The sequence below is a fragment of the Paracoccus sp. S4493 genome (assembly GCF_000967735.1).
In the GTDB taxonomy this organism is placed as follows: domain Bacteria; phylum Pseudomonadota; class Alphaproteobacteria; order Rhodobacterales; family Rhodobacteraceae; genus Paracoccus; species Paracoccus marcusii.
Genome location: NZ_JXYF01000024.1, coordinates 1 through 57,113, shown reverse-complemented (window position 1 = coordinate 57,113; position 57,113 = coordinate 1). Strand labels below are relative to the sequence as shown.

General features: G+C 67.5%; 51 protein-coding genes, 1 tRNA gene and 1 pseudogene (1 of these 53 running past the window's edge). 24 read left to right on the top strand and 29 right to left on the bottom strand.

Going from position 1 to position 57,113, the window contains the following annotated elements; genetic code table 11:
- The 3 genes in view from TW83_RS05185 to TW83_RS05175 are tightly spaced (at most 60 nt apart) and all read left to right on the top strand, a layout consistent with a single transcriptional unit that may run on beyond the window.
- A protein-coding gene (locus tag TW83_RS05185) for a deoxyguanosinetriphosphate triphosphohydrolase (RefSeq protein WP_045981708.1) crosses the window boundary here: on the top strand, positions 1-278 show its end. It extends 889 nt beyond the left edge of the window; the window shows 278 of its 1,167 coding nt (coding positions 890-1,167); the start codon falls outside the window, past its left edge; its stop codon occupies positions 276-278.
- Positions 279-338: 60 nt separating this feature from the next.
- Complete coding sequence (locus TW83_RS05180; protein ID WP_045981707.1) at positions 339-761, top strand: OsmC family protein; 423 nt, start codon at positions 339-341, stop codon at positions 759-761.
- Positions 761-1,618 (top strand): transglutaminase family protein, encoded by an 858-nt coding sequence (locus TW83_RS05175; RefSeq protein ID WP_045981706.1) that lies wholly within the window; start codon positions 761-763, stop codon positions 1,616-1,618. The genes TW83_RS05180 and TW83_RS05175 overlap by 1 nt, the downstream gene beginning before the upstream one ends.
- On the opposite strand, the gene TW83_RS05170 is transcribed toward TW83_RS05175, so the two are convergent.
- The gene (locus tag TW83_RS05170; protein WP_045981705.1) at positions 1,615-3,210 is read right to left on the bottom strand and encodes a peptide chain release factor 3; all 1,596 of its coding nucleotides are present in this window, start codon (positions 3,208-3,210) and stop codon (positions 1,615-1,617) included. The genes TW83_RS05175 and TW83_RS05170 overlap by 4 nt on opposite strands.
- A gap of 160 nt (positions 3,211-3,370) precedes the next feature.
- Between TW83_RS05170 and TW83_RS05165 the strand changes: the two genes are divergently transcribed.
- Entirely contained in the window at positions 3,371-4,762 is a 1,392-nt protein-coding gene (locus TW83_RS05165) for a hypothetical protein (RefSeq protein WP_157001349.1), read from the top strand.
- Between the two features lie 5 nt (positions 4,763-4,767).
- Here the strand turns inward: TW83_RS05165 and TW83_RS05160 are convergent, their stop codons facing one another.
- From TW83_RS05160 to TW83_RS05140, 5 genes are all read right to left on the bottom strand, one after another.
- Entirely contained in the window at positions 4,768-6,432 is a 1,665-nt protein-coding gene (locus TW83_RS05160) for a formate--tetrahydrofolate ligase (RefSeq protein WP_045981703.1), read from the bottom strand.
- A gap of 3 nt (positions 6,433-6,435) precedes the next feature.
- The gene (locus TW83_RS05155; RefSeq protein ID WP_045981702.1) at positions 6,436-6,861 is read right to left on the bottom strand and encodes a universal stress protein; all 426 of its coding nucleotides are present in this window, start codon (positions 6,859-6,861) and stop codon (positions 6,436-6,438) included.
- The gene (locus TW83_RS05150; protein ID WP_052714639.1) at positions 6,854-9,658 is read right to left on the bottom strand and encodes a TRAP transporter permease; all 2,805 of its coding nucleotides are present in this window, start codon (positions 9,656-9,658) and stop codon (positions 6,854-6,856) included. The genes TW83_RS05155 and TW83_RS05150 overlap by 8 nt, the downstream gene beginning before the upstream one ends.
- An 83-nt stretch (positions 9,659-9,741) precedes the next feature.
- Positions 9,742-10,707 carry a TAXI family TRAP transporter solute-binding subunit gene (locus tag TW83_RS05145; protein WP_045981701.1) on the bottom strand — a complete coding sequence of 322 codons (966 nt, stop codon included), beginning with the start codon at positions 10,705-10,707 and terminating at the stop codon, positions 9,742-9,744.
- A gap of 138 nt (positions 10,708-10,845) precedes the next feature.
- On the bottom strand, positions 10,846-11,436 hold the full coding sequence (locus TW83_RS05140; RefSeq protein WP_045981700.1) for a uracil-DNA glycosylase family protein: 591 nt from the start codon (positions 11,434-11,436) through the stop codon (positions 10,846-10,848).
- A 169-nt stretch (positions 11,437-11,605) separates the two neighbouring features.
- On the opposite strand from TW83_RS05140, the gene TW83_RS05135 reads away from it, so the two are divergent.
- Genes TW83_RS05135 through TW83_RS05120 form a run of 4 tightly spaced genes read left to right on the top strand, consistent with a single transcriptional unit; the run spans position 11,606 to position 16,158 of the window.
- Positions 11,606-12,259 (top strand): ATP-binding cassette domain-containing protein, encoded by a 654-nt coding sequence (locus TW83_RS05135; protein ID WP_045981699.1) that lies wholly within the window; start codon positions 11,606-11,608, stop codon positions 12,257-12,259.
- On the top strand, positions 12,243-14,015 hold the full coding sequence (locus TW83_RS05130) for a capsule biosynthesis protein (RefSeq protein WP_045981698.1): 1,773 nt from the start codon (positions 12,243-12,245) through the stop codon (positions 14,013-14,015). Before TW83_RS05135 ends, TW83_RS05130 begins: the two co-directional genes overlap by 17 nt.
- Positions 14,012-14,854 carry a 3-deoxy-8-phosphooctulonate synthase gene (gene kdsA / locus TW83_RS05125; protein WP_045981697.1) on the top strand — a complete coding sequence of 281 codons (843 nt, stop codon included), beginning with the start codon at positions 14,012-14,014 and terminating at the stop codon, positions 14,852-14,854. The genes TW83_RS05130 and kdsA overlap by 4 nt, the downstream gene beginning before the upstream one ends.
- Positions 14,851-16,158: a mechanosensitive ion channel family protein gene (locus tag TW83_RS05120; RefSeq protein WP_045981696.1), complete on the top strand. Its 1,308-nt coding sequence runs from the start codon at positions 14,851-14,853 to the stop codon at positions 16,156-16,158. Before kdsA ends, TW83_RS05120 begins: the two co-directional genes overlap by 4 nt.
- Here TW83_RS05120 and TW83_RS05115 read toward each other — a convergent pair.
- On the bottom strand, positions 16,155-17,324 hold the full coding sequence (locus TW83_RS05115; RefSeq protein ID WP_045981695.1) for an NAD(P)/FAD-dependent oxidoreductase: 1,170 nt from the start codon (positions 17,322-17,324) through the stop codon (positions 16,155-16,157). The genes TW83_RS05120 and TW83_RS05115 overlap by 4 nt on opposite strands.
- 94 nt (positions 17,325-17,418) lie before the next feature.
- Here TW83_RS05115 and TW83_RS05110 point away from each other — a divergent pair.
- A tRNA-Gln gene (locus TW83_RS05110) sits at positions 17,419-17,493 on the top strand.
- A gap of 53 nt (positions 17,494-17,546) precedes the next feature.
- Here the strand turns inward: TW83_RS05110 and TW83_RS05105 are convergent.
- Complete coding sequence (locus TW83_RS05105; RefSeq protein ID WP_045981694.1) at positions 17,547-18,338, bottom strand: IclR family transcriptional regulator C-terminal domain-containing protein; 792 nt, start codon at positions 18,336-18,338, stop codon at positions 17,547-17,549.
- Between the two features lie 78 nt (positions 18,339-18,416).
- On the opposite strand from TW83_RS05105, the gene TW83_RS05100 reads away from it, so the two are divergent.
- The 8 genes from TW83_RS05100 to TW83_RS05065 are packed head-to-tail and all read left to right on the top strand — an operon-like array spanning position 18,417 to position 28,786.
- Positions 18,417-19,940 (top strand): M81 family metallopeptidase, encoded by a 1,524-nt coding sequence (locus tag TW83_RS05100; RefSeq protein ID WP_343251965.1) that lies wholly within the window; start codon positions 18,417-18,419, stop codon positions 19,938-19,940.
- A 42-nt stretch (positions 19,941-19,982) separates the two neighbouring features.
- Complete coding sequence (locus tag TW83_RS05095; RefSeq protein WP_045981693.1) at positions 19,983-21,548, top strand: ABC transporter substrate-binding protein; 1,566 nt, start codon at positions 19,983-19,985, stop codon at positions 21,546-21,548.
- A 54-nt stretch (positions 21,549-21,602) separates the two neighbouring features.
- Entirely contained in the window at positions 21,603-22,544 is a 942-nt protein-coding gene (locus tag TW83_RS05090; RefSeq protein ID WP_045981692.1) for an ABC transporter permease, read from the top strand.
- Complete coding sequence (locus TW83_RS05085) at positions 22,544-23,419, top strand: ABC transporter permease (RefSeq protein ID WP_045981691.1); 876 nt, start codon at positions 22,544-22,546, stop codon at positions 23,417-23,419. Before TW83_RS05090 ends, TW83_RS05085 begins: the two co-directional genes overlap by 1 nt.
- Positions 23,419-25,092: an ABC transporter ATP-binding protein gene (locus TW83_RS05080; protein WP_045981690.1), complete on the top strand. Its 1,674-nt coding sequence runs from the start codon at positions 23,419-23,421 to the stop codon at positions 25,090-25,092. Before TW83_RS05085 ends, TW83_RS05080 begins: the two co-directional genes overlap by 1 nt.
- Positions 25,076-26,245, top strand: a complete 1,170-nt coding sequence (locus TW83_RS05075) for a M20 aminoacylase family protein (protein ID WP_045981689.1) — start codon at positions 25,076-25,078, stop codon at positions 26,243-26,245. The genes TW83_RS05080 and TW83_RS05075 overlap by 17 nt, the downstream gene beginning before the upstream one ends.
- Positions 26,242-27,372, top strand: coding sequence for a M20/M25/M40 family metallo-hydrolase (locus TW83_RS05070; RefSeq protein ID WP_045981688.1), 1,131 nt, complete (start codon positions 26,242-26,244; stop codon positions 27,370-27,372). The genes TW83_RS05075 and TW83_RS05070 overlap by 4 nt, the downstream gene beginning before the upstream one ends.
- Before the next feature lie 7 nt (positions 27,373-27,379).
- Entirely contained in the window at positions 27,380-28,786 is a 1,407-nt protein-coding gene (locus TW83_RS05065; RefSeq protein ID WP_045981687.1) for an amidase, read from the top strand.
- On the opposite strand, the gene TW83_RS05060 is transcribed toward TW83_RS05065, so the two are convergent.
- Complete coding sequence (locus TW83_RS05060) at positions 28,783-29,730, bottom strand: NAD(P)-dependent oxidoreductase (protein ID WP_255352771.1); 948 nt, start codon at positions 29,728-29,730, stop codon at positions 28,783-28,785. The genes TW83_RS05065 and TW83_RS05060 overlap by 4 nt on opposite strands.
- Before the next feature lie 44 nt (positions 29,731-29,774).
- Here TW83_RS05060 and TW83_RS05055 point away from each other — a divergent pair, with 44 nt between their 5' ends.
- Positions 29,775-31,232 carry an aldehyde dehydrogenase family protein gene (locus TW83_RS05055; RefSeq protein WP_045981685.1) on the top strand — a complete coding sequence of 486 codons (1,458 nt, stop codon included), beginning with the start codon at positions 29,775-29,777 and terminating at the stop codon, positions 31,230-31,232.
- A gap of 32 nt (positions 31,233-31,264) precedes the next feature.
- Here the strand turns inward: TW83_RS05055 and TW83_RS05050 are convergent, their stop codons facing one another.
- From TW83_RS05050 to TW83_RS05040, 3 genes are all read right to left on the bottom strand, one after another.
- On the bottom strand, positions 31,265-31,837 hold the full coding sequence (locus TW83_RS05050) for a L,D-transpeptidase (protein ID WP_045981684.1): 573 nt from the start codon (positions 31,835-31,837) through the stop codon (positions 31,265-31,267).
- Positions 31,838-31,967: 130 nt separating this feature from the next.
- Positions 31,968-34,193 carry an ATP-binding protein gene (locus TW83_RS05045; RefSeq protein WP_052714637.1) on the bottom strand — a complete coding sequence of 742 codons (2,226 nt, stop codon included), beginning with the start codon at positions 34,191-34,193 and terminating at the stop codon, positions 31,968-31,970.
- Positions 34,190-34,648 carry a molybdopterin-dependent oxidoreductase gene (locus tag TW83_RS05040; RefSeq protein ID WP_045981683.1) on the bottom strand — a complete coding sequence of 153 codons (459 nt, stop codon included), beginning with the start codon at positions 34,646-34,648 and terminating at the stop codon, positions 34,190-34,192. The genes TW83_RS05045 and TW83_RS05040 overlap by 4 nt, the downstream gene beginning before the upstream one ends.
- 159 nt (positions 34,649-34,807) lie before the next feature.
- On the opposite strand from TW83_RS05040, the gene TW83_RS05035 reads away from it, so the two are divergent.
- Together TW83_RS05035 and TW83_RS05030 are read left to right on the top strand one after the other, a co-directional pair.
- Positions 34,808-35,470: a GntR family transcriptional regulator gene (locus TW83_RS05035; RefSeq protein WP_045981682.1), complete on the top strand. Its 663-nt coding sequence runs from the start codon at positions 34,808-34,810 to the stop codon at positions 35,468-35,470.
- Between the two features lie 13 nt (positions 35,471-35,483).
- Entirely contained in the window at positions 35,484-36,416 is a 933-nt protein-coding gene (locus tag TW83_RS05030; protein ID WP_045981681.1) for a sugar kinase, read from the top strand.
- Here TW83_RS05030 and TW83_RS05025 read toward each other — a convergent pair whose 3' ends face one another.
- From TW83_RS05025 to uxaC, 9 genes are all read right to left on the bottom strand, one after another.
- A complete protein-coding gene (locus TW83_RS05025; protein ID WP_204245719.1) occupies positions 36,417-37,892 on the bottom strand; it encodes an altronate dehydratase family protein in 1,476 nt (491 codons plus the stop codon).
- Positions 37,885-39,309 carry a mannitol dehydrogenase family protein gene (locus TW83_RS05020; protein WP_045981679.1) on the bottom strand — a complete coding sequence of 475 codons (1,425 nt, stop codon included), beginning with the start codon at positions 39,307-39,309 and terminating at the stop codon, positions 37,885-37,887. Before TW83_RS05020 ends, TW83_RS05025 begins: the two co-directional genes overlap by 8 nt.
- A complete protein-coding gene (gene kduD / locus TW83_RS05015) occupies positions 39,287-40,027 on the bottom strand; it encodes a 2-dehydro-3-deoxy-D-gluconate 5-dehydrogenase KduD (RefSeq protein ID WP_045981678.1) in 741 nt (246 codons plus the stop codon). The genes TW83_RS05020 and kduD overlap by 23 nt, the downstream gene beginning before the upstream one ends.
- Complete coding sequence (gene kduI / locus TW83_RS05010) at positions 40,024-40,848, bottom strand: 5-dehydro-4-deoxy-D-glucuronate isomerase (protein WP_045981677.1); 825 nt, start codon at positions 40,846-40,848, stop codon at positions 40,024-40,026. The genes kduD and kduI overlap by 4 nt, the downstream gene beginning before the upstream one ends.
- An 11-nt stretch (positions 40,849-40,859) precedes the next feature.
- The gene (locus TW83_RS05005; RefSeq protein WP_045981676.1) at positions 40,860-41,141 is read right to left on the bottom strand and encodes a cupin domain-containing protein; all 282 of its coding nucleotides are present in this window, start codon (positions 41,139-41,141) and stop codon (positions 40,860-40,862) included.
- A 13-nt stretch (positions 41,142-41,154) separates the two neighbouring features.
- Positions 41,155-42,435, bottom strand: coding sequence for a TRAP transporter large permease (locus TW83_RS05000; RefSeq protein ID WP_045981675.1), 1,281 nt, complete (start codon positions 42,433-42,435; stop codon positions 41,155-41,157).
- Positions 42,436-42,439: 4 nt separating this feature from the next.
- Complete coding sequence (locus TW83_RS04995) at positions 42,440-43,033, bottom strand: TRAP transporter small permease (protein ID WP_239441287.1); 594 nt, start codon at positions 43,031-43,033, stop codon at positions 42,440-42,442.
- 67 nt (positions 43,034-43,100) lie between these two features.
- On the bottom strand, positions 43,101-44,066 hold the full coding sequence (locus tag TW83_RS04990) for a TRAP transporter substrate-binding protein (RefSeq protein ID WP_127899390.1): 966 nt from the start codon (positions 44,064-44,066) through the stop codon (positions 43,101-43,103).
- 29 nt (positions 44,067-44,095) lie between these two features.
- Positions 44,096-45,502, bottom strand: a complete 1,407-nt coding sequence (gene uxaC / locus TW83_RS04985; RefSeq protein WP_045981673.1) for a glucuronate isomerase — start codon at positions 45,500-45,502, stop codon at positions 44,096-44,098.
- Between the two features lie 81 nt (positions 45,503-45,583).
- On the opposite strand from uxaC, the gene TW83_RS04980 reads away from it, so the two are divergent.
- A complete protein-coding gene (locus tag TW83_RS04980; RefSeq protein WP_157001347.1) occupies positions 45,584-46,279 on the top strand; it encodes a GntR family transcriptional regulator in 696 nt (231 codons plus the stop codon).
- Here TW83_RS04980 and TW83_RS04975 read toward each other — a convergent pair.
- The gene (locus TW83_RS04975) at positions 46,276-47,541 is read right to left on the bottom strand and encodes a glycerate kinase (protein WP_045981671.1); all 1,266 of its coding nucleotides are present in this window, start codon (positions 47,539-47,541) and stop codon (positions 46,276-46,278) included. The two genes, TW83_RS04980 and TW83_RS04975, sit on opposite strands and share 4 nt — an antisense overlap.
- Before the next feature lie 164 nt (positions 47,542-47,705).
- Between TW83_RS04975 and TW83_RS04970 the strand changes: the two genes are divergently transcribed.
- Both TW83_RS04970 and TW83_RS04965 read left to right on the top strand, forming a co-directional pair.
- Complete coding sequence (locus tag TW83_RS04970; RefSeq protein WP_045981670.1) at positions 47,706-48,236, top strand: biliverdin-producing heme oxygenase; 531 nt, start codon at positions 47,706-47,708, stop codon at positions 48,234-48,236.
- Between the two features lie 47 nt (positions 48,237-48,283).
- Positions 48,284-50,422 (top strand): histidine kinase dimerization/phosphoacceptor domain -containing protein, encoded by a 2,139-nt coding sequence (locus TW83_RS04965; RefSeq protein WP_045981669.1) that lies wholly within the window; start codon positions 48,284-48,286, stop codon positions 50,420-50,422.
- Here TW83_RS04965 and TW83_RS04960 read toward each other — a convergent pair.
- Complete coding sequence (locus TW83_RS04960) at positions 50,403-50,870, bottom strand: response regulator (protein WP_045981668.1); 468 nt, start codon at positions 50,868-50,870, stop codon at positions 50,403-50,405. The two genes, TW83_RS04965 and TW83_RS04960, sit on opposite strands and share 20 nt — an antisense overlap.
- Positions 50,867-51,982: a PAS domain-containing protein gene (locus TW83_RS04955; protein ID WP_045981667.1), complete on the bottom strand. Its 1,116-nt coding sequence runs from the start codon at positions 51,980-51,982 to the stop codon at positions 50,867-50,869. Before TW83_RS04955 ends, TW83_RS04960 begins: the two co-directional genes overlap by 4 nt.
- Positions 51,983-52,099: 117 nt before the next feature.
- Here TW83_RS04955 and TW83_RS04950 point away from each other — a divergent pair, with 117 nt between their 5' ends.
- The gene (locus tag TW83_RS04950; RefSeq protein WP_052714647.1) at positions 52,100-52,717 is read left to right on the top strand and encodes a hypothetical protein; all 618 of its coding nucleotides are present in this window, start codon (positions 52,100-52,102) and stop codon (positions 52,715-52,717) included.
- Here the strand turns inward: TW83_RS04950 and TW83_RS04945 are convergent.
- From TW83_RS04945 to TW83_RS04925, 5 genes and pseudogenes are all read right to left on the bottom strand, one after another.
- A complete protein-coding gene (locus tag TW83_RS04945; RefSeq protein ID WP_045981666.1) occupies positions 52,714-53,502 on the bottom strand; it encodes an ABC transporter permease in 789 nt (262 codons plus the stop codon). The genes TW83_RS04950 and TW83_RS04945 overlap by 4 nt on opposite strands.
- Positions 53,499-54,380 carry an ABC transporter permease gene (locus TW83_RS04940; RefSeq protein WP_045981665.1) on the bottom strand — a complete coding sequence of 294 codons (882 nt, stop codon included), beginning with the start codon at positions 54,378-54,380 and terminating at the stop codon, positions 53,499-53,501. The genes TW83_RS04945 and TW83_RS04940 overlap by 4 nt, the downstream gene beginning before the upstream one ends.
- On the bottom strand, positions 54,373-55,437 hold the full coding sequence (locus TW83_RS04935; protein ID WP_045981664.1) for an ABC transporter ATP-binding protein: 1,065 nt from the start codon (positions 55,435-55,437) through the stop codon (positions 54,373-54,375). The genes TW83_RS04940 and TW83_RS04935 overlap by 8 nt, the downstream gene beginning before the upstream one ends.
- 50 nt (positions 55,438-55,487) lie before the next feature.
- Positions 55,488-56,606, bottom strand: coding sequence for an extracellular solute-binding protein (locus TW83_RS04930; protein ID WP_045981663.1), 1,119 nt, complete (start codon positions 56,604-56,606; stop codon positions 55,488-55,490).
- A gap of 210 nt (positions 56,607-56,816) precedes the next feature.
- Positions 56,817-57,113: pseudogene (locus TW83_RS04925) on the bottom strand (hypothetical protein); the annotation flags it as partial.

Genomic DNA, 57,113 nt, shown 5'->3' with positions numbered 1-57,113 from the left:
TGTACCAGAACATCAAGGCGATCAAGTCCTTCCTGTTCCAGCGCATGTATCGCGCGCCCTCGGTCGTCGTCGAACGCACCCATGTCACCCAGATGCTGAACGACCTGTTTCCGCTGTACCTGGATCATCCCGACCGGCTGCCCGACCAGTGGCGCGACGCGGCCATGCGCCTGAACGATCCGACCGAACGCGCGCGTCTTGTGCTGGATTACGTCGCAGGGATGACCGACCGCTATGCGATTGCGGAACATCAACGCCTGATTCAGCCACAGTCCTGAACCTTGGATGGTGTTGCCGCGTTGGGCGGGCAACACTGACCAAGGAAAAGGATGGATCACATGATTACCCGCACCGGATCGGCTGAATGGACTGGCGGCCTGAAAGAGGGCAAGGGCCAGGTTTCGACCAAGTCGGGCGCGCTGTCGGCGCAGCCCTACGGCTTCAACACCCGCTTCGAGGACAAGCCCGGCACCAACCCCGAGGAACTGATCGGCGCCGCGCATGCGTCGTGCTTCTCGATGGCGCTGGCGATGATGCTGGAACAGGAAGGCATCTCGGGCGTGTCGATCAAGACCAAGTCCGACATCTCGATGGACAAGGAAGGCGACGGTTTCGCGGTCAAGAAGGCCCACCTGACCACGACCATCACCGCTGATGCGGACCAGGCGAAGATCCTCGAAATCGCCGAAAAGGCCAAGGAAGGCTGCCCGATCAGCAAGCTGCTAAATGCCGAAATCACGATGGACGCATCGGTTTCCTGATGCGCGTCCGGGTCGGTCACGAGTTCCGTATCAAGGTCGAGCAGCCGACCCCCCTCATCTGCCTTGTCGCCCCCGAGGCGGCACGGCACGACGATTTCACAGCCCCCGAACAGGTCACGACCGTTCCTCATGTCGACGTGCATGAGTACCGCGACCTGTTCGGAAACATCTGCCGCCGCATGGTCGCCCCTGTGGGCGAATTTGTCCTTCGTGGCGATGTGACCCTGAATGACGACGAAATGTGGGACGATGTCGATTTCGCGGCCCATGAGACGCGGGTCGAGGATCTGCCCGATGATGCGTTGATCTACCTGATGGCGTCCCGCTATGTCGAAAGCGACGTCCTGTCCCAACAGGCTTGGGACCTGTTCGGTCATCTGCAGCCGGGCTGGGGCCGTGTCCAAGCAGTGCTGGACCACGGTCACAAGGTGCTGACATTCGATTACGGCACGGCGTCGGTGTTTCGGACCGCGCATGATGCCAGCAAGGGCGGCATGGCCGTCTGCCGCGATTTCGCGCACTTGGCGCTGGCCTATCTGCGGGCGCTGAACATCCCGGCCCGCTATGTGAACGGCTATGTCGGCGATATCGGCGTGCCCAAGGTCGACGCGCCGATGGATTTCGCCGCCTGGATCGAGGTCTACCTATCTGGCCGCTGGTGGACGTTCGACCCGCGCAACAACGAACGCCGCCTTGGCCGCGTCGTCGTCGCACGGGGTCGCGATGCGGCCGATGTGGCGATGCTGGCCAGCTTTGGCGCGCATCAGTTGTTGGACTTCACCGTCTGGTGCCACCCGGTCGACGAGACCGGGCAGGAGTTGGACGGCATGGCCTTCGGTCAGGAGACGCGGCGCTAGACCATCATCTCCTTGGTCGCGGTCAGCCTCAGGTCCGGGTGATCGCGACCGATCCGGTCGATGTCCCATTGCAGGCGGGTCAGATAGACCAGATCGCCGTCATGGTCATGGGCCAGATGCGCCTTGTTCGTTTCGGCGAAGGCATCGACCACCGATTTGGCGCCACTGACCCAACGGGCGCTGGTGAACTGGCTACCCTCGAACCGCACCGGGATGCCGTATTCCAGCTCGATCCGGCTGGCCAGCACCTCGAATTGCAGCGCGCCCACGACGCCCACAATGAAGCCCGATCCGATCGCGGGCTTGAAGACCTTGGCGGCCCCCTCCTCGGCGAACTGCATCAGCGCCTTTTCCAGATGCTTGGCCTTCATCGGGTCCGTCGCGCGCACCGTCTGCAGCAGCTCGGGCGCGAATGACGGAATGCCCGTGAAACGCAACGTCTCTCCCTCGGTCAGGGCGTCGCCGATGCGCAGCTGGCCATGGTTCGGAATGCCGATGATGTCGCCGGCCCAGGCCTCCTCGGCCAGTTCGCGGTCGGCGGCCAAGAACAGCACCGGGTTCGACACCGCCATCGGTTTCTTCGTGCGGACGTGGACCATCTTCATGCCACGTTCGAAATGCCCCGATGCCAGCCGAACGAAAGCCACGCGGTCGCGGTGCTTGGGGTCCATGTTGGCCTGAACCTTGAACACGAAGCCGGTCACGGTGTTCTCGTCCGGCGAAATCTCGCGCTCGGCACTGTTCTGAGGCTGCGGCGGCGGGCCATAGGTGCTGATGCCCTGCATCAACTCCTGCACGCCAAAGCTGTTGATCGCGCTGCCGAACCAAATGGGCGTCATGTGCCCCTCCAGGAACGACCGCTGGTCGAAGGTCGGCAGCAGCTCGCGGGCCATCTCGACCTCCTCGCGCAGCTTGGCCAAAAGATCGGCGGGAACGTGATCGGCCAGCCGCGGGTCGTCCAGCCCCTTCATCGAGATCGACTGCGCCACCTTGTTGCGGTCGGCCCGGTCCATCAGCTCCAGCCGGTCGCCCAGCATGTCATAGCAGCCGATGAACTCCCGCCCCACCCCGATCGGCCAGGATGCCGGTGCCACGTCGATGGCCAGGTTCTCTTGGATCTCGTCGATGATCTCGAACGTGTCGCGGGATTCGCGGTCCATCTTGTTGCAGAAGGTCAGGATCGGCAGATCGCGCAGGCGGCAGACCTCGAACAGCTTGCGGGTCTGCGATTCGACGCCCTTGGCCCCGTCGATGACCATGATCGCCGCATCCACCGCGGTCAGCGTGCGATAGGTATCCTCGGAAAAGTCGCTGTGGCCCGGCGTATCGACCAGGTTGAAGCGATGTCCGTCAAAATCGAACGACATCGCCGACGCGGACACCGAGATGCCGCGATCCTGCTCCATCTTCATGAAATCTGATCGCGTGCGCCGCGCCTCGCCCTTTGCGCGCACCTGCCCGGCCATCTGGATGGCGCCACCGTACAGCAGGAACTTCTCTGTCAGTGTTGTCTTGCCAGCATCGGGATGCGAGATGATCGCAAAGGTCCGGCGGCGGGCGATTTCGGGTGGAAGCTGGGGGCGGTTTGTCATGCCGCCGCTTTATCCTGCGCGCGCGTCCGACGCAATTCCCGGCATCATGCCGCCAATGGCGCGAATTGTCTGCATCCGGTTCTTGAACCCGCGCGTCCTTGTCGCATGATCAACCGCGAAACGGACGAGGGCGCAGATGGACGGATCATGGGACCAATTGATGCGGCTGCTGTCCAACCGCGGCCTTGAATGGCTGCGCCAGCGCATCATGGCCCTGCCCGATCCCTGCCCGCTGGATCATCCCGACATCGGCGCGCTGGCGCTGGTGGGACAGATCGCGCCAGTGCTGTCGGGCCTGCGCGGGCGCATCTCGCCGATCGAGGTGATCGTGCTGCGTCGCCTGACGCCCGATCTGGTTCGCCAGGGCGCCTTGCGCGTTCTTGACGGCGCACGGGACGATGCGCTGGTCCGTTTGACGCTGGCGGGCGGTCTGGTCGTCCAGACCGACCCCCTGTGGCAACTGGCCTGCGAGGCGCTGGCCGACGACCCCGCCCTGCCCCTGCCGCACAGGTTAGCGCTGTCCGACGACCCCGTCCTGTTGGCAGAGGCCGAGGCCGTGCTGACCATGCCCCCGACCTCGATCACCCCCGATCACGTGGCACAGGTGGCGCAGCTGCTGATGCAGCTTTATCATCATGGCGCGCGGCGTCCCCGTCTGTCCCACCCGCGCGCCTATACGCTGATCTTCGACCACCTGAGAATGCTTGCAACCTGGGCGCAGGGCGCGGGATGCACGGGGTCGGTTGCCCGGATCGCGTTCTGCCTGCGGCTGCTGGACGACGACCACCCGGTGGCGGACATGCTGTCCGACCTGATCCAGGTCCAGCGGCCCGACGGATCATTTCCCGTCAGGCTGGGTTTTGCCACCGCGGACCAGACATTCGCGGATGCAGTCCAGCCGACGGTCCATGTGGCGATGGCCCTGCACATGGCAGCTTGGAAACGCTGGCGCGGTCCCGCGCCCGTCTGGCTGCAGCCCCATCCCGTCCAGACCACCGCCCGCCAGCTGGCCGACCGGATCGCCGCGATGGACATCCCCAAGGCGCAGGCCCTGCACGCGGCAACCAGCCTGACCCGCGCTACCGGAGAGAACTGGTTCGCCCGCCTGTCCCCCGCGCGCCAGGCGGTGCCCGATGACCTGACCCGATTGGGGCGCATCTGCTTTCGCGACGCGGTCGCGGCCCGGCATCTGCGCGCATGGCTTGGCCTGACGCGTCACGGTGACCGCCCGTCCGGCCTGGACGGACCCGAGGCTGCATGGCTGACCGGGCGCATCGTGGCCATCGCGACGCCCCTGCCGGATGCCGTGATGCGGCTGTGGGACCGCGCCGCGCTGGCCGGTGACGTCGCGGCCTTCACCGACTGCGCCCGCATCGCGCAGCATCACGCGGACGGCCCGGCCAGCCCCGCAGTCCGCGCCATGACCCGCCGCCTGTGCGTCGAGGCGCTGACGCAGGATGCGCCCCTGCCCCGGATGCTGGACAGCCTGGATCGCCTGACCCTGCTGTCCCGCCTGTTCGAACCGGAAGCCAAAGAAGTGGCCGCCGCCTGATCGGGTCAGAACAACCCCTCGACCTGTCCCAGATCATCCAGCCGGATGACCTCGGCTGCGGGGTGGCGCGGCAGGCCCGGCATGGTCATGATCTGCCCGCAGATCGCCACCACAAAGCCCGCGCCCGCGTTCAGCCGCACCTCTCTCACCGGTATGACATGCCCGGTGGGCGCGCCGCGCAGGTCCGGATCGGTCGAAAAGCTGTACTGCGTCTTGGCGATGCAGACCGGCATATGCCCATGGCCCGCCGCCTGCCAGGCGGCCAGCTGATCCAGGACGCCGGGACCGGGTTCGACCCGCGCGGCGCGGTGGATATGGGTGCAGACCGTCTGGATCTTGTCCCACAGCGGCATCGCGTCGGGGTAAAGCGGCGCGAATGCCGCAGGCTGTTCCGCCAGGGCGACGACCGCGCGGGCCAGATCCTCGGCACCGGCGCCACCCATGGCCCAGTGCCGCGCCAGGATGGCCTGCACCCCCTGTTCGGCGCAGTAGTCCTGCAGGGCCGCGATCTCGGCCGGGGTGTCGCCATCGAAATGGTTCAACGCCACGACGACCGGCAGGCCAAAGCTGCGGATGTTCTCGATGTGCCGGCCCAGATTGGCGCAGCCCGCGGTGACCGCCGCGACGTCTTCCGCCGCCAGATCGGCCTTGGCCACGCCGCCGTTCATCTTCAGCGCCCGCACCGTGGCCACCAGCACGACGGCCGCCGGCGCAAGCCCCGCAAGGCGGCACTTGATGTTCAGGAACTTCTCGGCCCCTAGATCGGCGCCGAAGCCCGCTTCGGTCACCACGTAATCGGACATGCGCAGGGCGGCGCGGGTCGCGATGACGCTGTTGCAGCCATGGGCGATATTGGCGAAGGGGCCGCCATGAACCAGCGCCGGGTTGTTCTCCAGCGTCTGGACCAGGTTCGGCTGCAACGCGTCCTTCAGCAGAACGGTCATCGCGCCATCTGCCTGCAGATCGCGCGCGGTGACGGGTTGGCGGTCGCGGGTATAGCCCACGACGATCCGGCCAAGCCGATCCTGCAGATCGACCAGATCACGCGACAGGCACAGGATCGCCATCACCTCGGACGCGACGGTGATGTCGAAACCGGTCTGGCGCGAAAACCCGTTCGCCGGACCGCCCAGCCCCACGACCACATCGCGCAGCGCGCGGTCGTTCATGTCCATGACCCGCCGCCAGGTGATGCGGCGCGTGTCCAGGTCAAGCGCATTGCCCCAGTGGATGTGGTTGTCGATCATCGCGGCCAGCAGATTGTGGGCCGAGGTGATGGCATGGAAATCGCCGGTGAAATGAAGGTTCATCTCCTCCATCGGCACGATCTGCGCGCGCCCGCCGCCGGCCGCGCCGCCCTTCATGCCGAAGTTCGGGCCCAGGCTGGCCTCGCGGATGCAGATGGTGGCACGGTGGCCGATCCGGTTCAGCGCATCGCCCAGGCCCACGGTCGTGGTGGTCTTGCCCTCTCCCGCAGGGGTCGGGTTGATGGCGGTGACCAGAATCAGGCGTCCTTCGGGCCCGCTTAGACCGGCCAGCGCGTCATGCGTGATCTTGGCCTTGTCATGACCATAGGGCAGGATCTGATCCGGCGTCAGGCCAAGACGGGCGGCGATGTCGTTGATCGGCCGCTTGGTCGCGGCGCGCGCGATCTGAAGGTCGGTCTGCATGTCCTAGCGCACCACCATGACCGAGACCGGCGAATGGCGCACGACCGCGTTGGCATCGCGGCTGACCAGGATGCTGCGCAGCTCGTCAGGCTTGTCGCTGGCCATCACGATCAGGTCCGCCTTGTGCCGCGCCGCGGCCTTGAGGATCGTCTCGGCCACATGCCCGTGGCCGACATGCACCTGCACGCGCGACTGGTCGGGGAAATGCTGGCTGGCGAAATCGTCCAGTGCGCCCTTCATCTTCTGCAGGGCCTTCTGTTCGTACCCCTTGGGCAGGAAGGTCGCCACCATCGAGCTGCCGAAATCATGCACGATCCCCAGCAGGTGGATCACGCCCCGGTCCCCCGCCAGCCGCATCGCGGCCGGCAGGGCCTTTTCCCAGCTTTCGGGATGCTGAAGGTCGATCGGCAACAGCACGACGTCATGCATGGCGCGGTCCTTTCACGGGCTGGGGGCGCGTCTCGCGCCGACGCTGCGACCAGATCACCAGCCCCATCAGCAGGAAGGCCGGGATATAGATCCAGTACCGCGACGGCGCCGCCGCCGGGGCGTTCACGGCAAGCACGGTCTGATCCCAGTCCAGCCCCGCCGCCTGCGCCGGGCTGTCGAACGCCACGTTATCGATCAGCGTGCGATCACCGTCCTGGATCAGGGTGATGCCCGCGGCCTCCAGCCGTTCCTCTCCGGTGGCGCCTTCGGGGACGGGCAGCAGGGCCGTGAACTCGACGGGGTTTCCGATGTCGTTCAATCCCGCGATGCGCAGGCGCAGGCCGTCGCCGACCTCGCTGTCCTCCAGCGCCTGGACCAGTTCCGCGCCCGAACGCTCCTCGAACGGCGGGAAGACGTAGCCCCAAAAGAAGCCGGGCCGGAAGATGGTAAAGGCGATCACCAGCAGCAGGACCGTCTCCCACAGCTTGCTGCGGACCAGGAACCAGCCCTGGGTCGCGGCCGCGAACAGCAACATCGCGATGGTCGCCGTGATGAAGACGAAGATCCCCTGCCCCCAGCCCACGTCGATCAGCAGCAGATCGGTGTTGAAGATGAACAGGAACGGCAGGACCGCCGTGCGCATGCTGTAGCCGAAGGCGACGACCCCGGTCTTGATCGGATCGCCTCCCGACACGGCGGCCGCGGCAAAGGATGCAAGGCCCACGGGCGGGGTCACGTCGGCCATGATGCCGAAATAGAACACGAACAGGTGCACCGCGATCAGCGGCACGATCAGCCCGTTCTGCTGACCAAGCGTCACGATGACCGGCGCCAGCAGTGCCGAGACGACGATATAGTTCGCCGTCGTCGGCAGACCCATCCCCAGGATCAGCGACAGGACCGCGGTCAGGCAAAGGATGGCCAGCAGATGGCCGCCCGACAGGACCTCGACCACTTCGGCCAGGGCCGATCCGACGCCGGTCTGACTGACCGCGCCCACGATGATGCCCGCGGTCGCCGTGGCGATGCCGATGCCGATCATGTTGCGTGCGCCAGAGATAAGCCCGTCCACCAGATCGTCGAACCCGGCCCGCAATGCGCGCCCGGTGCGGGCGTTTCCGGTGCGGTCGGACCCGCGCAGCAGCACCATCAGCGGTCGCTGCGTCAGCAGGATGAAGATCATGTAGGCCGTGGCCCAGAAGGCCGACAGGCCCGGCGACAGGCGGTCGACCATCAGCGCCCAGACCAGCACGACCACCGGCAGGATGAAGTGCAGACCCGACCGGACCGTCGGCCCCGGCAGCGGCAGTTCCGTCACCGGCGCGTTGGGATCGTCGATCTGCAGCGGCTCCTCGCGCGATGCGACCCACAGCAGGCCGACATAGGCCGCCGTCAGGACGGCAAAGACCACGTAGGGGGCGGCCGCACCGAATGCGGGCCGGATCCAGCCCATCAGGTAATAGACCGCCAGCGACAGCGCGCAGATGCCCGCGATCAGGAAGGCCGCGAACATCAGCCGGCGCAGCAGCGGCGGCGGCGTATAGGCGCGCGGCAGGCCCTGCATCCCGGCCTTCATGGCCTCCAGATGCACGATATAGACCAGTGCGATATAGCTGATCGTGGCGGGCAGGAAGGCGTGCTTGACGACGTCGAAATAGGGAATGCCCACATACTCGACCATCAGGAAGGCTGCGGCGCCCATGACGGGCGGCATGATCTGGCCGTTGACCGACGACGCGGTTTCGACCGCCCCGGCCTTTTCGCTGGAAAAGCCCACCTTCTTCATCAGCGGGATGGTGAAGGTGCCGGTGGTGACCACGTTGGCGATGGACGAGCCCGAGATCAGGCCGGTCATGGCGCTGCTGACGACGGCGGCCTTGGCGGGCCCGCCGCGCAGGTGGCCCATCATCGAAAAGGCGACCTGGATGAAATAGTTGCCCGCGCCCGCCTTGTCCAACAGCGCGCCGAACAGCACGAAAAGGAACACGAAGCTGGTCGACACCCCAAGGGCGATGCCGAACACGCCTTCGGTCGTGACCCACTGGTGGTTGGCGACCTCGGCCAGCGAATTGCCGCGATGCGCGATGATCGACGGCATATAGGGGCCCAGGAAGGTGTAGGCCAGAAACACCGTGGCGACGATCATCAGGGCCGGCCCAAGGCTGCGGCGCGTGGCCTCCAGCAGCAGCAGGATGCCCACGACCGCCACGATCAGGTCCGTGGTGATCGGCGCGCCGACCCGGCGGCCAAGCGCGTCGCTGTTGATAAAGACGTACATGGTGACGACCACGCCGGCCAGCGCCAGCAGCCATTCCCATGGCGGAACGCGGGTCTTGGGGCTGCCCAGCAGCACGGCCGCAACGACGCCCGCCCCGGCCAGTGCCAGCCACCACAGCGGCATCGCGGCGGGCGCGCCATAGATGAACAGCCCCGAAAGGATCACCGGAACCGACACACCAAGGGCCAGCTGGAAAGGCGACTTTTCAGCAGGATAGGCCATGAAAGCCAGAAACAGCGCGAAGGCCAGATGGACCGCGCGGGCATCCGTGGCGCTGATGATGGCAAAGTTCAGCATGAAGGGCAGCGGCGAGGCGATCCACAGCTGGAACAGCGACCAGCACAGGGCCACCCCCAGGATCAGCTTGCCCACGAAACCCGGCGGAGTGCGCGCGCCCGTGTCCGACGAGGCGACCAGTTCGTCCAGTTCCTCCTGGGTCAGGGCGCCGTGGCCCGACGCCTGCATCTCGACCGCGCTGGCCTGCTGCTGGCGTTCCCTGGTCTTGTCGTCGTCGCTCATCACGGCACCCCCTGCGATGCATCTTGTTATTCGTTGGTCATGATGAAGGGCGGCCCGATGGGGCCGCCCCGGCCAGGCCTGGATTACTGGATCCAGCCCTGTTCGCGATAGTAGCGCTCGGCACCGGGGTGCAGGGGCGCGCTGTTGCCGTCGGCGATCATCTCCTCGGGGGTCAGCGAGGCGAAGGCCGGGTGCAGACCCTTGAAGCGATCGAAGTTGTCGAAGACCGCCTTGACGACCTGGTACACCGTCTCGTCCGGGATCGCGGCCGAGGTCACGAAGGTCGCCTTGACGCCGAAGGTCTCGGTGTCGTCGTCGTTGCCGGCATACATACCGCCAGGGATCACGACCTTGGAGTAGAACGGATTGTCCGCGATCAGCTTGTCGATCGCCTCGCCGGACACGTCGACCAGGGTCGCGTCCACGGTCGAGGTTGCCTCCTGGATCGAACCGTTGGGATGGCCCACGGTATAGCTGATGGCATCGACCTGGTTGTCGCCCAGGGCAGCCGACTGTTCGGCGGGGCGCAGTTCCGACGACAGCGCAAAGTCGTCCATGCTCATGCCCATGGCCTCCAGGACGACCTCGAACGTGCCGCGCGATCCGGAACCGGGGTTGCCCACGTTGACGCGCTTGCCTGCCAGGTCGCTAAAGGTCTCGACGCCGCTGTCGGCGCGGGCAACGACGGTGAAGGGCTCGGGGTGGACGGCGAACACGGCGCGCAGGTCGGTGAATGCATCGCCCTCATAGTCCGAGCTGCCGTTATAGGCGTGGAACTGCCAGTCGGACTGGGCCACGCCCATCGTCATGCCGCCGGACCGGATCTGGTTGATGTTGTCGATGGACCCGCCCGTCGCGGGCGCGGTGCAGCGCAGGCCGGTGGTCGCCGTGTCGCGGTTCACCAGGCGGCAGATCGACTGACCCACGACGTAATAGACGCCCGTCTGGCCGCCAGTGCCGATGGTGATGAACTGTTCTTCCTGCGCCATCAGCGGCGTAGCACCCAGTGCCATGGCGGTGCTCAGCAGGATCGGTTTCAATTTACCCATGTCGGCGTCTCCCTAACGATGATTGGCGGGAAGGCATGACAGGCGCGTTCCCGCTGGATGGTCTTATCGTCACGGATGCGTGTGCGAAACACAAGCCCGCACGGCCACAAAGCGTCCTGGGCGTGGACCTGGCCTTGATCAGCCCAGCAGGGTCGCCACGCGGTCCCGCAGCACGGGCAGCAGGTCGGTCGCGAACCACGGGTTGGCGCGCAGCCATCCGGTGTTGCGCCAACTGGGATGGGGCAGCGGAAACACTGCCGGCGCATGGGTGCGCCAGTCCCGGACGGTCTGCGTCACGTTGCGCGCGCCCAGATGCCACCGCATCGCGTGCCCGCCGACCAGCAGGGTCAGCTGCGGGTTCAGCTGGTCCATCACCTGCCGCCGCCACGTCGCCGCGCAGATCGGCGGGGGCGGCAGGTCCGCTCCCTTGGCGTCGTAACCCGGAAAGCAGAAGGCCATCGGCACGATCGAGATCCGGTCGCGGTCATAGAAGGTGTCCGGCTCCACCCTCATCCAGTCGCGCAGCCTGTCGCCGGAACGGTCGGTGAAGGGCCGCCCGCTGTCATGGACCCGCGCGCCCGGCGCCTGCCCCACGATCAGGATCCGCGTTCCCGGCCGGAACCAGACCACCGGTCGGGGCGCATGGCGCGTGGCGGTCACGGCAAAGCGGTCCGCGCACAGCCTGCAGGCACGGATACGGTCGGCCAATGGGGCGTCGTGATCATACATGCGTCGCATTTATGGCGAAATTGCGGCGATATAAGGCTGGTCAGATCACAAATTATCGGGCCCGATGGCAAGACTGGACACCCCGTCCGCCCCACCCTAATGTCGCCTTGGCAGTCGAGGCACCCGGCATGGCACGCCTCGTGCCGAAACGCGTTGGTATAACAAGGCCATGCTTGAATTCGACAATGTGTCCAAATCCTTCTGGACCGGCAAGCAGCACAAGATCATCCTCGAGCAGGCCTCGTTCAGGGTCGAGCTGGGGCAATCGCTTGGCATCCTGGCCCCCAACGGCACCGGCAAGACCACCTTGGTGAACATGATGTGCGGGCTGGAAAAGCCCGACGAAGGCAAGATCCGCCGCGAATGCCGCATCTCGTTTCCCCTAGGGTTCATGGGCGGCCTGGTCACGCGCCACACCGGTAACGAGAACGCGCGTTACATCGCGCGCATCTATGGGCTGGACCCTGACTACGTCGCGGCCTTCACGCGGTGGCTGTGCGACATCCACGAATATTTCGACATGCCGGTCGGCACCTATTCCACGGGCATGCGGCAACGGTTCAACTTCTCGCTGCTGCTGGCGCTGGATTTCGACATCTACCTGATCGACGAGGGCATGCCCCAGACCACGGATGTGGAATTCAATCGCAAGGCCGGTCGCGTCCTGTTCGAGCGGCTTCAGACCGCAACCACGGTGATCGTGTCCCACCAGCCCAGCACGATCGAGAAGTTCTGCAACCGCGCCGCGATCCTGCGCGATGGCAGGCTGTATCTGTTCGAGACCCTCGACGAGGCCAAGCAATATTATGACTACACCTCCTAAAGCGCGCCGGTACAACACGCAGGCGATGGCCTCGATCACGCCCCAGACGCCCCCGCCGGCGGAACCGACCGCATCGGACAGCCCCGCGCCGCCCCGGCTGGAGGTCGCGCGCCGCAGCGATGCCCCCGCCTCTGACGCGTCCGAGCGGCAGGCGCGGCTGGAACGGTTCCTGGCCACCGAACCGATCGACGACGGCCTGGGTGATTTTCGCCTGACCAAGCCCGCAGCGCCGTCCCCCGAAAAGGACACGCCGACCGCGCCTCCCGCGGATTCTGGCGACATGGAGGCGCGACTGGCCGCCATCCGCGCAGAGAAGCTGACCGAACGCCAGCTGCGCATCGCCAAGCGCATCGCCGCCCTGCACCAGATCGAGGTTTCCTCGGCCGAGGAGGCCGTGCTGCGTCTGCGGGAGCGGGGGATCGATCCGTCCCATCGCACCGCCGTCGGCAGCATCTTGTCGTCGGAGGGCACGCGCGCGCAGGCCGCCCCCTCACCCAACGCGCCCGCCGTGCGGCAGGCCCCCGTGCCGTCGATCCTACCCGACCGCAGCCCGGCGCCCCCCGGCCGCCCCGCCCTGCCGTCCCGCGAGGAACTGACCGAAGAAAAGCGCGCCGCCGAAATCTATCGCATCCAGCGCGACCTGGCCCGCCGCCGCCGCCGCCGCATGGCAATGCTGGCGATGCGGCTGGCGCTGTTCGTGTTCCTGCCGACCGCACTGGTCGGCATCTATTACGGCCGCTATGCCTCTCCGCTTTACGCAACGGTATCGCAGTTCCAGATCCAGTCGGCCGAAAGCGGATCCGGCGCCAGCGGGCTCAGCGGGATGCTGGGCGGGTCGGGCCTGGGCACGAACCAGGACGCGGTCGCGGTGCAAAGCTATCTGACATCGCGCGACGCGATGCTGCGGCTAGACGAGGATCTGGGCTTCCGGCGCGCCTTCCAGGACCCGTCGGTCGATGCGATCAAGCGCCTGCCCGCGGATGCCACAAACGAGGCCACGTTCAGCCTGTACAAGGATTCCGTCAAGATCGGCTATGACCCGACCGAAGGCGTGCTGAACATGGAGGTCATCGCGCCCGACCCGCAGCTAAGCGAACAGTTCTCGCGCGCGCTGATTTCCTATGCGGAACAGCTTGTTGACGCCCTGACCTCACGTATGCGCTCCGACCAGATGGACGGCGCGCGCGAGACCTATCAGGACGCCGAGGAAAAGATGCTGGCCGCCCAGCTTCGCGTTCAGGAGTTGCAGGAGAGGCTGGGCGTGCTGGACCCCGTCGCGGAAAGCGGCGTGGTCATGGCGCAGGTCAGCATGCTGGAAGGCCAACTGGCCGAAAAGCAGCTGGAACTGGGCCAGTTGCAGTCGAATGCCCGCCCCCTGCAAAGCCGCGTCGATGCGGTGGAGGGCGACATCGCCCGCCTGCGCGACCTGATCACGCAGACCCGCCAGCAGCTGACGCAGGGCAACGACACCCGCAACTCTCTGGCCGCCATCGGCGGAGAGCTGCGCGTCGCCGAGGCCGAGATGCTGACGCGCCAGGAAATGCTGGCCGCCGCCGCCGCCCAGATGGAAACCGCGCGCATCGAGGCGAACAAGCAGGTCCGCTATCTGTCACTGTCCATCGCGCCCATTCCGCCGGATGAGGCCACCTATCCGCGCGCGTTCCAGAACACCCTGGTGGCATTCCTGGTGTTTTCGGGTATCTATCTGATGCTGTCGCTGACGGCCTCCATCCTACGCGAACAGGTATCGACATGACGACTGCCAAGCATATCCCCATCGGTTCGATCACCTGCGGCAACGACCTGCCGCTGACGGTGATCGCCGGACCCTGCCAGCTGGAAAGCCTGGACCACGCGCTGATGATCGCCGAAGTGATGGCCAAGGCCTGTGCCGATGCCGGGGCGTCCTTCGTCTTCAAGGCCAGCTATGACAAGGCGAACCGCACCTCTTTGTCGGGTCGCCGAGGCTTAGGCATCGACGAGGGGCTGGAGATCCTGGCCGCGGTCCGCGATCGGTTCGGCTGCCCCGTGCTGACCGACATTCATGACGCCGACCAGGCGGTGCGCGCCGCGCAGGTGGTCGATGTGATCCAGATCCCCGCCTTTCTGTGCCGCCAGACCGACCTGTTGCTGACTGCGGGCCGCACCGGCGCGGTGGTCAACATCAAGAAGGGTCAGTTCCTGGCCCCCTGGGACATGCCCAACGTCGCGGACAAGGTCGCCTCGACCGGGAACGGGAACATCCTGCTGACCGAACGCGGGGCCAGCTTCGGCTATAACACCTTGGTCGCCGACATGCGGTCGCTGCCGATCATGGCGCGGACCGGCTATCCGGTGATCATGGACGCGACCCATTCGGTCCAGCAGCCGGGCGGTCAGGGCGGCAGTTCGGGCGGACAACGTGAATTCGCCCCGGTCATGGCACGGGCCGCGGTGGCTTTGGGCGTGGCCGGCGTCTTCATCGAAACGCACGAAGCCCCCGACATCGCGCCGTCCGACGGGCCGAACATGATCCCGCTGGACCGTATGCCCGCGCTGATCGCATCGCTGATGGCCTTCGACCGGCTGGCAAAGGCCGACCCGCTCCCGGCATGATCCGCGTTCTGCTGATCCTGTTGGCGCTGGCGGCCCCCGTGGCCGCCCAGGTCGCCGATCCGTCAGCACCGTTGAGGCCAAGCGGCGCGATCTCGACGCAGGACAACCGGGCGACGGATTTGGCAATCCTATCGCGCATTTCCAGCATCCTAGCGCAAGTCCCTGAATTCGATGGCGTCCGTGCTAGCGTCGATGCGGGGATCGTGACCCTTGTGGGCGAGGTGACCGAACAGCAGACCATTTCGCGCCTTGAATCGCTGCTGGCGCGTGTCGAGGGGGTCGTCGCGATCGAGGATCAGGTTACCCTGTCCACCGACCTGGGCACGCGGCTGGTCTCGGTCCGCGACAGGTTTCAGTCCCGCCTGACCGCGGTCATCGCGGGCCTGCCCTTCATGGCACTGGGCCTGGCCGTGGGGGCGATAATCGTGCTGGCCGGCGGCTGGCTGTCGCGGCGGGAACGAACCCTGTCGGGGATCGCACCGAACCCCTTCATCGCCGGATTTCTGGCGCAGACGATCAGGCTGACCGCATGGATCGTGGCGCTTGTCGTGGCGCTGGACCTGATGGGCGCGCGGGCTCTGTTGGGGACATTGCTGGGTGCGGCGGGCATCTTCGGCCTGTCGCTGTCCTTTGCGGCCCGCGATACGATCGAAGGATTCGTGGCCACGATGCTGCTGTCGCTGCGCCAACCCTTCAACCCGAACGACCTGATCGAGGTGAACGGCCTGCGCGGTCGGGTGATCCGCCTGACCAGTCGCGGCACCACCCTGCTGACGCTGGACGGCAATCATATCCGCATTCCGAACCAGATCATCTACAAGGCCGTCCTGACCAATTACACGCGCAACCCCGAACGTCGCTTCATGGTCGACCTGACCATCGACCCCGGCGCCGATCTGGGCCGCGCGCGCGATCTGGTGCTCAGGGCGCTGGCGGGGATGGATTTCGTGCTGAAGCGTCCCGAACCCGTCGCCTGGCTGGATGCCCAAGGGCCGGATCACGTTGTCATCCGCGCCGGGGGTTGGGTCTCGCAGGACGGCACCGATTTCGACCTGGCGCGCGGAGAGGCGTTTCGCCTGCTGCGCCATGCGCTGGACAGCAAGGGCTACCTGGTGCCGGAACCCGTCCACCGCATCCGCCTGGAACAGCCCGAGGCGGAGGCGCGTCCAAGCCCTGCCCGCCCCTCACGCCCCGCCGATGCGCGCCTGTCCGACCTGAACCCCGACGCCGCGTTCGAGGAGATGGTCGAACGGGGTCGCATCGATGACGGGCGCGACCTGCTCAGCCCGACGCCACGGACCTAGGCGGCGCGCCCAGCGGCATCGGCCGACGCCCAGGCCCACTGAAAATTATAGCCGCCCAGCCACCCTGTCACGTCGACGCATTCGCCGATGAACGCCAGTCCGGGCACCTGGCGCGCCTGCATTGTCCGCGCGTCCAGGTCGCGCGTATCCACGCCGCCTAGGGTCACTTCGGCGGTGCGATAGCCTTCGGTCCCCACGGGTCGGACCTGCCACCGGTTCACGCGCGCGCCCAGCGCGTCCAGCCGGGCGTTCGGCTGATCGGCCAGCCGCGCCTGTGCCAAGCCCGCGTCCGCCGCCACGGATTGGGCAAGGCGTTCCGGCAGCATCTGGGCCAGGACGGTCGCCACCTGCGCCTTGCCGCCGCGTGCGGCCTTCAGGTCGGCGGCGATGTCGCGGTCGGGCGCAAGATCGATGGTCAGCACCTCACCCGCCTGCCAGAAGCTTGAGATCTGCAGGATCACTGGGCCGCTCAACCCGCGATGCGTGAACAGCAGCGCATCGCGAAAGCTGCCCCTGCCATGCGTGATCCGCGCCTCGACCGACAGTCCGGCCAGCGGACGGCACAGCGCCAGATCCTGTTCCGCAAAGGTCAGCGGCACCAGCGCGGGCCGCGTTTCGACAAGACGCAACCCAAACTGACGCGCCAGATCATAACCCAGCCCAGTCGCCCCGATCTTGGGAATCGACTTGCCGCCCGTCGCGACGACGACCCGACCCGTGCTGATCGGCCCGCCGGAGGTCGCGACCACGAACCGATCACCATCCTGGCTGACGCCGTCGATGCGCGTGCCAAGGCGCAGGTCTGCCCCGCCCATGCGATCCAGCAGCATGTCGGTGATCTGCGTGGCCTTGCCGTCGCAGAACAGTTGCCCCTGGGTCTTTTCATGCCAGGCGATTCCCGCCCGGTCGACCAGATCGACAAAGGCCTGCGGACGATACCGCGCCAAGGCACTGGCTGCGAAGCGCGGGTTGTCCGACAGGAAACGGTCCGGCCCGGTCGCGAAGTTGGTGAAATTGCACCGCCCGCCGCCGGAAATGCGGATCTTTTCGGCGGGCGTCGGCGCATGATCCAGCACCACGACCCGCCTGCCCTGCGCGACGGCAGAGCCTGCGCAGAACAATCCGGCCGCCCCGGCCCCCAGAATGACGATATCGGCGTGTTCCATGGCGCGTCGATACCGGGGCTTTGGGACGGGGGCAAGATTTCTGCATTTTTCGTCTTGCACCCATCTGCGGGCTTGGGTAATCACCCTCCACAGTTGGGGCGTGGCCAAGTGGTAAGGCATCGGTTTTTGGTACCGTGTACCGTAGGTTCGAATCCTACCGCCCCAGCCAATATCCAGAAAGTCGAATAATCAGCCGTACTTGGCTGCCATACATGATGTCGCCTACGCCGACATGATGCTGCGCACGGCCTCTGCGGCCAAGGGTGCGTTGCGGCGGCGGAACTCCTCCGGATCCCACTCCGACAGCGATCCGGCGATGTGGATCGCGGCGATCGGGCGGCCCGATGCGTCCGGGATCGCCACGCCAAGGGCCACCTCTCCCATCAGGATCTGCTCCAGCGCCAGCGCGTGGCCGGCCTCTCGCGCCAGCGCGACCTGGTCGCGGATCGCCTGGGGATCGGTCAGGGTCCGGGGCGTCAGCGGCCGAAGACTGGCCTCGTCCAGGATCTGGTCGACCTCGGTCGGGGGCAGCATCGCCATGACGGCCCACCCGCCCGACGTGCAGGTCGTGGGCACGCTGTTGCCCACCAAGGTCGCAAAGAACGTCTCGCGCTTGCTTTGCATCCGGGCGGCATAGACCATGCGCTGACCATCGAACAGTGACAGGTCGACCCGTTCGCGGACGTTGCGACGCAGGTCCAGCAGGATCGGACTGGCGCGACGCACCAGCGGGTTCAGGCGCAGATAGTCGTGCGTCAGGTCCAGGATCGGCAGGTCCAGACGAAAGCCGCGACCATCCTCGGCCAACGTCAGATAGCCCAGCTTGCGAAAGGTGTGCACCAGACGCTGCGCCGCGCTGCGCGTCAGCCCGGTCCGCGTGGCGATCTGGCCAAGCGACAATGCCCCGTCGGCATCGCGAAACGCTTCCAGAACGCTCATTCCGCGGGCAAGGGATTGGACGAACAAGGCATTCTCTGCCTGCGGACCGTCCGGATCGCGATTCTTGCGCTGCATGCAATCTCCGACGTTGACATGATCAATTTTGGGTTAATACACTCGTAATACAATGCAACTGTATCGGATGACAATACATTGCTGACCCAGACGATTCCTGCCCGTCCTTTGCGAATTGCCCTTGCGGGCTTCGTTCATGAAAGCAATTCCTTTGCCCCAAGCCCCGCCGACATGGCGGCCTTTGAACAGGGCGGCGGCTATCTGCCGCTGTGCCGCGGGGCGCAGATCATCGAGTGTGCACGGGACGTGAACCTGCCGATCGCCGGTGTCATCGCGCATGGCGAAAAGCAGGGCTGGCAGATGGTGCCTGTCGTCTGGGCGGGCGCGGTCCCATCCGCGCCGGTGACCGCCGATTGCTACGCCGCCCTGACCGAGGAGATCGTCCAGGGCCTGCGCGATGCGGGGCCACTGGACAGCGTCTTTCTGGACCTGCACGGCGCGATGGTGGCCGATGGGGCGCCGGACGGCGAAGGCCTGCTGTTGGAGCGGGTGCGCCAGGCCGTCGGGCCGAATACGCCTGTCGTCGCGGCGCTGGACCTGCACGGCAACATCACGGCGCGGATGGTGGACAATGCCAACCTGATGGTGGGGTTCCGCACCTATCCGCATGTCGACATGGCCCTGACCGGGCATCGTGCGGCGCAGCAACTGGACCGCCTGATGAGCGGCGCGCCCAACGCCAAGGCGTTCCGGCAGCTGGATTTTCTGATCCCGATCGCCTGGCAGGCGACCGATGCACAGCCCGCAGCCGGGCTTTATGACCGGGTTGCCGCCTGCGACGGTCAGGGCTGTGCGTCGCTGTTCATGGGGTTTCCCGCGGCCGATTTCGCCGACTGCCGCCCCTCGGTCATCGCCTATGCCCAGACGCAGGCACAGGCCGATGCGATGGCCGACGGCCTGGCACAGGCCCTGCGCGAGGCCGAACCCGCGTTCCGCGGCGAATGCCATAGCGCCGCGGGCGGGGTGGCAGAGGCGATGCGCCGCGCAACAGATCGGCCGGTGATCCTGGTCGACACGCAGGACAATCCCGGCGCAGGCGGCAATTCCGACACGACCGGCATGCTGCGCGCCCTGGTCGAGGCCGATGCCCGGGACGCGGCCATCGGCCTGATCATCGATCCGGAGGCGGCGGCGGCGGCCCATGCCGCGGGGGTGGGTGCGACCATCGATCTGGCCCTGGGCGGTCGGTCCGGCATTCCGGGCGATGCGCCATTTCAGGGCCGGTTCACGGTGGACGCTCTGTCCGACGGGGCCTGCCATGCCACGGGCCCGTTCTATGGCGGCGCGCATCTGGCGCTTGGGCCGTCGGCCTGCCTCAGCATCGGTGGCGTGCGGGTCGCCGTCGCGTCGGAAAAGGCGCAGATGGCGGATCGTCAGATGTTCCGCTTCCTTGGGATCGTCCCCGAGGAGCAGGCCATCCTGGTCGTGAAAAGCTCGAACCATTTCCGTGCCGATTTCGCCCCCATCGCGGCGGCGATCCTGACCTGCGCCGCGCCCGGACCCATGCCCGTCAGCCCGGCCAGCCTGCCCTTTCGCAACCTGGCCCCCGGCATCCGGCTGGAGCCGGGCGGCGCACCCTTCACACCCCCCGCGCAAGGCTGACGCCAAGATCACCCCGCGGACCCGTTCAACAGAGAGGACACCATGCTCAAGAAATTGACTGCCACGTTTCTGGCCTCGACCATGCTGACAGGCGCGGCCTGGGCCGAGACCACCGTCAAGGCCGTGATGCATTCCGGCCTGCGCGTGCTGGACCCCGTGATCACCACCGCCCACATCACGCGCAACCACGCCTACATGATCTATGACGTGCTGATCGCGCAGGATTCCGAATTCCAGCCGCAGCCGCAGATGGCCGACTGGACCATTTCGGACGATCAGCTGACCTATACCTTCACGCTGCGCGACGGGCTGACCTTCCATGACGGCGCGCCGGTGACGGCGGCCGATGCCGTGGCCTCGCTGCAGCGGTGGGGGCAGAAGGATGCGGGCGGACAGGTCATCATGGACCGCACCGCCAGCCTTGAGGCGACCGACGACAAGACGATCACCTGGACGCTGACCGAGCCCTTCGTGCCGATGCTGGACGTGCTGTCCAAGCAGTCCGCCCTGCCCCCCTTCATCATGCCCGCCCGCGTGGCCCAGACCTCGGCCGACGAGGCGATCACCGAATACGTGGGCTCGGGGCCGTTCCGCTTTGTCGAGGCGGAGTTCCAGCCGGGGCTGATGGTCGTCTATGAGAAGTTCGACGAATACGTGCCGCGCGACGAACCCGCCGACTGGATGGCCGGCGGCAAGGTCGTCAATGTCGACCGCGTCGAATGGGTCAACATGCCCGACGTCCAGACCGCCGTGAACGCGCTGTCGGGCGGAGAGATCGACTATATCGAGGCGATGCAGGTCGACCTGATCCCGCTGCTGGAGGGTGATCCGAACATCGTCGTCGAAACGCGCGAGCCGACCGGCATGCAGACGATGACGCGGATGAACTTCCTGCACCCGCCTTTCGACAACGTCCAAGTCCGCCAGGCGGCCATCAAGGCGATCACCCAGGAACCGGTCCTGGCCGCGATGGTCGGCAACCCCGAATATTATTCGGTCTGCGGCGCCATCCTGGGCTGCGGCACGCCACTGGAGAACGCCACCGGCACCGAAACCCTGACCCAGGGCGGCGGCGCCGAGGAGGCGCGGGCGCTGCTGGAACAGGCGGGCTATGACGGCACGCCGGTCGTATTGATGGCGCCCACCGACATGGTGGCGCTGGCCACCCAGCCCGTCGTCGTGTCGCAGATGCTGCGCGAGGCCGGGTTCCAGGTCGAGCTGCAGCCGATGGACTGGCAGACGCTAGTCACGCGCCGCGCCAGCCAGGCGGCCCCGGCCGAGGGGGGCTGGAACGTGTTCATCACAAACTGGATGGTGCCGGAGATCTCGAACCCGATCTCAAACCCGATGCTGAACGGACGCGGCGACGACGCCTGGTTCGGCTGGCCCACCGACGAGACCATCGAGGGTCTCAAGGAGGAATTCATCGACGCCCCCGACGCCGCAGCCCAAGCCGCGGTTGCCGAGAAGATCCAGGCCCACGCCCTGGAGAACGGCCTGCTGATCCCTCTGGGTCAGTACACCCTGCCGCAGGCCCGCCGCACCACGATCACCGAGATGATCAACTCGCCCGTGCCGGTCTTCTGGGGCCTGCAGAAGTCCGAGTGATCGAAAGCAGGGGGCGGTTCCGCCGCCCCCCACCCACCTGATCGGAGAAACCTGATGCTGGGGTACATCCTGCGGCGCATTCTGGCCGTCATTCCGGTGATGCTGCTGGTCGCCGTCTTCGTCTTCCTGCTGCTGCGCCTGACGCCGGGCGACCCGGCCGCGATCATCGCGGGCGACATGGCGACCCCCGCCCAGCTGGAGCGCATCCGCGAGGCGATGGGCCTGAACGACCCGCTGCACATCCAGTTCGTGACCTGGGTCGGACAGCTGCTGCGGGGCGATCTGGGCGTGTCGCTGATCTCGAACACGCCGGTGGCCACGATGGTCGCCGACCGCATCGCGCCGACCCTGTCCATCGCGGTGCTGACCATCGTGATGTCGGTCGCGATCGCCGTGCCGATGGGCGTGCTAGCCGCGTGGAAGCATCGCAGCATGGCCGATTACGCGGTGATGACCTTCTCGGTCCTGGGGTTTTCGGTGCCGGTCTTCGTGATCGGATACCTGTTCATCCTGGTCTTCTCGCTGCAGCTGGGCTGGTTTCCGGTTCAAGGATACACGCCCCTGTCGTCGGGCCTGGGCGGGTTTCTGTCGAATGCCTTCCTGCCCGCGCTGACGCTGTCGACCATCTATGTCGCGCTGATCGCGCGCATGACGCGGGCCAACATGCTGGAGGTGCTGGGCGAGGACTATATCCGCACCGCCCGCGCCAAGGGGGCCCCGGAACGCACCGTCCTGTTCCGCCACGCGCTGAAGAACGCGGCCGTCCCGATCCTGACCGTGATCGGCACCGGCTTTGCCCTGCTGATCGGGGGCGTGGTGGTGACCGAGACAGTCTTCAACATCCCCGGCGTGGGCCGCCTGACGGTCGATGCGATCCTGGCGCGCGACTATCCGGTCATCCAGGCGATGATCCTGCTGACCAGCTTCCTCTATGTGCTGGTGAACCTGCTGATCGACCTCAGCTACAGCCTCTTTGACCCAAGGATCCGTTACTGATGGCACAGGTACCGCAACCGACCTCGGCGATGCAGCCGGTCCTGCGCGCGCTTCGCCTGCCGCATCTGGGCGCAGGCAGCAAGATCGCGGCGCTGGTGCTGGCCGTCATCGTCGTCCTGACGCTGCTGGCGGGCTGGATCGCGCCGCATGACCCGCTGGCGATGAACCCCATGGCCCGCCTGCAGGCCCCGATCGAGGGCCATCCCCTTGGCACCGACAATTTCGGCCGCGACATCTTCAGCCGCGTGCTGATCGGCGGACAGCTATCGCTGATCATCGGCATCGCCACGGCGGTGGTGTCGGTCCTGCTGGGTCTGATCATCGGCATGATCGCGGGCTTCTTCCGCACGGCGGACGCGATCATCATGCGGGCGATGGACGCGCTTATGGCGATCCCCTCGATCCTGCTGGCCATCGCGCTGGTGGCGCTGAACGGGCCGTCGGTCGGATCGGTCATCGCCGCGATCACCATCCCAGAGATCCCCCGCGTCGTGCGCCTGGTCCGCGCCGTGGTCCTCTCCGCGCGCGAGGAGCCCTATGTCGAGGCCGCGATCGCGCTTGGCACGCCGATGCGCAAGATCCTGGTGCGCCACCTGGTGCCGAACACCACCGCGCCCCTGATCGTGCAGGGCACCTATATCCTGGCCAGCGCCATCCTGACCGAGGCGATCCTGTCCTTCCTGGGCGCAGGCGTCAGCACCGAGACCCCCACCTGGGGCAACATCATGGCCGAGGGTCGGCTGTTCTTCCGCATCAAGCCGGAGCTGATCCTCTATCCCGGCATCGCGCTGTCGCTGTGCATCCTGTCGATCAACCTTCTGGGCGACGCGGCACGCGACATGCTGGACCCGCGGCTGAAGAAAAGGGCAGGCTGATGCAGTTCAAGACACGCAACTTCGACGCGGCCGACGTGGTGCTTGAGGCCCGCGACCTGACCGTGACCTTGCCCGAGACGCCGGGAAACCCCGCGGTCCTGAAGGGCATCGACGTGACCATCCGCGCGGGCGAGACCGTCTGCCTGGTGGGCGAATCCGGGTCGGGGAAATCCGTCACCTCGCTAGCGATCATGGGGCTGCTGCCCGACGCGCTGCGCGTCGCGGGGGGCACGATCCAGTTGCAGGGCCGCGACCTGTTGCCTCTGACACAGGCGCAGATGCGCGACCTGCGCGCGGCCCGCGTCGCGATGATCTTCCAGGAGCCCATGACCGCACTGAACCCGGTCCTGCGCGTGGGGGACCAAATCATGGAGGTGATGGAGCTGCACACCGACCTGCCCGCAGCGGAGCGCTGCCGTCGTGCGGTGGCGATCATGGAGCAGGTCCATCTGCCCGATGTCGAACGCATCTTCCGCAGCTATCCGCATCAGCTGTCGGGCGGCCAGCGCCAGCGGATCATGATCGCGATGGCCCTGGTGCTGGAACCCGTCCTGCTGATCGCGGACGAACCCACGACCGCGCTGGACGTGACCACGCAAAAGCAGATCCTGGCGCTTATCGACGAATTGCAGCGCGACCATGGCACGGCGGTGCTGTTCATCACCCATGACATGGGCGTCGTCGCGGAAATTGCCGACACCGTCTATGTCATGAAGCAGGGAGAGATCGTCGAACATGGCGCGGTCGAGACGCTGCTGCGCAGCCCGCAGGCGGACTATACCCGCAAGCTGCTGAAAGCCGTGCCCAGCCTGTCGCCCCGCGAGGCCCGGCCCCAGGCGGCGGATGCCGTCCTGCGGGTCGAGCGGCTGAACAAGATCTATGGCGGCGGCGGCATCCTGCGGAAGCTTCCGCAAGCGCATGCCGCCCGCGACGTGACCTTCGCCCTGTCGCGCGGTCGCACCCTGGGGATCGTCGGCGAGAGCGGGTCCGGCAAGTCCACCGTCGCGCGCTGCATCATGCGGCTGATCGACCCCAGTTCGGGGCGCATCCTGCTGGACGATGCCGACATCGCGAACCTTTCGCGCGGCGCGTTGCGCCCGCACCGCCAGAAGCTGCAGGTGGTGTTCCAGGACCCGATGCGGTCGCTGAACCCCCGCTGGACCATCGGCGAGAGCCTGATCGAGGGGCCATTGAACTATGGCACCAGCCGTACGGACGCGATGGCCGAGGCCGCGCGCCTGATGGGCGTCGTGGGCCTGCCCGCCGACGCGCTGGCCCGCTATCCGCACCAGTTCTCGGGCGGGCAGCGGCAGCGCATCGCGATCGCCCGCGCGGTGATGATGCGCCCTGACGTGCTGGTCGCGGACGAGGCCGTGTCGGCGCTGGACGTGTCGGTGCAGGCGCAGGTGCTGGACCTTCTGGACCAGCTGCAGCGCGACCTGGGCATCGCCATCGTCTTCATCACCCACGATCTGCGCGTCGCCGCCCAGATCTGCGACGAGGTGATTGTCATGCAGCGCGGCGCCGTCGTGGAACACGGCCCCGCGGGCGAGGTGCTGGCCGCGCCCGCCCATCCCTATACACGCGCCCTGATCGAGGCCGCCCCCGGCCGGTCATGGGACTTCCAGAACTTCCGTGCCATGCCAGAGGTGAGACATGCCGAACCTGCCTGAGATCGACGCCGCCGTCCCGGAACTGACCGAGATCTTCCGCGACCTGCACGCGCACCCGGAGATCGGCATGGAGGAGGTCCGCACCAGCGCGGTCGTCGCGGCCAAGCTGCGCGAATGGGGCGTGGACGAGGTCCACGAGGGCGTGGGCCGGACCGGCGTCGTGGGCATCCTGCATGGTCGGGGTCAGGGCAACCGCCGCATCGGCCTGCGCGCCGACATGGACGCGCTGCCGATCCACGAGGCGACGGGGCTGCCCCATGCCTCGACCCAGGCCGGCAAGATGCATGCCTGCGGCCATGACGGGCACACGACGATGCTGTTGGGGGCCGCGCAGTATCTAGCGCGGACGCGCAATTTCGACGGCACCGCGGTCCTGATCTTCCAGCCCGCCGAGGAGGGTCTGGGCGGCGCCCGCGCCATGATCGCGGACGGGCTGTTCCAGCGGTTCCCGGTCGACGAGGTCTATGGCATGCACAACCAGCCGACCGGCCAGCCGGGCCGCGCGACGCTGTGCAAGGGGCCGGCCATGGCGGGGGCGTCCTTCTTCGACATCACCGTAACGGGCAAGGGCAGCCATGCCGCCATGCCGCAGCAGTCGCGCGACGCGCTGGTCGCGGCATCTGGGCTGGTCGGGCAGTTCCAGACGATCCTGGGCCGCAACGTCGCGCCGCTGGATCAGGCGGTTCTGTCGGTCACCCAGATCCATGCGGGCAGCGCCTACAACGTGGTGCCCGAAACCGCGACCCTGGCCGGCACGATCCGCTTCTTCCGCCCCGAGGTCCGCGACCTGATGCAGGCGCGGATGCGCGCCATCTGCGAGGGTGCCGCGCAGGCCTTCGATCTGCGGATCACCTGCGAGTTCCGCGAGATCTTCGACGTGCTGGTGAACGATGCCGACCTGTCGGACGCCTGGACCCAAGCCGCCGCCGACGTGCTGGGCGCAGACAATGTGCGCGACGATTCCCAGCCCTTCACCGGGTCTGAGGATTTCGCCGACATGCTGCAGCAGGTCCCCGGCGCCTATGGCAACGTGGGCCATGCGGGCACTGTGCCCCTGCACAATCCGGGCTTCGTGCTGGACGAGGGCATCCTGCCCGTCGGCGCGTCGATCTATGCGCGGCTGATCGAACGCCGCCTGCCGGTGGCGGCATGAGCGCGTTGGATCTGCCCTTCGACGCGGAGGAAATGCTGACGGGCCTGCGCCCCTGGATCGAATGCGAAAGCCCAACCTGGGACGCGGGCGCCGTCAGCCGGATGATGGACCTGGCCGCGCGCGACCTGTCCGCGATCGGCGCCACGGTCGAGACAGTGCCGGGCACCAAGGGCTTCGGCACCTCGATCCGCGTCACCTTTCCGCATGCCGACCAGGGCAAGCCGGGCATCCTGGTGTCGGGGCACATGGACACGGTTCATCCCGTCGGCACGCTGGAGAAGCTGCCCTTCCGCGTCCAGGACGGCAAGGCCTGGGGGCCGGGCATCATGGACATGAAGGGCGGCAACTACGTCTTCCTGGAGGCGATGCGCCAGATCGCACGGGCCGGGCTGACCACGCCTTTGCCGGTCACGTTTCTCTTCACCCCCGACGAGGAAGTCGGCACCCCCGCCACCCGCGGCCTGATCGAGGATGCCGCCCGCGGCCAGCGCGCCGTGCTGCTGCCCGAACCCGCGCTGCCCGACGGGGGCGCGGTGATCGGGCGATACGCCATCGCGCGGTTCGACCTGCTGACCCATGGCCGGCCCAGCCATGCGGGCTGGGCGCTGAAGGACGGCCGGTCCGCCATCGCCGCCATGGCCCGCCGCATCCTGGAGGTCGAGGCGATGACGACCGAGGACTGCACATTCTCGGTGGGCGTCATCCATGCCGGGCAATGGGTGAACTGCGTGGCCTCGGAATGCCGGGCCGAGGTCCTGTCCATGGCCAAGACCCAAGACGATCTGGACCGCGGCGTCGCGGCCGTGCTGGCGCTGCAGGGCGAACGGGACGGGGTCGAATTCACCGTCACCCGCGGCGTCACCCGCCCTGTCTGGGAGCCGCAGCCGGGCACGATGGCGCTGTATGACCTGGCGCGCGACCTGTCGGCGCAGATCGGGTTCGACCTGTCGTCGGACCGGTCGGGCGGCGGGTCGGACGGCAACTTCACCGGCGCGATGGGCGTGCCCACGCTGGACAGCATCGGCGTGCGCGGCCGCGGCCTGCATACGCCGGACGAACATATCGAGATCGACAGCCTGCCCGAGCGTGCGCGCCTGGCCGCGGGCCTGCTGACCCGGATCATCTGAGGACCCCATGACCGCATTTGCCGACCTGACCGCCGCCGCGATGACCGCGGGCTTTGCCGACCGCAGCCTGTCCCCGATGGAGGTGACCCGCGCCGTCCTGGAGCGCATCGACGCCAGCGAGCCGGTGCTGAACGCGATGTGGACCGTCGATCACGACCTGGCGCTGGAGGCCGCCCGCGCGTCCGAGGAGCGCTGGCGGCGCGGCGCGCCGTTGACGGTGAACGGCGTGTCGCTGGACGGCGTGCCCATCACCATCAAGGAGAATATTGCCACCCGCGGCGTGGCGATGCCCCTGGGCACCGCCGTCAGCGACATGACGCCGCGCACCGAGGACGCTCCCCCCGCCGCCCGCATGCGCGAGGCGGGGGCAGTCTTTCTGGGTCGCACGACCATGCCCGATTTCGGGATGCTGTCCTCGGGTTTGTCCAGCTTTCACCGGCTGGCGCGCAATCCATGGAACACCGCCATGAACCCCGGCGGTTCCAGCGCGGGGGCGGGAGCGGCAGGGGCTGCGGGCTATGGGCCGATCCACTTGGGGACCGATATCGGCGGATCGATCCGGCTGCCCGCCGCGTGGTGCGGGCTGGTGGGGCTGAAGCCCAGCTTGGGGCGCGTGCCGATCGACCCGCCCTTCATGGGGCGCGCGGCGGGGCCGATGACGCGGACCGTCACCGATGCCGCGATGGCCATGGCGGTGCTGTCCCAGCCCGACGGGCGCGACCACATGTCCCTGCCGCCCGCGACGATCGACTGGATGGACCTGGACCGCGACCTGAAGGGGCTGCGCGTCGGCCTGCTAATGGACGCCGGCTGCGGCATGGCGGTCGACCCGCAGGTCAGCGACGCCGTGACCGCCGCGGCGGCCCTGTTCGAACAGGCTGGTGCCGTCATCCGGCCCATCGATCCGTGGATGACTCCCGACCTGCTGCAGGGCCTGGATGATTTCTGGCGCACGCGGGCCGGGCTGGACGTGCTGGCGCTGTCGCCCGAACAGCGGGCCCGTATCCTGCCGCTGGTGCGGGAATGGGCAGAATCGGGTCTGGGCCGGTCCGGAGAGGACGTCTGGCGCAGCTATGGCGCCACGGTCGAGATCCGTCGTCGTACCACGCAGGCCATGGCTGATCTGGACCTGATCCTGTCGCCCATCTCTCCGAATGTCAGCTTTCCGGCGGATTGGGCCTATCCCGCCGACAACGACGTGACGCGCGCGATGCAGCATATCGGCTTTACCGCGCCCTTCAACATCGGCGAACAACCGGCGATCAGCGTGCTCTGCGGCCATGACCGGAACGGCGTGCCCATCGGGTTGCAGATCGCAGGTCGCCGGTTCGACGACCTGGGCGTGCTGCGCGCCGCGCGGGCGTGGGAACGGATCGCCCCGCCCGCACGCCCCTGGCCCGTGGTCACGGGCTAGTCGTGCGAGGGCTTGTCCTGCGGAAAAAACAGGGCCGCGGCTTCCGACAGATAGCTGTCGGCGAAACCGCCTTGGGCCAGCCCGTCCAGGGCTGCCCCGACGCCGTCTGCCGCGTCATGCGCGGCGCCCACGTCCCGCGACAGCTGCCGGTAATAGGACAGGTCCTTGGCCGCATTCGCGACCGAAAAGCGCATCCCCGACGTGTCCCCCGAGAGCAGGAAGGGCGCGATCCGGTCCAGCGCGGCACCGTGCCCGCCGCCCTTGGACAGCACGTCGACAAAGGTCGCGTCACGGATGCCCGCCTGCCGCGCACAGGCCGCGGCCTCGCTGATCAGGGTCGCGCAGCCGATCGAGACGAAGTTGTGCAGCAGCTTCAGCGTATGGCCCGCCCCGACGTCGCCCGCGTGAAAGATGTTCTCGGCGAACGTGCCCAGCAGGGGGCGCATGCGGTTGAACAGATCACCGTCCGCGCCCACCAGCAGGTTCAGGCGGCCTTCCTCGGCCTCCTTCGGGGTGCGGGTCATGGCTGCGTCCATGAATTCCCCGCCCGCCTCGCGCGTCAGCCCCGCCAGGCGCAGGGTCGATGCCGGGATCGCGGTCGAACAGTCGACGATCACGGTTCCCGGACGGATCGCGGCCAGCAGACCGCCCGCGCCCAGCAGCACCTCTTCGACCTGGGGGGTGCCGGACAGGCACAGGATGACCGCGCGGCATTCCGCCAGGGCCTCCAGCCTGTCGACGCGGCGCGCACCAAGCGCCGTCAGGTCACCGACCGGCTGGTTGCCGGGATGATCCAGAAACAGCAGCGGCCACCCCTTGGCCGCAATGTTTCGCGCGATGCCGTGGCCCATCAGACCCACGCCCACCATGCCGACCGTCATCTTGTCCATCGTCTCCTCCTGTCCTGCCGGGGGGCCAGCTTGGGCGCTGGCCGTCCGGGCCACAAGGTGACCGGACGCAATTTTTCCACCGACCACAGGACCGCAGCATGATCATCGACGATCTGACCCGCATCGACACCAGCCTGATCTTCGTGGATGGCCACTGGACCCGCCCCCAAGGCGGCGCCCTGCCGGTCGAGGATCCGTCGACCGGCGATGCCAACGGGGTGATCGGTCGCGGCACCCCGGCCGATGTCGATGCCGCCATCGCCGCCGCCCGCGCCGCCCTGGACGGCCACTGGGGGGCGCTGACCGCCACCGACCGCGGGCGCATCCTGACGCGGATGTCCGCCCTGGTCCTGGACCGGGCCGAGGATCTTGCGATGATCGAGACGCTGGACGTGGGCAAGCCGCTGGACCAGTCGCGCCGCGATTCGGTGGCCCTGGCCCGCTATCTGGAATTCTACGGCGGTGCGGCGGACAAGCTGATGGGCAGCACGATTCCCTATCAGCAGGGCTATACCGCCTATACCCTGCGCGAGCCGCATGGCGTCTGCGGGATCATCATCCCATGGAACTATCCCATGCAGATCCTGGGCCGGGCCGTCGCGGCGGCGCTTGCCGCGGGCAATGCCGTGGTGCTGAAGCCGGCCGAGGATGCGTCGCTCTCGGCCCTGGTCTTTGCGCAGATCGCCCATCAGGCGGGTCTGCCCCCCGGCGCGTTGAACGTCGTGACCGGCCTGGGGGCCGAGGTGGGCGCGGCACTGTCCGCACATCCGGGCGTGCATCATCTGTCCTTCACCGGCTCGGTCGGGACCGGAGCCGGCATTCAGCGCGCGGCGGCGGCCAACGCCGTGCCCGTAACGCTGGAACTGGGGGGCAAGTCGCCCCAGATCGTCTTTGACGATGCTGACCTGGACCGGGCGATCCCGGTTCTGGTCGGGGCCTGCATGCAGAATGCCGGGCAGACCTGTTCGGCCGCGTCGCGCGTCCTGGTGCAGGCCGGTGTCTATGACGAGGTGCGTCGCCGCATGTCCGACATCTTCAACGGGCTTGTGGCCGGACCGGCGCCCGACAGCCACGACCTGGGTCCGCTGGTGTCGGCGCGCCAGAGGCGACTGGTGCAGGATTTCATCGATCTTGGCACCCGCGAACTGACCTTGGCGGCTCAGGGGCGCCTGCATCCTGACGCGGCGGCCGGCGGCCATTTCGTGCGACCCACGCTGTTTGCGGACGTACCCCCCGATCACACCTTAGCGCAGCAGGAGATCTTTGGTCCGGTGCAGGTCATGATGCCCTTTGCCGACGAGGCAGAGGCCCTTCGCATCGCCAACGGCACCGATTACGGACTGGTCGCCGGCATCTGGACCCGCGACGGGGCGCGACAGCTGCGCCTGGCGGGCCGGCTGAACTGCGGCCAGGTCTTCATCAACAACTATGGCGCGGGGGGCGGGGTCGAGCTGCCCTTCGGCGGCATCGGCAAGTCGGGGCATGGTCGCGAAAAGGGGTTCGAGGCGCTGTACGGCTTCACCCGCACCAAGACCATCGCGATCCACCACGGTTGAAAGGCAGGGCGCCATGCGCCCCGCCCTGGCGATCAGAACACCGTCACCTGTGTGCCGATCTCTGCGACCGCATACAGCTTTTCGACATGCTCGTTATACAGGCCATAGCAGCCCGACGACGACCGCCGCCCGATCTTGCGCGTGTCATGGGTGCCGTGGACCAGATAGGCCGGCCAGCCCAGGTACAGGCCGAACTTGCCCAACGGGTTTTCGGGCGCGCCCCCCTCGACCCGCTGCGGCAGGGTCGGATCCTTGACGCGCATGCTGGGGGTGGGCGTCCAGGGCGGGTTAGCGACCTTGCGCACGATCTCGGTCTGGCCGCGGCGGGTCAGTTCGTCTGTCATCGGGATCGCGCAGGGAAAAACGAAATGCACGCTTTCGTCACCCGACCAGAAATGCACCGCGCGCGAGGTCACGTCGGCCAGCAGAACCCCCTTGCCCAAGGACGGATAGAAATCCTGCCAATGCCGCGCGCGGAACGACGACTGGTTGCGCTGCGGTCCCGGGTTTTCCTGGCCATAGGCCATGGCGGGGATCAGGACGCCCGTCGCCGCAAGACCCTGAAGGAAGGTTCTTCGGTCGCCGAAGGGACGATTCGTGGACATGCTGCTGCCTCGTGCTTGTGTTGGGCTTTTCAGCGACAATAGCCCCGCGCGTGCCTTCCCCCAAGCCCCCGTCGCAAGGTTGGCGGCCCACCCCGGAGATTCTGCAACAGATGCAAGGTAACGCGGCCGATCACGCCTGCGGCAATGGTCCCGCGGGACGCACCGCCTGCAACAGCGCATTGAGCGCCTCCCGGCTTAGCGGCTTGACCAGCGACCGGTCCATTCCGGCCTGACGAAAGCTTGCCAGATCCTCTGGCATGGCATGGGCCGTCAGGGCCACGATGGGGCAGTCGCGGTTGGGGCCGTCACCGGCACGAATGCGCCGGGCCGCGTCGATGCCGTTCATGCGGGGCATGCTGATATCCATCAGGATCAGGTCGAACCGGCGCTGTTGGGCGGCGGCGACGCCGGCAAGGCCATCCTCGGCCTCGGTCACCTCGCATCCTTGGCGGCGCAGCATCTCGCGGGCGACCAGACGGTTGATGGCATTGTCCTCGACCATCAGAATGCTGAGGCCGGGACAGTCTGGACTGGCCACCGCCTGCTGGGGCACCGTGTCGGGCGCAACGGGCGCAGGCTCCAGGGGCAGCGTGATCCGGAACGCGGTCCCCCTGCCCGGCTGGCTTGAGACCGTGATCTTTCCGCCCATGGCATCGACCAGGCCCTTGACGATGCTGAGACCAAGTCCCGTCCCCTCTACCTTGCGGTCGAAGGTCGAACCCAACGTGACGAACGCATCGAAGATCCTGTCCAGATCGCCTGCGGGGATGCCAATACCCGTATCGGTCACGCGCAACGTGACGTGTCCCGGTGGCCCCGACGTATCGACCAGCACGGTGATATGTCCGTTCTCGGTGAACTTGATGGCGTTGCCGACCAGGTTCACGACGATCTGTTCCAGCCGCGCCGCATCGCCCAGGACCGGCGCCATATCGTCGCCGGAATATACCGCCATCAATTGGTTGCCCGCCGCCTGTGCCTGCGTCTGCAGACCCAGGATCGCCGAATCGACCAAGCTGCGCAGGTCGACCGGGTTCCGGGCCAGAACCAACTGACCGCTGCGCGCTCGCGAGGTGTCCAGCACATCGTTGACATGGCCCAGCAGCATGCGGCCGGAATGCTCCATCGCGGCGACGTACTGGCGCTGGCGGTCGTCCAGTTCGGTCAGGCTCAGCAGGTCCAGCAAGCCCAGAATGCCGTTCAGGGGGGTCCGCATCTCATGGCTCATCACGGCGATCATGCGCGTCTTGGCCTGTTCGCCCGCGACGGCGCGGTCACGGGCCTCGATCAGTTCGGCCTCCTCGGCCGCGCGTCGGGACACGTCGCGCACGAAGGCGACCACCAGCGGTCCGTCCTCTCCTCGGGCGACCGACATGGACAGTTCGACGGGGATGATCCGGCCCGACTTGTGCCGGGCGGCGGTCTGCATGATATCGGGCCCGCCGGCGCGCGGGCGGGTGGTGCCGTCACGGACCCGGGCCAGAACCTCGCGCACCTTGGCACGCCGGTCGTGCGGGGTCAGCAGGTCGACGACGTCCGCGCCCACGGCCTCGGCCCGGTCATATCCGTAGATGCGCTGTGCTGCGGCGTTGAAACCCAGGATCCGCCCATCGGGGCGCGCCACCAGGATTGCGTCGATCGACGCCTCGAACAGCGAATTCAGGCGATTGCTGACCGCGGCGATGCGGCGGTTTCGTTCGCCCGCGCTGCGCACCATCGCGGCCAGGACCACGACGCTGCCCGCCAGCACCATGAACAACGGAACGACCAGCAGCGACAGGGTCGTCAATGCGCGGGCCACGCCTTCGCGGCGCAGCGCGGATTTCTCGGCGAACAGCCGCACCCCCTCCAGCGACACCTGCCTGACCAAGGGCACGGCCGCGTCGACGATGGGCATGATCCGGGGCAGACCCGCGATCAGTCCCGCGTCATCGCCGTCGATCACCGGCACGGCGGCGTCCAGCCCGGACTGGATCGCCATCAGCGCGGTCGAGATGCCGGGTTCCGCGCGCAGGTGGTCATAGGTCCGCCCCTGCTGCAGCGTCTGGATGCGCGAATAGAAGATGTCGAACCGCTGCCGCAGATCTTGCGCCTGATCCGCGCCGGCACCGGGCGCGGCCAGCAGCAGCGCGGCACGCTGCAGGGCCAGAACCTCGACCTCGGACTGGGCCAGGAACCATTGGGTGTTGTCCGTGGCGGCGGTCCCCATCTCGTCGATCTGACGGCGCGCATCGACCTGCAGCAGCCAGACGACCAGCCCCAGGGCCAGGATCACGCAACCGAAGAAGGCGGGCATCATCCTGACCGCCCGCGCGATGCGCGGGGGATGCAGGTCGGTGCCCACCGCGTTGATCACCTCACGGCCTCGATCCGGACCAGCTGCCAGATGCTGCGGGCATAGGTCACTTCGGACTGCAGCGCAGGATCGGAGTCATAGGGATAGATGACCCAGAGTGGCCCCTTGTCGCGCACGGACATCGCCTGCCCGTCCTGCTGGAACGCGACGATGGGATAATCCGCCGTCACCTCGTCCACGGGAATCTGTACCGCGTAATCGTTGATCGCCACGGCCGAGACCGTGCCCTCATCGATGCCTGCATCGGTCAGGATCGTCTGCAGCGGGACCCCGGTGAAGGTCGGCTGCCCCTCCGTCCAGATGGTCGAGGTGGCAAAGCTAACCGGCCCAAACGCCTGAAGCGCCGCCTGATCATAGGTCTGCGTGCCGTCCAGACCGACGACGGTCAGCAACGGATCGTCGGCCAGCGCCGGACCCGCCAGCGCAAGCAAAAGGGAAAGGGCTGCGATCTTCATGAAACTGCCGTCGACAGGGTTGGTCGGGGTTGCGGTGTCGCGTCATCTTGACGTCCGCTGCGCCATTCTGGCAGCGAATCCTTTCTAAAATGCTATCGACCGACCGATGCTCTTTACTGGTATGGAAGTATGGTATAAATTTGCCGAAAAGGGCCTGACATGATTCCGATCCGCGCTACCACGACCGCCCAGCAGGTCCATGACTGGTTGTACCGCTGCGTCCTGCGCGGCGACCTGCTGCCGGGCACGCGCCTGTCGGAGACCGAGATCGCGGCCCAGGTCAACCTGTCGCGCCAACCCGTGCGCGAGGCCTTCATCCGGCTTGCCGCCGATGGGTTGGCCGAAGTGCTGCCCCAACGGGGCACCTATATCGGGCGCATCTCGATGCGGGCGGTGCTGTCGGCGCGCTTCATCCGCGAGGCGGTGGAAAGCGACCTGGCCCGCCATGTGGCCGCCACCCGCCCCGACCTGACCGCGATGGCCGCCGAACTGACCGTGCAGGAAAGGTGCGATATCGAAGGCGACGTGCCGGGGTTCATCGAATCGGACGACCGGTTCCACCGGGCCATGGCCCTGGCGGCGGATCAGGGCGCCGTCTGGCAGGATCTGGAACGGCTCAAGGCCCAGATGAACCGCCTGCGGCACCTGTCGATGCGCGTCTTCGACCGCAGCCAGACCATCGCCCAGCACCGTGCCGTCCTGACCGCGCTGCAGGCCGGCGACGCCGATGGCGCCGAAGATGCCATCCGCACGCATCTGCGCCAGATGCTGACCGAACTGCCGCAGATGGCCGCGGCGCATCCCGACTATTTCACCGACTGAAAGGTCCCGAAGCATGCCGCAAGCCGACCCTATCCGCATCCTGTCCATCGGCGAGGCCATGGTCGAGATGTCACGCGCCCCCGATCCGGACCTGTGGCGGATGGGCTTTGCCGGCGACACGCTGAACACGGCCTGGTATCTGCGCCGCCTGTTGGACGACGCCTGGCAGGTCGACTATCTGACGCGGGTCGGCACGGGCGACTTTTCGACCCGGATGGTCGAGTTCCTGCGGGCCGAAGGGCTGGGCACCGCCCATGTCAGCCGTCAGCCCGATGCCGAGATCGGCCTCTATGCGATCAGCCTGACGAACGGGGAACGCAGCTTCTCCTACTGGCGCGACACGTCCGCGGCGCGGCGGCTGGCCGACGACCCGACCCTGCTGCACGCCGCCCTTCAGGGCTGCGCAATGGCCTATCTGTCGGGGATCACGCTGGCGATCCTGCCCCCGCAGGGACGCATCGGCCTGATGCAGGCGCTGGACCGGGCGCGGCAGGCCGGCACCACGGTCGTCTTCGACACCAACCTGCGGCCGCGCCTTTGGGCCGACGCGGACACCATGCGTGCGGTCACGCAGGACGCCGCCGGCCGCGCGGATCTGGTCCTGCCCAGCTTCGACGACGAGGCCGCGCTGTTCGGCGATGCCGATCCGCAGGCGACGCTGGACCGCTATCTGGCCCTGGGCGCGGGCCAGGTGGTGGTCAAGAATGGCGGTGGGCCGATCCGGTTCGGCGGGCGCGATGGTGCGGGCCACATCGACGATCTCAGCGTCGAGACCCCGGTCGACAGCACCGCCGCGGGCGACAGCTTCAATGCGGGCTATCTGGCGGCACGGCTGACGGGGGCCGATTGCGCCGGTGCCATCCGGGCCGGGCACGCGCTTGGGCGACAGGTGATCCGCCATCCGGGCGCGTTGATCCGGCAGGCGGTCGAGGACGCGCGGCGCTGACTACAGCACCGCGCCGATCTGCCAGGGCAGAAACTCGTGGTCGCCCAGGCCTAGGGCCTCGCTTCGTGTGACCTGGCCCGAGGCGGTGCGCAGGATCAGATCGACGATCTGGCGGCCCTTGTCGTCAAGGCTGACACCGGACAGCACGTCGCCGCAGTTCAAATCCATGTCGTCGCGCATTGCGGCGAACAGCGCATCATTCGTCGCCAGCTTGAGGGTGGGCGCGGGTTTCGACCCGAAGGCCGATCCGCGCCCGGTGGTGAACACGATCAGCTGGGCCCCCCCGGCGATCTGACCCGTGGCCGAGACCGGGTCGTAACCCGGCGTGTCCATGAAGTTCAGGCCCTGCGCGGTGATGGGTTCGGCATAATCCAGGACAGCGTTCAGCGGCGTGGCGCCCGCCTTGGCCACCGCGCCCAGGGATTTCTCAAGGATCGTCGTCAGCCCGCCCGCCTTGTTTCCGGGGCTGGGATTGTTGTCCAGCGAGGCACCGTTCATCGCGGCATACCCCTCCCACCAGCGCAGGCGTGCCAGCAGACGGTCGGCCAACGCGGGGTCGGCGGTGCGGTCCAGCAGCAGGCGTTCTGCGCCGTGGATCTCGGGCGTCTCGGACAGCACGACCGATGCGCCTTGCGCGGCCAGGATATCGCAGGCCACCCCAAGTGCGGGGTTGGCCGTGATGCCCGAAAATCCGTCCGACCCGCCGCATTGCAGCCCGATCCGCAGGGCCGATGCCGGGGCGGGTGCGCGCGTCACCGCATTGACCTGCGGCAGCATCTGGCGGACACGGGCCTTGATGGCGTCGATGGTCGCGCGGGTGCCACCGTTGTCCTGGATCGTCAGCCCGTGAAACCGCGCGGCCTGTCCCAACTCCTGTTTCATGCGGGCGATCTGCATCACCTCGCAGCCCAGCCCTACGAACAGTGCGGCCCCGACGTTCGGGTGCCCGGCATGCCCCGTCAGCACCCGCTGCAGCGCGATCCAGCCCGGTCCGCTGTCGGCCATCCCGCAGCCCGATCCATGGGCAAAGGCCACCACCCCGTCAACATTCGGATAATCGGCCAGCGCGCCCTCGGCCTGCAATTCGTCGGCGGCGCGGCGGATGACCGTCGCCGAACAGTTGACCGTCGCCACCAGCGCCACGAAGTTGCGCGTGCCGACCTGTCCGCCGTCGCGGTGATAGCCCTGAAACTGCAACTCCGGCCCGCGATGCCGGTCAAGAGCCGCCCGCGCGGCCGCAAGCCCGGCGCCGGGGGTCTGGTCGCGGTCGTGATCGCCAAAGGCCAGGTTGTGGCTGTGAACGTGATCGCCCGCGACGATGTCGCAGGTGGCATAGCCGATGACCTGCCCGTACTTCACCACCGCCGCCCCCCGCGGGATGTCCGCGCGGGCGATCTTGTGTCCGGCAGGCGCCACGCCGCGCGTGGTCAGGATGGCGACGGTGTCCGACGGGTTCAGGACCAGCGGTTCAGCCACTTGCGGCGACCCGCGCGCCATCACGCACCAGCCGGGTCAGCGCATCGGTCAGGTCCGCGCGGAACCCTGCATCGTCGCGCAGCACGGCGGGAAAGACCTGCGACAGGGCCAGGAACCCGTCGACCGTCGCCGCCGGATCGTCGCGCCACAGCGCGGCCATCTGCGGGGCCAGCGGGTCCTTGACCTCGATCGTCCCACCCGCCTCGTCGCGCCCCGAGGCATAGCGCATCCAGGCCGCCACGGCCAAGGTCAGCCCAGGTACGGGCCGCCCGGCGGCGCGGCCTTCGGCGATGGTGCCAAGGATGCGCTGCGGCAGTTTCTGGCTGCCGTCCATGGCGATCTGCCAGGTCCGGTGACGGATCGCCGGATTGGCATAGCGCGCCGCGAGCGCGTCGGCATAGGCCGCAAGGTCGGTGCCCGGCGGCGGCGTCAGCGCCGGGATGATCTCGGACCGCCACAGACGATCGACGAATTGCGCCATCACCGGGTCGGCCATCGTGTCGGCGATGGTCTGGTGCCCGGCCAGATAGCCCAGATAGGCCAGGCTGGAATGGGTGCCGTTCAGCATCCGCAGCTTCATGTGCTCGAACGGCGTCACGTCGTCGACCAGCTGCACGCCGACCGCGCCCAGGTCCGGGCGGCCGTTGCAGAACCGGTCCTCGACAACCCATTGGCGGAAGGGTTCGTGCATCACCGGGGCCTCGTCGCGCCGGTCCGTCAGGGTCTCGACCCGGTCCAGATCGGCGGGCGTGGTGGCCGGAACGATGCGGTCGACCATGGTCGAGGGGAAGGCCCCTTGCGCCTCGATCCAGGCGGCCAGATCGGGGTCGATCAGTCGCGCCAGGTCCAGCACGACGCCACGCACGATGTGGCCGTTTTCCGGCAGGTTGTCGCAGCACAGCACGGTGAAGGGCGGGATACCCGCCACGCGGCGCGCCTGCAGGGCCCGGACCAGAAAGCCCGGCGCCGATCTGGGCAGCGGATTGTTAAGATCGTGGCGGATGTCGGGGTGATCGGCATTCAGCCGCCCCGTGGAAGGCTCATGGCAATAGCCCTTTTCGGTGACGGTCAGGCTAACGATCCGCACCGCGGATGCGGTCATTGCGTCCAGCACGGCTTGGGGGTTTTCGGGCGCGACCAGAACGTCGCGCAGCACGGTGACGACCTGTGCGGTCTCTCCCTCCGGTCCCAGCTGCAGCGCGGTATAGGCCCAGCCCTGCGGGGCCAGCCGGTCGCACGTGCCGGGCGATTGCAACGACACGCCGATGATGCCCCAGTCGCCGCCAGAGGCCGCCATGGCCTGTTCGACATAGATGGCGCCATGCGCGCGAAAGAATGCGCCCAGGCCCAGATGAACGATGCCCGCGGGTGCGGAGGACGGGGTATGGTGCAACCTAGCGGGCAAGCCAGCCTCCATCGACGTTGAGGATCGCGCCGTTGACGTAATCGGACGCGGGCGCGGCCAGGAACACAGCGGTCTGAGCGATGTCCTCGGGGCGGCCCCACCGGCCGGCGGGGATGCGCTCCAGGATGGCGCGGCTGCGGTCGGGATCGGCGCGCAGCGCCTGCGTGTTGTTCGTCTCGATATAGCCCGGGGCGATGGCGTTGACGTTTAGCCCGCGCCCGGCCCATTCGTTAGCCATCAGCTTGGTCAGCCCCGCCACGCCATGTTTCGACGCGGTATAGGACGGTACCCGGATGCCGCCCTGAAAGGACAGCAACGACGCGATGTTGATGATCTTACCCCTTCCCCGTGGCAGGGCGGCGCGCGCAAAGGCTTGGCAGGTGAAGAACAGCGCCTTGGCATTCACGTCCATCACCGCGTCCCAATCGGCCTCGGTGAAATCGACCGCATCGTCGCGGCGGATGATGCCCGCATTGTTCACCAGGATATCGATGGGCTGGTCCGCGAACACGTCGCGCGCCGCCATCGGATCGGCGAAATCCAAGGTCAGCGACCGCCCCGCCTTGTCAGACACCTGGCTCATCATCGCCACCGTCTCGGCGCAGTCGCGCCGGCCGCTGGCGATCACGTCCGCCCCGGCCTGCGCCAAGGCCACGGCGATGGCCTGGCCGATGCCGGTATTGGCGCCGGTGACCAGCGCGGTGCGTCCCTCAAGGGAAAAGGGGTTCACCGCAGGTCCTCCGGCTGGATGAAGTCCATGTCGGTATAGTCGACATTGTCCCCCGCCATCGCCCAGATGAAGGTGTATTCGCCGATGCCCGCACCCGAATGGATCGACCAGGTCGGCGACAGCACCGCCTGTTCGTTGGCCACGAACAGGTGGCGCGTCTCTTGCGGTTCGCCCATCAGGTGCAGGACCCGCGATTCCGGCGCCATGCCGTGATAGAGGTATGCCTCCATCCGGCGGTCATGGACGTGGGCGGGAATGGTGTTCCAGACCGACCCTTCCTGCAACGAGGTATAGCCCAGCACCAGCTGGCAGCTTTCCATGACCAGCGGGTGGATGAACTGCTTGATGACGCGCTTGTTCGAGGTCGCGGTCGCGCCCATCTCGACCTTCTTGGCCTGATCGACGGTGATCAGCCGATGCGGCAGTGCGCGATGCGCAGGCGCCGAGGTGATGTAGAACCGCCCCCCGCCCGAAAACGTCACCGCCCCCGCGCCCATGCCCAGATACAGCACGTCGCCATTGGCCATGTCCCAGCCCTGCCCCGCGGCCTCCACCCGGCCCGGCCCGCCGATATTGACGATGCCCATCTCGCGGCGGTCCAGGAAGCTGGGCGTGCGGGTCTCGTCGATGGCGTCCAGGGTCAGGGGCGCCCCGTCCGGGACCGCGCCGCCAACCACGAAGCGGTCGTAATGCGTATAGGTCAGGCGGATCTGACCGGCGGCGAACAGACCCTCGACCAGGAAATGCTGCCGCAGCTTGGCGGTGTCCATGCCGCGGGCGTGGTCCGGGTGGATCGCGTGGCGGGTTTCGACATGCGTCATCAGGGGTCCTTTCACAGAAAATCGTCGCGGCGGGGGGTGAAGCTGTCGATCAGCACACCCTCCTCCAGGCACAGGCAGCCGTGTTCGGCGCCCGAGGGGATGATGAAGGCGTCGCCGGGCCCGACCTCGGACGGCTGGCCGTCGATGGTGAAGCGGTAGCGGCCCGACTGGACATAGGTCGACTGCACATGCGGATGACTGTGCAGCGCGCCCCGGTCGCCCGCCGCAAAGGCGAAGCGGACGACCATCAGGTCCGGCGCATGGGCCAGGACGGAGCGGACGGGATCGGTCATTGCGACACCTCCATCAGCGGAACACGGAGGGCAGCCACAGCGACAGCGCCGGGACATAGGTGACCAGCATCAGCGTGGCGAAGGCCGCGCCGTAGAACGGCCAGATCGTGCGCATCGCCTGCCAAATGCTGATGCGGCCCACCGCGCAGCCCACGAACAGCACCGCGCCGACGGGCGGCGTGCACAGGCCGATCCCCAGGTTCAGGATCATGATGACCCCGAAATGCACCGGATCGACGCCGAAGGCGGTGGCGACCGGCAGAAAGATCGGCGTGGTGATGACGATCAGCGGTGACATGTCCATGAACGTCCCCAGGATCAGAAGGACGATGTTGATCATCAGCAGGATCACGATGGGGTTGCTGGACACGCTCTGCAGGATCTCGACCAGCTGTGTCGGCACGCGCAGATAGGCCAGCAGCCAGCCGAAACAGGCCGCGCAACCGATCACCAGCAGCACCATGGCGGTGGTGCGCACAGCACCCTTGGTCGCCTCGACGAATTCGGACCAGGGCAGGCTGCGATAGACCAGGGCCGTCACCAGCAGCGCATAGACCACCGCCACGTTCGAGGATTCGGACGCCGTGAACCAGCCCGACCGCACGCCCCCGAAGATGATCGCGATCAGGATCAGGCCGGGCATGGCGGACACGAACAGCGCGCCCAGCATCCGCAGGCCCGGGAACGGCTCGGTCGGATAGCCCTTCCGGCGCGCGACCCACCAGGCGGTGACCATCAGCGATACCGCCAGCAGCAGGCCTGGAATGATGCCGGCGGTGAACAGGTCTGCGATGGACAGACGGCCCCCGGCGGCGATGGAGTAGATGATCATGTTGTGGCTGGGCGGGATCATCAGCGCGATGATGGAACTGACGACCGTGATGTTGACGGCATAGTCGACGTCGTATCCGCGCGCCTTCATCTGCGGGACCATCAGGCCGCCCACCGCGCTGGCGTCGGCCGCGGCCGACCCGGACACGCCGCCGAACATCAGCGAGGCTATGATGTTGACCTGGCCCAGCCCGCCGCGCATGTGCCCGACCATCGCACCGGCCAGCGCCACCAGGCGCCGGGCGATGTCGCCCCGCACCATCAGGTCGCCCGCGAAGATGAAGAACGGAATGGCGATCAGCGCAAAGACCGAAATGCCGCTGTTCAGGCGCTGGAACACCACCACCGGCGGCAGTCCCATATAGAGGACGGTCAGAAAGCTGGCCACGCCCAGGCAGAAGGCCACCGGCGTGCCGATCATCAGCAGCGTCACGAAGCTGCCGAACAGGATCCACAATTCCATGATCTCAGGTCCTTTCGCGGGGGCGCGCAGCCTTGCCGTCCAGAAGGTCATCGGCGCGCACCGCACCCGGCGCGCCGTCGACGACGCCGTCCGCGGCGTCGTCCATGTCACCAAAGCGCATCGTCTTCAGCCCCGCCGCGCGGCGCAGGATGCGTTCGATTGAAAACAGCATCAGCAGGATGCCGCCCCCGATCAGCGGCGCGAAATCCCACAGCCGCGAAATGCCGATGCCCGGCACCACGCCGCTGGCCGCGCGCGCCGCCAGTTGCCAGCCGAACCACGCCATGCCGAAGCCGAAGGCCGTCACGACCACATCGGACAGGCTGTGGAACCACGGCCGCCAGCTTTCCGGCACGACCATCAGGCCCACGTCGAACGACAGGTGATAGCCTTCCTTGACCCCCACGGCGGCGCCCAGGAAGATGAACCAGCCCATTAGCATGACGGCGGCCGGTTCGGCCCAGAACAGGCTGGACCCCATCACGTAACGGAAGAACACCTGCGCAAAGACAAAGGCGGTCATCAGGACCAGCCCGATTCCCGCCAGCCACAAGGCCGCCTGCGCGACCGCGCCGGTCAGCGTGGCAAATCTGATCATCCCCTCGCGCATCGCGCATCCCCCGGAAAAGAAAGGGCCGCCCGCGAGGTCCGCGGGCGGCGTGATGTCACTGGGTCGCGCGGATGCGTTCGACCAGGTCCTTGTTCTCGGGGGTGGTCACGTACTTGTCGTAGACGGGCACCATCGCCTCGATGAACGGGGTCTTGTCGATCTCGGTGATGACCTCGGCACCGGCGGCGGTCACCTTGTCCAGCGATTCCTGTTCCTGCGCCGCCCACAGCTCGCGCTGCAGGGTCGAGGAATTCTGCGCGGCCTCGCGCAGGATCGCCTGATCTTCGGGGGTCAGCTTGTCCCAGCTGGTCTTGGACATCGCGACCAGTTCGGGAACGATCAGGTGCTCGTCCAAGGTGAAATACTTGGCGACCTCGGCGTGGCCCGAGCTGTCATAGCTGGGAAAGTTGTTCTCGGCCCCGTCGATCACGCCGGTCTGGATGCTGGAATAGACCTCTCCATAGGGCATCGGCGTGGCGTTGGCGCCAAGCGCATCCATCATGTCGACGAACACGTCGTTCTGCATGACGCGGAACTTCATCCCCTCGAGGTCGGCGATCGACTGGATCGGCCGCTGCGAGTTGTAGAAGCTGCGCGCGCCGCCGTCGTACCAGGCCAGCGCCACCAGGTCGCGCTCCTCGAACGCGGCGGCGATCTCCTCGCCGATGGGACCGTCCAGGACCGCGTGGCTGTGTTCGACGGACGTGAACAGATAGGGCAGCGACATGATCTGGGTGACCGGCACGATGTCGTTGAACGACCCGAAGCTGGCGCGGACCATGTCGATGACGCCGAACTGGGTCTGCTCGATCGTGTCCTTCTCCTCGCCCAGCTGGGACGACGGGAACACCTCGATGCAGATGCGGCCGTCGGTCTTCTCGCGGACCTCCTCGGCCATGGCCTTGACGCCCTCGACCGTCGGATAGCCGTCGGGATGGGTATCGGACGACCGCAGCGTGATCTCGCAGGCGGTGGCGAAGCTGGCCGAGGCCAGCAGGCCCGCCAGGGTTGTCATCAGCAGTTTCATGTTATCCTCCCAGATACAGATGCTCAAAGCTTGTAGGCCCGCTTGGCCAGGCCATAGGTTAGGTCGCGCGCCACCTCGGGGGCCTCGTCCTCCTCCAGACGTCCCGATGCGACCAGGTCGGCCAGCCAGGCGCAATCGACCCTGCGCGCCACGTCGTGACGGGCCGGGATCGAACAGAAGGCGCGCGTGTCGTCGTTGAACCCCACGGTGTTGTAGAACCCCGCCGTTTCCGTGGTCATCTCGCGAAAGCGGCGCATCCCTTCGGGGCTGTCATGGAACCACCAGGCCGGACCCAGCCGCAGGCAGGGCCAGACCCCGGCCATCGGTGCCAGTTCGCGGGCATAGGCGGTCTCGTCCAGCGTGAACAGGATCACCGTCAGACGCGGGTCCATGCCCACCGCGTTCAGCAGCGGTCGCAGCGCGGTCACGTAATCGGTGCGGCCAGGGATGTCGAAGCCCTTGTCGCGGCCGAACATCGCCAGCACGTCGTCGGAATGGTTGCGGCGCGACCCGGGGTGGATCTGCAGGACCAGCCCGTCGTCAAGGCTCATGCGCGCCATCTCGGTCAGCATGTGGCCGCGGAACACGTCGGCCTCCTCTGCGGTGCAGGTGCCGCGCAGAGCCTTGGCGAACAGCGCAGCGGCCTGGTCGCGGGGCAGATCCTCGGTCCGGGCCGAGGCATGGCCATGGTCACTGGACGTCGCGCCATGGTCGATGAAGAACGCCCGACGCGCCCGATGCGCGTCCAGGTATCCGTCCCAGGTCGCGGTGTCGAACCCGGTCTGCTGGCCCATCAGCGCGACATTGTCGACGAACCCGGCTATCTCGGGGTCGATCACGCCGTCCGGACGATAGGCGGTGATGACCCTGCCCCCCCAGTCGCTGTCGCGGATCATCCGGTGCCAGCGCAGATCGTCGGTCGCGGCCTCGGTCGTGGCAATCGCCTCGATGTTGAAACGGTCGAACAGCGCGCGGGGCCGGAATTCGGGCCGGGCCAGGCACTCGGCGATGTGATCGTAATACCAGTCGGCCGTGTCTTCGGACAGGCGGCGGTCAATGCCGAAGACGTGCTGGAAGCTGTGGTCCAGCCACAGGCGCGACGGCGTGCCGCGAAACAGCGGATAATGCCGCGCGAACAGCCGCCAGATGGTCCGGCCATCCGATTCGGTCGGCCCGCCATCGGCGCGGGGCACCCCCAGCTCGGTCAGCGCCACCCCCTGCGAACACAGCATGCGGAACACGTAGTGATCGGGCGTCACGAACAGCTGCGCGGGGTCGGGAAATGCCTCGTTCTCCGCAAACCAGCGCGGATCGGTATGGCCGTGCGGGCTGACGATCGGCAGGTCGCGCACCTGTTCGTACAGCGCGCGGGCCAGATCGCGGGCGCGGCCATGGGTCGGGAACAGGCGGTCGTCGTCCAGCAGTGTCATGTGATCCCCCTCCGACTCACTTGCCATTCCGCTAGTCGTCTAATATGCTAGTTTACAGGTTCGGTCAACGCGGGGATGATCATGTCGGTTCAGGAACTGGACAGCTTGCCACCGCTGCAGGATCTGCGCCCCCGCACCGTCACCGACCAGATCTTCGAGCATCTCTATGCACGGGTCGTCGGGCTGGACCTGCCCCCCGGCGCAAAGCTGTCCGAGGCCGAGGTCGCGGCCCGGATGGGCGTGTCGCGCCAACCGGTGCGCGACGCCTTCTATCGGCTGTCGCAGCTGGGCTTCATCCAGATCCGCCCGCAGCGCGCGACCACCGTCACCCCGATCTCGACCGAGGCGGTGATGCAGGCCTATTTCATCCGCAGCGCGCTGGAACAGGCGACCATGCGGGTCGCGGCGCTGACGTTGCAGCCGTCGGACTGGGACGGCCTGGAACGCCTGATCGACCTGCAGGAGGCCGCCAGCCGGGAGGACCGGCGCAGCGATTTCCATGCCCTGGACGACCAGTTCCACCGCGACATCTGCGCGGCGGCGGGCAAGGAATTCGTCTGGAACCTGGTGCGCGACAACAAGGGCCACATGGACCGCGCGCGCTTTCTATCGCTGTCCTACGGCGCCTCGACCGCGTTCATCGAGCATCGGGATATCCTGGCCGCCCTGCGCGCCCGCGACCCCGAGGCCGCCGCAGGCGCCCTGCGCGACCATCTGAGCCATATCGAACACATCCTGGAACGGCTGCGCATCGACCAGCCGGGCATCCTGGCCTAGTCGGCCGGGACCACCAGCACCGCCCGGAAATCGTTGACGTTGGTCAGCGTCGGCCCGGTGCGGATCAGGCTGTCCGTCGCGTCGAACAGGCTGTAGCTGTCATGCCCCGCCAAGGCCGCACGCATGTCCAGGCCCAGCTCCGCGACCCGCTGCGGCAGATCGGGGCCGATGATGGCGCCTGCCGCGTCCTCGGTCCCGTCGATGCCGTCGGTGTCCGCGGCAAGCGCGTGGATGCCCGGCTGCCCGCGCAGCGCCACGGCCAGGGACAGAAGAAACTCGGTATTGCGCCCGCCGCGGCCGGGATCGCCCTGGCCGATGGTCACGGTCGTCTCTCCGCCCGACAGCAGGACCGCGGGGGCCGGGGCGGGGGTGCCATGGGCGGCGGTGGCGCGGGCGATGCCGGCCATGGCGATGCCCAGTTGCGCGGCTTCTCCCTCCAGCGCGTCCCCCAAGAGGACGGGCGTCACCCCGGCCCGCTCCGCCACGCGGGCGGCCGCCAGCAACGACATCTGCGGCGTGGCGATCAGTCGGTAATCGGCGTCGAAGGCCGCGGCGGGCTGCGGCGGCGCCATCAGCAGATCACGCGCCGCCTGCGGCAGGGCCGGGCCAAGCCGGTCGACCAGCCAGGACAGGTCCTGTCCGGCGGTGGGGTCCGGCACCGTCGGACCGGACGCGATGGCCGCCGGATCGTCGCCCGGCACATCGGAGATCGCCAGTGTCACCAGCCGTGCGGGCGCGGCCGCCTGCGCCAGCCGCCCGCCCTTGATCGCCGACAGGCGCCGGCGGACGCGGTTCATGTCCTCGATCGTCAGCCCCGACCGCAGCAGCAGGCGGTTGACCACGATCTTGTCCTCCAGCGTCAGCGGCGCGCGGGGCGCCGCCATCAGCGCCGACCCCCCGCCCGAGATCAGCGCCAGCACCAGGTCGTCCGGTCCCGCCGCCTTGGCCGCAGCCAGGATTCGTTCGGCGGCATCCTGCGACGCCGCGTCAGGCACCGGGTGGGACGCCTGGCACACGGTGATGCGCCGCGTCGGAACCTGGTGCCCATGTCGTGTGACCACGATGCCGGAAAGGTCGACATCGGGCCAAGCGGCCTCCAGCGCGGCGGCCATGGCGGCGGCGGACTTGCCCGCGCCCACCACGATGCAGCGGCCCTGCGGCTTGGGCGGCAGATGATCGGCCAGCACCTGCGCGGGATCGGCGGCGCCCACAGCCGCATCGAACATGTCGCGCAACAGCGCCTGTGCCTGGTCCTGGTTCATTCCGCCTCCGTCGGTGATCGCGTCGCCCGGGGGCGCGCCTGTGGCGCCATCATAGGGATGGTGCCGCGGTTTGCCAGCACCGCCGCCGCTGGCCCCTGCCCCGCCGATCTGCTAGGGCGCCCCGGAATGCGGCCCCGCGCCGCCCCAACCCGCCCGAGGCCCCGGTGACCCAGCATGTTCTGCGCAGCGTCCTTCGCGACGGCACCGGCGATCTGCACGCCACGCTGGATGCGCAGGTGGGCGCGCTGGACAGCCCGGCGGCCTATCTGGCCTATCTGCGCGGCAGCCACGCGTTTCGCAGCGCCATCGATCCGCTGCTGGAGGCCGGGTCCGCCCGGATCGGCTGGCGGCCGGTGATGCTGTCGGATGCGACGGCGCGCGATCTGGCAGACCTTGGCGCAGGGCGCCCGACCCCTGTGGCCTCGCCTGCCCTGCCCGACGCCGCGTCCGTCGCGGGTGCACTGTATGTGGTCGAAGGATCGTCCATCGGTGCGACGCTGATCGCGCGCAGGGCAGCGGCCCTGGGGTACACCGCGGGCCACGGTGCATCTCACCTGGCGCTGCAGACGGGCGATCCGCGCCGGTGGCGGCGGTTCCTGGACTGGCTTCATGCCGCGGACCCGGACCCCGCGCGGGCGGTCAACGCCGCGCGGGCGGTGTTCCAGACCGCCATGACCGCATTTACGCAACGGTAAACGAAAAGCAATTGGACGGCTGACCTGGTCCGCCTTAGAAATCCGTAATGTCCACAGCCCTGCCCAACCCTGCCGATGCCCGTGATTTGACTGCCTGCGACCGCGAACCCATCCATGTCCCGGGATCGATCCAGGCGCATGGCCACCTTCTGATCGTCGACCCGGGCGATGGCCGGATCGTCGGCGCCGCAGGACGCGCTGACGGCCTGACGCGCGACCTGATCGGCCAGACCCTGTCGCAGGCGCTTGGCGGCGTGCTGCGCAATGCGATCGACGATCTGCCCGAGATCGGTCCCGTTCCCCTGGCACCCGTGATGATCGACGGGGCACCCTGGGATCTGCTGGCCTATCGCAGCGGCGCGCATGTCGTGATCGAAATGCTGCCCGCGCTGGATCAGCCGCCGCTGGATGCACGTTTCCTGGGCCGGATGCAGGCGCTGGACGCGGTGCTGGAACGGGCGTCGTCCCTGCCCGACCTGATGCGGAACGCGGCGGGCGTGTTCCGCCAGCTGACCGGCCACGCGCGGGTGATGATCTATCGCTTCATCGATGACGAGGCCGGGGCCGTGGTGGGCGAAAGCCGTGCCGAGGGCATGGGCACGTTCATGAACCACCATTTCCCGGCATCCGACATTCCCCGCCAGGCGCGCGCCCTTTACGTGCGCAACCGCGTGCGGGTCATTGCCGACGTGCATGCCCCGGTCCAGCCGATCACCGGCAGCGTTCCCGGGATCGAGGCCATCGACCTCAGCGATTCGATGCTGCGCAGCGTCTCTCCGGTGCACCTGCATTATCTGCGCAACATGGGGGTGGGTGCATCGGCGTCGATGTCGATCATCAAGGACGGGGCCCTGTGGGGTCTTGTCGCCTGCCACCATCCCGAACCGCGCGACCTGTCGCTGGCGACGCGTCTGGCCTGCCAGTCCCTGGCCGACAGCCTGGCCCGCCAGATCCGCCTGCGCGAGGAGACGGTGCTGTACCGCGAACGCATCCGCCTGCGCGCGCACGAGGATACCGTCCTGGCCCGTCTTGGTCCCGACGACCAGCTGGACCAGTTCTTCGCGCAATCCGCGGGACCGCTGGCCGAGCTGGTGGGCGCCGACGGCTTTGCCGCCGTTCAGGGCAGCGAGCTGTTCTCGTCGGGCAGCTGCCCCGATCCGGCGGCGCTGCGCCATCTGGCCGACCATGTGCGCCAGTCGGCGGCGATCACCCCCTTTGTCAGTTCCAACCTGGAACGCGTCATCCCTGCGGCGGCGGCCTATCGCGACGTTGCCAGCGGCATGCTGTCGGTCACCATGTCGACCGAGGTGCCGACGATCCTGATGTGGTTCCGCGCCGAAAAGCTGCAGGTCGTGACCTGGGCCGGCAACCCGCACAAGGACGTCCCCACGGTCCCCGGCGCCACGCTGGAGCCGCGCGCATCCTTTGCGGCCTGGTCCGACGAGGTGCGCGGCAAGTCGCGCCCCTGGACCGCCGCCGAGGTCGAGGCCGCCAGCCGCCTGGTCCGCCTGATGCTGGAAGCCCGCAGCTCGCGACGCATCCGCCGGCTGAACGCCGAACTGTCCATCACGCTGCGCGAGAACGAGAGCCTGATCCAGCAAAAGGAATTCCTGCTGCGCGAGGTCAACCACCGCGTCCAGAACAGCCTGGCCCTGGTGGCATCCTTCCTGCGCATGCAGGGCCGCGGCGCCGATCCCCTGGTCCGCACCCAGCTGGACGAGGCGCAAAGCCGACTGTCGGCCGTCAGCCTGGTCCATCGCCGCCTTTATCAGGACGACAGCGCCCAGATCGTGGACCTGGCGATCTATCTGGACGATCTGCTGCGTGACATGAAATCGTCGCTGGACCCGGCATGGGCCGACGCGATTCAGACCGAATTCGCGCCAATTCTGGTATCGGCGGACCGTGCGGTCAGCATCGGCCTGCTGACCAACGAGATCGTCGCGAATGCCATCAAGTACGCCTATGACGGCCAGCCCGGCCCGGTGTCGGTCGTGCTGTCGCAGACGCGCAACGGGATGCTGTTGTCCGTGACCGACAACGGCGTGGGGTCGGACGGGTCCATCAAGGGCACCGGCTTTGGCATGCGGATGGTGGCGTCGCTGGTCGAGCAGCTAGGCGGCAAGTTGCAGTCGGACACGAATGCGCCCGGTCTGCGGGTGGTGATCACCGCTCCTCTGGACTGACGCCCCATTGCGCGGCGAAGGCGGGCGAGGCCACGAAGCTGCCGGGTTCGGGCGACACGGGGGGCGGATCGCACACGCCCTCCTCCAGGTATTTCAGCGCGGCGACGAACCCCGCCGATGAGAACGGCTTGGCGATGACGCCATGCGCGCCGTCGAAATCGTCGGGAATCTTCTTTGGGTTGGCCGTGACAAAGACCACGATGGTGTCGGGCCACTGCTTCTGGATGGCGCTGTTGACCTGCAGGCCGGTGCTGCCGCGTGCCAGCTGCATGTCGACCAACGCGACGTCCGGGGCCTTTTCTGTGGGCAGGGCCATCACGTCCTGCAGCGATGATGCCACGGCCAGAACCTGATGGCCGGCATCCTCGATCATCATCTCGATGTCCATCGCGATGATGAACTCATCCTCGACCACGAGGATCGACAGCGGCGCCTTGGGGCGGTTCATGGAATTTCCTTGTCGATGACGACGCTGACCTGGATCGACCCTTGATCGGTCCTGGACCAGGCCACGCGGGTTCGTGTCTGTGCGGCAAGCCGAGAGATGATCTGTTCGTTCACCCCGGACGGCGAATAGACCGGATCGGCCTCGGCGTCCCCCTGGCCCGGAGGTCCGAAGCCGATGGACAGCTCGACCCGCGCGGGCGTCGTCCGCGACGAGATGTCGAAGACCTGGCCCTTCGCGACGTTTTCGGGGCGGATCATGTGCGCCAGGATCTCGTTCACGATCAGCCCGATCGCCGCCGCCTGCCCCGCAGGCACCTCGGCCCGGCCCAGATCGGCGCGGATGCGGATGTCGCAACCGGCCCGGCTTTGCGTCAGGTCGGAGGCAAGGTTGACGGCGTAGGATCCGATGTCGAACCGCGTCACGTCGTCGGACTGGTACAGGTGGCGATGCACCGTGGCCAAGGCGTCGATCCGGGTCATCATCGCGCGCAGCATGTCGGCCGTGTCGCTGTCCGCCGCCTCGCGCAGCTGCAGGCGCAGGATCGACCCGATCATGGTCATGTTGTTCTTCACGCGGTGATCGACCTCGTGCAGCAGCAGACGCTGTGCATCCAGCGAATCGCGCAGTTCGGCGACGCGGCGTGTCACCTCGGCCTCGACCCGCGATTTCTCGCGCGCCATGCGGGACTGCACGTCGATCCGGTCGGTGACGTCCAGCTGCGATGCAAAGAAGAACCGGATGCGGCCCGCATCGTCACGCACCGGGCTGAGATACAGCGCGTTCCAGAACGACGTCCCGTCCTTGCGATAGTTCAGGATATCGACCGAGATGTCGGTCCCGTTCTCGACCGCCTCGCGCAGGCGGCGGATCGTGTCCTGGTCTGTCTGCGACCCCTGCAGGAACCGGCAGTTGCGACCCATCAGCTCGTCGCGGTCGTACCCGGTCAGGCGCTGGAACGCGTCATTGGCAAAGACGATGGGATTGTCGGGCAGGCTGGGGTTGGTGATGATCATCGGCATGCGCGTTGCCCGCACCGCGGCCGCGAAGGGATCGCCGCGTCCATGTTCATGATGCAGCGCCTCGGTCAGGTGCCAGTCGTCCCGTTCGTCCACGTCGCGTCCCTTGTAAGCCTGCCCCAGACCCTGTCGTCTGCTTCAAGGCACTGCCGCCTTGAATGGTTCCGGAATATCGGAAAAGGATCGCGGTGACAGGCCCTCAAAGGTGATATGATGACCACGACGACAGATCTTCCCGACCTGAGAGAGCGCCTGCGGACCATGGCCCGCGGCCCCGGCCGGACCATGGTCGCCCTGGCGGGCCCGCCGGGCGCGGGCAAGAGCCATGTCACCGATGCGCTTCTGGCCGATCTGCCGGGGGCGGCGCTGCTGCCGATGGACGGGTATCACCTGGACGACCGGCTGCTGTCGGCACGCGGCGATCTGCCGCGCAAGGGGGCGCCCTGGACGTTCGACCTGGACGGCTTTGCGGTCATGCTGGATCGGCTGGCCGCCGATGACGGCCGCGACGTGCTGGTCCCCGTCTTCGACCGCGACCTGGAGATCAGCCGCGCCGCCGCGCGTGAGATTCCCGCCAGCGCCCGGCTGATCCTGGTCGAGGGGAACTATCTGCTGCTGGACCGGCCCGGCTGGCGCGACCTGGGGCGTCATTTCGCGCTGACCGTGATGCTGGACGTGCCGCAGGCGGTGCTGCGGGCCCGCCTGACGGCCCGCTGGCGCGACCTGCCCCCCGATCAGGCCCGCGCCAAGCTGGAGGCCAACGACCTGCCCAACATGGAACTGGTGCTGACCGCCAGCCGTGCGCCCGACCTGATCCTGCCGAACGGCTAGGCCGCGCGCCTGCGCCGCGCGACCTCATAGGCGATGGCACCGATGACCGTGGCCACGATGATGACCAGCGCCAACGCGTTCACCGCGGGCGTCAGGCCAGTGCGGACCTTGGTCGCGATGAAGACGGTCAGGGGCGTCTCGAACCCGCGCACGAACAGCGTGGTGTTGTAGTTCTCGATCGATTGCAGCACCGCGAGGCCCGCCGACGCGATCAGCGCGGGCCGCAGGAACGGCAGCGTCACGCGGCGGAACACCATCACGCGGCTGGCGCCGAGACCCAGGGCCGCCTCCTCCTGCGTGCGGTCGAACCGCTGCAGGCGGGCCATGACCATCAGCATGACATAGCAGATGATGAAGGTGGACTGCGCCAGCACGATCAGGAACACCCCGCCGCCCACGCCCATCTGCCGCCACAGGATCAGGGTCGAGATCCCGATCACCACCCCCGGCGTCAGCAGGGGCGACACCATCACCGCATAGGCAAAGCTGCGCGCCCGCGCATGCAGCGATGTCAGAACCAGCGCCGCCGCCGTGCCCACCGGCACCACGATCACCACCACGCAGACCGCGACCAGCACGGATGTCCACAGCGACTGCCACATGGCGGCGTCCGCCCACATGGCGGCGAACCATTCCGTCGTGGTCCCCTGCCACGGGATCACCGTGGGAAAGCGGCTTTCATTGAAGCTGGCCGCGCCCATGATAATCAGCGGTGCGAACAGATAGGCCGCGAAGACCATCAGATACAGCCAGAACATGGCGCCGAAGATGCGTTCCGCCCTCATTTCGCGACATCCGTCAGGTTGACGCGGAACAGCCGCAAGGTGATCAGGACGACCGCCAGGCACAGCACCAGCAGCACCAGCGCATAGGCCGCGCCGCGGTTCCAGTCGCCGCCCTCGAAGAACCAGTTGTAGATGATCTCGGTGAACCATCGGCTGCCGGGCGATCCCAGCAGCGCGGGCGCGACATAGCTGCCAGCGGCCAGCATGAAGGTGAACACGAAACCCGTCGCGATCCCGGCCTTGGCATGGGGGATCACCACGCGGGTATGGATGCGCCAGGGCGACGCGCCGAGGTCGCGGGCGGCCTCGATCTGGGCTTTGTCCAGCGATTCGATGGCGTTGTAGATCGGCAGCAGCATGAACAGGATATAGGCATAGACCATCGCCGCCAGCACGCCTCCGTCGCCCTGCCAGCGGATCGGTGCGTCGATCAGGCCGATATTCGTCAGCACCGCGTTCAGCGGCCCGCGATAGGCCAGGATGATGAACCAAGCCAGCGTCCGCAGCACCTCGTTGATGAAGAAGGGGATGATGATCAGCATCATCGCGATGGCCAACTGCCCCGTCGTGGCCCGCTGCGCCATCCAGAAGGCGATGGGATAGCAGACGGCAAAGGTCACCGCCGCCACCAGGCCGCTGGCCCAGATCGTCTTGAGGAAGATCGCGCGGTGCGTGGGCTCTCCGGCAAGATACAGGATGTTCGACAGCGTATAGGTGTCGTCCGGCCCCCCCAGCGCCGCGGGCGGCAGGTTCGGTCGCAGGGCATAGTCGATCATCATCAGGTTCGGGGCCAGGACCATCACGGCCAGCCAGAACAGGACCAGGATTAGGAATATCGTCGAAAGCCCCGGTCCGAAACGGTTTTTCAGATCACCCATCGCCCAGCACCACCGCATGTCCCGCGTCGAACCCGAACCCTGCCCGGCTGCCCGGAACCGGCGCATCGGCCAGCCGCGTCGAGGGCACCGATGCCGTCAGCGCTGTCCCGCCGTCGAACCGGCCGTGGACCAGCGCAAAGGATCCTTCGAAATCGACACGCTCTATCTGCGCCTGCAGGGGGTTTTGGTCGATACCGGGCACCAGCGCCTCGGGGCGGACATAGATCGTGCCCTGCACGCCCGGCGCGGCACCCTGTCCCGCGCGACCAGTCAGCGGGCCCAGGTCGGTCTCGATCCGGGCGGTGCCGGCCTGCACGTCGGTGATGCGGCCGGGAATGGCGTTCGTCTCGCCCACGAAGCGGGCCACGAAGGGCGTGGCGGGGTTGTCGTACAGCTCTCGCGGCGTGGCGACCTGCTGCAAGAGACCCGCCGACATCACGGCGACGCGGTCGGACATGGCCAGCGCCTCGGACTGGTCGTGGGTGATATAGATGAAGGTGACGCCCGTGCGCTTCTGGAGCGCGCGCAGTTCGGCGCGCATGTGCTGGCGCAGCTTCAGGTCCAGAGCAGAGAGCGGTTCGTCCAGCAGCAGGACGCCCGGTTCCACGGCCAGGGCGCGGGCGATGGCCACGCGCTGACGCTGGCCGCCGGACAGTTCGCCCGGCATGCGGTCGCCGTATCCCTCCAGCGCGATCAGGCGCAGCAGGTCGTCGGCCTTGGCCCGGCGTTCGGCGCGGCCGACCCCGCGGGCCTCCAGACCGAAGGCGATGTTGTCGCGCACCGACATCAGCGGGAACAGGGCCAGCGACTGAAAGATCATCGCGGTCGGGCGCTGGTTGGGGCCCAGCCCCTTCATGTCCCGGTCGCCGATCAGCACGCGCCCCTCGGTCGGCTCTATGAAGCCCGCGATCATGCGCAGGATCGTGGTTTTGCCGCAGCCCGAAGGCCCCAAGATGGAGAAGAACTCTCCGGCCTCGACCTTGAAGCTGACATCGCTGACGGCGCGGGTGGTGCCAAAAGTCATGCCGATGCCGGCAAGTTCGACCGAATGGGACATTGTGTCTCCTGCAGGAATTGGGGGGCGGCGCAAACCGCCCCCGGTTGGGTTCAGGCCGACAGGAAGCGGTCCTGATACTCGTTGCGCTTGGTGATGTACCAGCTTTCCTGGATCGGCCACCACCACAGCTTCTCCAGCGCGTCGCCCGGATAGGCGGCGGCGAAAAAGGCCTTGGCCTCGTCCGAGGTCAGCTGATCGGAGCCCACCGCGGTCGAGTTGATCTTGGTCGCGTTGGTGTACATCGCGCCGGCCTCGGGCGTCAGGAACCAGTTGATGAAGGCATAGGCGCCGTCCAGGTTCGCCGCCCCCGTCGGGATCGACAGACCCTCCATCCAGGCCAGCGCGCCTTCCTTGGGCGCGATGAAGCCCACGGGCAGACCTTCGGACGCCAGGGCGGCCGCGGTCGAATCCCAGGTCTGGCCCACGGTCGCGCCGTTGACGCGGAACGCGCCCTGGGCCTCGTTCTCGTTGGTCCAGAACTGGATAATGTTGCCCTTGCGCGCGATGGCCTCGGCCAGGATCACGTCGAAGATCTCGATCTGCGCATCGGGATCGGTGAACGCATCCAGCAGCGGCCGCGGCAGCTTGCCCTCGGCCTCCAGCCACAGCCCCAGGCCGATCAGCGAGGAATGCCCGCGCACGGTCGCCTGCGCGCCGTCCTTCCACAGATCGCCATAGGACGCGGTGCCGTATTCCAGCGGGTTCTGTTCGGTGTCGAAGGCGATCGCCTCGGTGCCCCAGTCGGTCGGCACCTGGTACCGCTTGCCGTCCACGACCGCGCCCAGGTTGACCGAGTTCTCCCAGGCACTGGGCAGGACCTTGGCGACCTCGATGCGCGATTCGTCCAGCGGCTGGATCAGGCCGAACTCGACATAGTTCGGGACGCGGTCGACGGTCGGCCAGATCAGGTCGAACCCGGCGCCGTTGTTGGCACGCAGCTGGTTCAGCAGCTCGTCGTTGGTGCCATAGGGGGTGAAATTCGGGGTGATGCCCGTGGCCTCCTGAAAGGCGCCCAGGATCTCGTCGTTCAGATAGCCGGCCCAGGCAAAGATGTTCACCTGCCCCGCACCCTGCGCCATGGCGCCGCGCGCCAGATAGGGAGAGGCCAGCGCCACGCCAGCCGTGGCCGCAGCCCCGCGCAGAAGGCCGCGTCGGTCGATCCGTGTCATAGAAAGATCCTCCATGTCGTTGTCACTCAGCCGTTTCCCGTTATCGGGCATGCGTGTCGATAAAATGACACGACGCCAAGGGCTTTGGCTTGGCCCGCAGCCTAGACCGGGGCCGCGCCAAGGCAAAGTGTCTTCTTGGTCAGCCCGTCGCGGCATGGGAAAAGGGCCGCCCCGGACGGGACGGCCCTTGCGGCGCAGCCGGCGCCGCGATCAGCGGGCGGTTTCGCGCACCAGCTGGCCCTGCGGGTCCAGTTCCAGGGTGACGGTCTCCCCGTCGGGATTGGTCGCGTCCAGCAGGACGCGCGGTCCCTCCTGGCGCATCAGGCCGAACGCGCTGTAGCCCGCCTGCGTCAGGCGCTGGTTCGCCGCGACGGTGTCGAACTGCGGCGCGGGGGGCATGTCGCCGCGCGGGCCGTCACCCCGGGGGCCTTCGGCACGCGGACCATCACCCCGGGGGCCTTCGGCGCGCGGGCCGTCGCCGCGGGGACCATCGCCGTGGGGGCCGTC

Excerpts from the sequence above, each read along its gene's own strand:
- TW83_RS05170 (WP_045981705.1), bottom strand. The coding sequence starts at position 3,210 with ATGACAAACCGCCCCCAGCTTCCACCCGAAATCGCCCGCCGCCGGACC.
- TW83_RS05020 (WP_045981679.1), bottom strand. The coding sequence starts at position 39,309 with ATGGAGGCTGGCTTGCCCGCTAGGTTGCACCATACCCCGTCCTCCGCA.
- TW83_RS04960 (WP_045981668.1), bottom strand. The coding sequence starts at position 50,870 with ATGAACCGCCCCAAGGCGCCGCTGTCGATCCTCGTGGTCGAGGATGAG.
- TW83_RS05070 (WP_045981688.1), top strand. The coding sequence starts at position 26,242 with ATGAGCGCGTTGGATCTGCCCTTCGACGCGGAGGAAATGCTGACGGGC.
- TW83_RS05090 (WP_045981692.1), top strand. The coding sequence starts at position 21,603 with ATGCTGGGGTACATCCTGCGGCGCATTCTGGCCGTCATTCCGGTGATG.
- TW83_RS05065 (WP_045981687.1), top strand. The coding sequence starts at position 27,380 with ATGACCGCATTTGCCGACCTGACCGCCGCCGCGATGACCGCGGGCTTT.
- TW83_RS04950 (WP_052714647.1), top strand. The coding sequence starts at position 52,100 with ATGACCACGACGACAGATCTTCCCGACCTGAGAGAGCGCCTGCGGACC.
- TW83_RS05180 (WP_045981707.1), top strand. The coding sequence starts at position 339 with ATGATTACCCGCACCGGATCGGCTGAATGGACTGGCGGCCTGAAAGAG.
- TW83_RS05115 (WP_045981695.1), bottom strand. The coding sequence starts at position 17,324 with ATGGAACACGCCGATATCGTCATTCTGGGGGCCGGGGCGGCCGGATTG.
- TW83_RS05095 (WP_045981693.1), top strand. The coding sequence starts at position 19,983 with ATGCTCAAGAAATTGACTGCCACGTTTCTGGCCTCGACCATGCTGACA.
- TW83_RS05165 (WP_157001349.1), top strand. The coding sequence starts at position 3,371 with ATGCGGCTGCTGTCCAACCGCGGCCTTGAATGGCTGCGCCAGCGCATC.
- TW83_RS05140 (WP_045981700.1), bottom strand. The coding sequence starts at position 11,436 with ATGTATGATCACGACGCCCCATTGGCCGACCGTATCCGTGCCTGCAGG.
- TW83_RS05145 (WP_045981701.1), bottom strand. The coding sequence starts at position 10,707 with ATGGGTAAATTGAAACCGATCCTGCTGAGCACCGCCATGGCACTGGGT.
- kduI (WP_045981677.1), bottom strand. The coding sequence starts at position 40,848 with ATGACGCATGTCGAAACCCGCCACGCGATCCACCCGGACCACGCCCGC.
- TW83_RS05120 (WP_045981696.1), top strand. The coding sequence starts at position 14,851 with ATGATCCGCGTTCTGCTGATCCTGTTGGCGCTGGCGGCCCCCGTGGCC.
- TW83_RS04980 (WP_157001347.1), top strand. The coding sequence starts at position 45,584 with ATGTCGGTTCAGGAACTGGACAGCTTGCCACCGCTGCAGGATCTGCGC.
- TW83_RS05130 (WP_045981698.1), top strand. The coding sequence starts at position 12,243 with ATGACTACACCTCCTAAAGCGCGCCGGTACAACACGCAGGCGATGGCC.
- TW83_RS05135 (WP_045981699.1), top strand. The coding sequence starts at position 11,606 with ATGCTTGAATTCGACAATGTGTCCAAATCCTTCTGGACCGGCAAGCAG.
- TW83_RS05155 (WP_045981702.1), bottom strand. The coding sequence starts at position 6,861 with ATGCATGACGTCGTGCTGTTGCCGATCGACCTTCAGCATCCCGAAAGC.
- kdsA (WP_045981697.1), top strand. The coding sequence starts at position 14,012 with ATGACGACTGCCAAGCATATCCCCATCGGTTCGATCACCTGCGGCAAC.
- TW83_RS04975 (WP_045981671.1), bottom strand. The coding sequence starts at position 47,541 with ATGAACCAGGACCAGGCACAGGCGCTGTTGCGCGACATGTTCGATGCG.
- TW83_RS05035 (WP_045981682.1), top strand. The coding sequence starts at position 34,808 with ATGATTCCGATCCGCGCTACCACGACCGCCCAGCAGGTCCATGACTGG.
- TW83_RS05055 (WP_045981685.1), top strand. The coding sequence starts at position 29,775 with ATGATCATCGACGATCTGACCCGCATCGACACCAGCCTGATCTTCGTG.
- TW83_RS05160 (WP_045981703.1), bottom strand. The coding sequence starts at position 6,432 with ATGCAGACCGACCTTCAGATCGCGCGCGCCGCGACCAAGCGGCCGATC.
- TW83_RS04995 (WP_239441287.1), bottom strand. The coding sequence starts at position 43,033 with ATGATCAGATTTGCCACGCTGACCGGCGCGGTCGCGCAGGCGGCCTTG.
- TW83_RS05080 (WP_045981690.1), top strand. The coding sequence starts at position 23,419 with ATGCAGTTCAAGACACGCAACTTCGACGCGGCCGACGTGGTGCTTGAG.
- TW83_RS04935 (WP_045981664.1), bottom strand. The coding sequence starts at position 55,437 with ATGTCCCATTCGGTCGAACTTGCCGGCATCGGCATGACTTTTGGCACC.
- TW83_RS05005 (WP_045981676.1), bottom strand. The coding sequence starts at position 41,141 with ATGACCGATCCCGTCCGCTCCGTCCTGGCCCATGCGCCGGACCTGATG.
- TW83_RS05085 (WP_045981691.1), top strand. The coding sequence starts at position 22,544 with ATGGCACAGGTACCGCAACCGACCTCGGCGATGCAGCCGGTCCTGCGC.
- TW83_RS04965 (WP_045981669.1), top strand. The coding sequence starts at position 48,284 with ATGTCCACAGCCCTGCCCAACCCTGCCGATGCCCGTGATTTGACTGCC.
- TW83_RS05075 (WP_045981689.1), top strand. The coding sequence starts at position 25,076 with ATGCCGAACCTGCCTGAGATCGACGCCGCCGTCCCGGAACTGACCGAG.
- TW83_RS05105 (WP_045981694.1), bottom strand. The coding sequence starts at position 18,338 with ATGCAGCGCAAGAATCGCGATCCGGACGGTCCGCAGGCAGAGAATGCC.
- TW83_RS04940 (WP_045981665.1), bottom strand. The coding sequence starts at position 54,380 with ATGGGTGATCTGAAAAACCGTTTCGGACCGGGGCTTTCGACGATATTC.
- TW83_RS04945 (WP_045981666.1), bottom strand. The coding sequence starts at position 53,502 with ATGAGGGCGGAACGCATCTTCGGCGCCATGTTCTGGCTGTATCTGATG.
- TW83_RS05030 (WP_045981681.1), top strand. The coding sequence starts at position 35,484 with ATGCCGCAAGCCGACCCTATCCGCATCCTGTCCATCGGCGAGGCCATG.
- TW83_RS05150 (WP_052714639.1), bottom strand. The coding sequence starts at position 9,658 with ATGAGCGACGACGACAAGACCAGGGAACGCCAGCAGCAGGCCAGCGCG.
- uxaC (WP_045981673.1), bottom strand. The coding sequence starts at position 45,502 with ATGACACTGCTGGACGACGACCGCCTGTTCCCGACCCATGGCCGCGCC.
- TW83_RS05175 (WP_045981706.1), top strand. The coding sequence starts at position 761 with ATGCGCGTCCGGGTCGGTCACGAGTTCCGTATCAAGGTCGAGCAGCCG.
- TW83_RS05040 (WP_045981683.1), bottom strand. The coding sequence starts at position 34,648 with ATGAAGATCGCAGCCCTTTCCCTTTTGCTTGCGCTGGCGGGTCCGGCG.
- TW83_RS04930 (WP_045981663.1), bottom strand. The coding sequence starts at position 56,606 with ATGACACGGATCGACCGACGCGGCCTTCTGCGCGGGGCTGCGGCCACG.
- TW83_RS05000 (WP_045981675.1), bottom strand. The coding sequence starts at position 42,435 with ATGGAATTGTGGATCCTGTTCGGCAGCTTCGTGACGCTGCTGATGATC.
- TW83_RS05050 (WP_045981684.1), bottom strand. The coding sequence starts at position 31,837 with ATGTCCACGAATCGTCCCTTCGGCGACCGAAGAACCTTCCTTCAGGGT.